At 36.3% G+C, this 57,316-nt stretch carries 63 protein-coding genes and 1 tRNA gene (2 of these 64 only partly in view); 35 read left to right on the forward strand and 29 right to left on the reverse strand.

Going from position 1 to position 57,316, the window contains the following annotated elements; genetic code table 11:
• Positions 1-328: the 5' portion of a DnaJ domain-containing protein gene (locus tag O5639_RS08460; protein ID WP_269624108.1), read on the reverse strand. Its footprint begins 326 nt before the window's first position; 328 of the gene's 654 nt are visible here — the first part of the coding sequence; the start codon lies at positions 326-328; the stop codon falls past the left edge of the window.
• 21 nt (positions 329-349) lie between these two features.
• Positions 350-1,318, reverse strand: a complete 969-nt coding sequence (gene cysK / locus O5639_RS08465) for a cysteine synthase A (protein WP_269624109.1) — start codon at positions 1,316-1,318, stop codon at positions 350-352.
• Between the two features lie 143 nt (positions 1,319-1,461).
• Here cysK and O5639_RS08470 point away from each other — a divergent pair, with 143 nt between their 5' ends.
• From O5639_RS08470 to O5639_RS08490, 5 genes are all read left to right on the forward strand, one after another.
• Positions 1,462-3,027: an ArnT family glycosyltransferase gene (locus tag O5639_RS08470; RefSeq protein WP_269624110.1), complete on the forward strand. Its 1,566-nt coding sequence runs from the start codon at positions 1,462-1,464 to the stop codon at positions 3,025-3,027.
• Positions 3,028-3,111: 84 nt separating this feature from the next.
• A complete protein-coding gene (locus tag O5639_RS08475; protein ID WP_269624111.1) occupies positions 3,112-3,372 on the forward strand; it encodes a hypothetical protein in 261 nt (86 codons plus the stop codon).
• A gap of 23 nt (positions 3,373-3,395) precedes the next feature.
• Positions 3,396-4,079: an ABC transporter ATP-binding protein gene (locus O5639_RS08480; RefSeq protein WP_269624112.1), complete on the forward strand. Its 684-nt coding sequence runs from the start codon at positions 3,396-3,398 to the stop codon at positions 4,077-4,079.
• Between the two features lie 29 nt (positions 4,080-4,108).
• A tRNA-Asn gene (locus O5639_RS08485) sits at positions 4,109-4,180 on the forward strand.
• A 356-nt stretch (positions 4,181-4,536) separates the two neighbouring features.
• Positions 4,537-5,334: a response regulator transcription factor gene (locus O5639_RS08490; protein ID WP_269624113.1), complete on the forward strand. Its 798-nt coding sequence runs from the start codon at positions 4,537-4,539 to the stop codon at positions 5,332-5,334.
• Here the strand turns inward: O5639_RS08490 and O5639_RS08495 are convergent.
• From O5639_RS08495 to O5639_RS08505, 3 genes are read right to left on the reverse strand one after another with little or no spacing between them, the layout of a single operon-like run.
• Entirely contained in the window at positions 5,331-6,290 is a 960-nt protein-coding gene (locus O5639_RS08495; RefSeq protein ID WP_269624114.1) for a DNA polymerase III subunit delta', read from the reverse strand. The genes O5639_RS08490 and O5639_RS08495 overlap by 4 nt on opposite strands.
• Position 6,291: 1 nt before the next feature.
• Complete coding sequence (gene tmk, locus O5639_RS08500; RefSeq protein WP_269624115.1) at positions 6,292-6,927, reverse strand: dTMP kinase; 636 nt, start codon at positions 6,925-6,927, stop codon at positions 6,292-6,294.
• Entirely contained in the window at positions 6,924-9,254 is a 2,331-nt protein-coding gene (locus O5639_RS08505) for a heavy metal translocating P-type ATPase (protein ID WP_269624116.1), read from the reverse strand. Before O5639_RS08505 ends, tmk begins: the two co-directional genes overlap by 4 nt.
• A 162-nt stretch (positions 9,255-9,416) precedes the next feature.
• Between O5639_RS08505 and O5639_RS08510 the strand changes: the two genes are divergently transcribed.
• Positions 9,417-9,938 (forward strand): photosystem I assembly protein Ycf3, encoded by a 522-nt coding sequence (locus tag O5639_RS08510; RefSeq protein WP_158465957.1) that lies wholly within the window; start codon positions 9,417-9,419, stop codon positions 9,936-9,938.
• 16 nt (positions 9,939-9,954) lie between these two features.
• Here the strand turns inward: O5639_RS08510 and radA are convergent, their stop codons facing one another.
• The gene (radA, locus tag O5639_RS08515; protein ID WP_269624117.1) at positions 9,955-11,334 is read right to left on the reverse strand and encodes a DNA repair protein RadA; all 1,380 of its coding nucleotides are present in this window, start codon (positions 11,332-11,334) and stop codon (positions 9,955-9,957) included.
• A 107-nt stretch (positions 11,335-11,441) separates the two neighbouring features.
• On the opposite strand from radA, the gene rpaB reads away from it, so the two are divergent.
• Genes rpaB through O5639_RS08540 form a run of 5 tightly spaced genes read left to right on the forward strand, consistent with a single transcriptional unit; the run spans position 11,442 to position 16,191 of the window.
• Positions 11,442-12,188 carry a response regulator transcription factor RpaB gene (gene rpaB / locus O5639_RS08520; protein ID WP_011294133.1) on the forward strand — a complete coding sequence of 249 codons (747 nt, stop codon included), beginning with the start codon at positions 11,442-11,444 and terminating at the stop codon, positions 12,186-12,188.
• Positions 12,189-12,192: 4 nt separating this feature from the next.
• Positions 12,193-13,515, forward strand: a complete 1,323-nt coding sequence (gene plsX / locus O5639_RS08525) for a phosphate acyltransferase PlsX (protein ID WP_269624118.1) — start codon at positions 12,193-12,195, stop codon at positions 13,513-13,515.
• Positions 13,516-13,567: 52 nt separating this feature from the next.
• Positions 13,568-14,584 carry a beta-ketoacyl-ACP synthase III gene (locus O5639_RS08530; protein WP_269624119.1) on the forward strand — a complete coding sequence of 339 codons (1,017 nt, stop codon included), beginning with the start codon at positions 13,568-13,570 and terminating at the stop codon, positions 14,582-14,584.
• A gap of 27 nt (positions 14,585-14,611) precedes the next feature.
• Positions 14,612-15,508 carry an ACP S-malonyltransferase gene (gene fabD, locus O5639_RS08535; RefSeq protein ID WP_269624120.1) on the forward strand — a complete coding sequence of 299 codons (897 nt, stop codon included), beginning with the start codon at positions 14,612-14,614 and terminating at the stop codon, positions 15,506-15,508.
• A 2-nt stretch (positions 15,509-15,510) separates the two neighbouring features.
• Complete coding sequence (locus O5639_RS08540; RefSeq protein ID WP_269624121.1) at positions 15,511-16,191, forward strand: lysophospholipid acyltransferase family protein; 681 nt, start codon at positions 15,511-15,513, stop codon at positions 16,189-16,191.
• A 9-nt stretch (positions 16,192-16,200) separates the two neighbouring features.
• On the opposite strand, the gene tsaB is transcribed toward O5639_RS08540, so the two are convergent.
• Together tsaB and O5639_RS08550 are read right to left on the reverse strand one after the other, a co-directional pair.
• Entirely contained in the window at positions 16,201-16,959 is a 759-nt protein-coding gene (gene tsaB / locus O5639_RS08545; RefSeq protein WP_269624122.1) for a tRNA (adenosine(37)-N6)-threonylcarbamoyltransferase complex dimerization subunit type 1 TsaB, read from the reverse strand.
• Entirely contained in the window at positions 16,920-17,171 is a 252-nt protein-coding gene (locus tag O5639_RS08550; protein ID WP_269624123.1) for a Ycf34 family protein, read from the reverse strand. Before O5639_RS08550 ends, tsaB begins: the two co-directional genes overlap by 40 nt.
• Positions 17,172-17,200: 29 nt before the next feature.
• Here O5639_RS08550 and O5639_RS08555 point away from each other — a divergent pair, with 29 nt between their 5' ends.
• Positions 17,201-18,394 (forward strand): CCA tRNA nucleotidyltransferase, encoded by a 1,194-nt coding sequence (locus O5639_RS08555; protein WP_269624124.1) that lies wholly within the window; start codon positions 17,201-17,203, stop codon positions 18,392-18,394.
• Positions 18,395-18,459: 65 nt separating this feature from the next.
• Entirely contained in the window at positions 18,460-18,891 is a 432-nt protein-coding gene (locus O5639_RS08560) for an RNA recognition motif domain-containing protein (protein ID WP_269624125.1), read from the forward strand.
• Positions 18,892-18,903: 12 nt separating this feature from the next.
• Here the strand turns inward: O5639_RS08560 and O5639_RS08565 are convergent, their stop codons facing one another.
• Positions 18,904-19,842, reverse strand: coding sequence for a phytoene synthase (locus O5639_RS08565; RefSeq protein WP_269624126.1), 939 nt, complete (start codon positions 19,840-19,842; stop codon positions 18,904-18,906).
• Positions 19,843-19,923: 81 nt separating this feature from the next.
• Positions 19,924-21,312 (reverse strand): 15-cis-phytoene desaturase, encoded by a 1,389-nt coding sequence (gene pds / locus O5639_RS08570; RefSeq protein ID WP_269624127.1) that lies wholly within the window; start codon positions 21,310-21,312, stop codon positions 19,924-19,926.
• Between the two features lie 104 nt (positions 21,313-21,416).
• Between pds and O5639_RS08575 the strand changes: the two genes are divergently transcribed.
• Both O5639_RS08575 and O5639_RS08580 read left to right on the forward strand, forming a co-directional pair.
• Entirely contained in the window at positions 21,417-21,764 is a 348-nt protein-coding gene (locus O5639_RS08575) for an NAD(P)H-quinone oxidoreductase subunit M (protein WP_269624128.1), read from the forward strand.
• Complete coding sequence (locus O5639_RS08580) at positions 21,761-22,417, forward strand: DUF3172 domain-containing protein (RefSeq protein ID WP_269624129.1); 657 nt, start codon at positions 21,761-21,763, stop codon at positions 22,415-22,417. The genes O5639_RS08575 and O5639_RS08580 overlap by 4 nt, the downstream gene beginning before the upstream one ends.
• On the opposite strand, the gene O5639_RS08585 is transcribed toward O5639_RS08580, so the two are convergent.
• Positions 22,414-23,364: a LysR family transcriptional regulator gene (locus O5639_RS08585; protein WP_269624130.1), complete on the reverse strand. Its 951-nt coding sequence runs from the start codon at positions 23,362-23,364 to the stop codon at positions 22,414-22,416. The genes O5639_RS08580 and O5639_RS08585 overlap by 4 nt on opposite strands.
• 110 nt (positions 23,365-23,474) lie before the next feature.
• Between O5639_RS08585 and O5639_RS08590 the strand changes: the two genes are divergently transcribed.
• The 5 genes from O5639_RS08590 to O5639_RS08610 all read left to right on the forward strand — a co-directional run bounded on the left by O5639_RS08590 (position 23,475) and on the right by O5639_RS08610 (position 30,203).
• On the forward strand, positions 23,475-24,221 hold the full coding sequence (locus tag O5639_RS08590; RefSeq protein ID WP_269624131.1) for an NnrU family protein: 747 nt from the start codon (positions 23,475-23,477) through the stop codon (positions 24,219-24,221).
• A gap of 25 nt (positions 24,222-24,246) precedes the next feature.
• The gene (locus O5639_RS08595; protein WP_269624132.1) at positions 24,247-26,253 is read left to right on the forward strand and encodes an NAD(P)H-quinone oxidoreductase subunit 5; all 2,007 of its coding nucleotides are present in this window, start codon (positions 24,247-24,249) and stop codon (positions 26,251-26,253) included.
• A 140-nt stretch (positions 26,254-26,393) separates the two neighbouring features.
• On the forward strand, positions 26,394-28,010 hold the full coding sequence (locus O5639_RS08600; RefSeq protein ID WP_269625537.1) for an NAD(P)H-quinone oxidoreductase subunit 4: 1,617 nt from the start codon (positions 26,394-26,396) through the stop codon (positions 28,008-28,010).
• A 64-nt stretch (positions 28,011-28,074) separates the two neighbouring features.
• A complete protein-coding gene (locus O5639_RS08605) occupies positions 28,075-28,968 on the forward strand; it encodes a segregation/condensation protein A (RefSeq protein ID WP_269624133.1) in 894 nt (297 codons plus the stop codon).
• Positions 28,969-29,024: 56 nt separating this feature from the next.
• The gene (locus O5639_RS08610) at positions 29,025-30,203 is read left to right on the forward strand and encodes a nucleotidyltransferase family protein (RefSeq protein WP_011294151.1); all 1,179 of its coding nucleotides are present in this window, start codon (positions 29,025-29,027) and stop codon (positions 30,201-30,203) included.
• On the opposite strand, the gene O5639_RS08615 is transcribed toward O5639_RS08610, so the two are convergent.
• A complete protein-coding gene (locus O5639_RS08615) occupies positions 30,196-31,077 on the reverse strand; it encodes a methylenetetrahydrofolate reductase (protein WP_269624134.1) in 882 nt (293 codons plus the stop codon). The genes O5639_RS08610 and O5639_RS08615 overlap by 8 nt on opposite strands.
• Before the next feature lie 84 nt (positions 31,078-31,161).
• Between O5639_RS08615 and O5639_RS08620 the strand changes: the two genes are divergently transcribed.
• Positions 31,162-31,434, forward strand: a complete 273-nt coding sequence (locus O5639_RS08620) for a helix-turn-helix domain-containing protein (protein WP_269624135.1) — start codon at positions 31,162-31,164, stop codon at positions 31,432-31,434.
• Positions 31,435-31,677: 243 nt separating this feature from the next.
• Here O5639_RS08620 and O5639_RS08625 read toward each other — a convergent pair whose 3' ends face one another.
• The 8 genes from O5639_RS08625 to O5639_RS08660 form a co-directional block, all read right to left on the reverse strand.
• Positions 31,678-32,178, reverse strand: coding sequence for a CYTH domain-containing protein (locus O5639_RS08625; protein ID WP_269624136.1), 501 nt, complete (start codon positions 32,176-32,178; stop codon positions 31,678-31,680).
• 3 nt (positions 32,179-32,181) lie between these two features.
• Positions 32,182-33,090: an NAD(+) kinase gene (locus tag O5639_RS08630; protein ID WP_269624137.1), complete on the reverse strand. Its 909-nt coding sequence runs from the start codon at positions 33,088-33,090 to the stop codon at positions 32,182-32,184.
• A gap of 9 nt (positions 33,091-33,099) precedes the next feature.
• Entirely contained in the window at positions 33,100-33,429 is a 330-nt protein-coding gene (gene nuoK / locus O5639_RS08635) for an NADH-quinone oxidoreductase subunit NuoK (RefSeq protein ID WP_269604270.1), read from the reverse strand.
• 34 nt (positions 33,430-33,463) lie between these two features.
• Positions 33,464-34,066 carry an NADH-quinone oxidoreductase subunit J gene (locus O5639_RS08640; RefSeq protein ID WP_269624138.1) on the reverse strand — a complete coding sequence of 201 codons (603 nt, stop codon included), beginning with the start codon at positions 34,064-34,066 and terminating at the stop codon, positions 33,464-33,466.
• Positions 34,066-34,719: an NAD(P)H-quinone oxidoreductase subunit I gene (ndhI, locus tag O5639_RS08645; protein WP_269624139.1), complete on the reverse strand. Its 654-nt coding sequence runs from the start codon at positions 34,717-34,719 to the stop codon at positions 34,066-34,068. Before ndhI ends, O5639_RS08640 begins: the two co-directional genes overlap by 1 nt.
• A 107-nt stretch (positions 34,720-34,826) precedes the next feature.
• Entirely contained in the window at positions 34,827-35,945 is a 1,119-nt protein-coding gene (gene nuoH, locus O5639_RS08650) for an NADH-quinone oxidoreductase subunit NuoH (RefSeq protein ID WP_269624140.1), read from the reverse strand.
• 75 nt (positions 35,946-36,020) lie between these two features.
• Positions 36,021-37,148: a citrate synthase gene (locus tag O5639_RS08655; protein ID WP_269624141.1), complete on the reverse strand. Its 1,128-nt coding sequence runs from the start codon at positions 37,146-37,148 to the stop codon at positions 36,021-36,023.
• A 140-nt stretch (positions 37,149-37,288) separates the two neighbouring features.
• Entirely contained in the window at positions 37,289-38,875 is a 1,587-nt protein-coding gene (locus O5639_RS08660; RefSeq protein WP_269624142.1) for a DUF3352 domain-containing protein, read from the reverse strand.
• Between the two features lie 86 nt (positions 38,876-38,961).
• Here O5639_RS08660 and O5639_RS08665 point away from each other — a divergent pair, with 86 nt between their 5' ends.
• Positions 38,962-39,318 carry a rhodanese-like domain-containing protein gene (locus O5639_RS08665; protein ID WP_269624143.1) on the forward strand — a complete coding sequence of 119 codons (357 nt, stop codon included), beginning with the start codon at positions 38,962-38,964 and terminating at the stop codon, positions 39,316-39,318.
• A 13-nt stretch (positions 39,319-39,331) separates the two neighbouring features.
• Here O5639_RS08665 and trpB read toward each other — a convergent pair whose 3' ends face one another.
• Entirely contained in the window at positions 39,332-40,585 is a 1,254-nt protein-coding gene (gene trpB / locus O5639_RS08670) for a tryptophan synthase subunit beta (protein ID WP_269624144.1), read from the reverse strand.
• A gap of 39 nt (positions 40,586-40,624) precedes the next feature.
• Here trpB and O5639_RS08675 point away from each other — a divergent pair, with 39 nt between their 5' ends.
• Together O5639_RS08675 and cysC are read left to right on the forward strand one after the other, a co-directional pair.
• The gene (locus O5639_RS08675; protein WP_269624145.1) at positions 40,625-40,948 is read left to right on the forward strand and encodes a translation initiation factor; all 324 of its coding nucleotides are present in this window, start codon (positions 40,625-40,627) and stop codon (positions 40,946-40,948) included.
• Between the two features lie 52 nt (positions 40,949-41,000).
• Positions 41,001-41,639, forward strand: a complete 639-nt coding sequence (gene cysC, locus O5639_RS08680) for an adenylyl-sulfate kinase (protein WP_269624146.1) — start codon at positions 41,001-41,003, stop codon at positions 41,637-41,639.
• Between the two features lie 24 nt (positions 41,640-41,663).
• Here cysC and purE read toward each other — a convergent pair whose 3' ends face one another.
• Positions 41,664-42,200, reverse strand: a complete 537-nt coding sequence (gene purE / locus O5639_RS08685) for a 5-(carboxyamino)imidazole ribonucleotide mutase (protein WP_269624147.1) — start codon at positions 42,198-42,200, stop codon at positions 41,664-41,666.
• A 78-nt stretch (positions 42,201-42,278) separates the two neighbouring features.
• On the opposite strand from purE, the gene O5639_RS08690 reads away from it, so the two are divergent.
• The gene (locus tag O5639_RS08690) at positions 42,279-43,439 is read left to right on the forward strand and encodes an N-acetylglucosamine-6-phosphate deacetylase (RefSeq protein ID WP_269624148.1); all 1,161 of its coding nucleotides are present in this window, start codon (positions 42,279-42,281) and stop codon (positions 43,437-43,439) included.
• A gap of 28 nt (positions 43,440-43,467) precedes the next feature.
• Positions 43,468-44,169 carry a magnesium protoporphyrin IX methyltransferase gene (bchM, locus tag O5639_RS08695; RefSeq protein ID WP_011294169.1) on the forward strand — a complete coding sequence of 234 codons (702 nt, stop codon included), beginning with the start codon at positions 43,468-43,470 and terminating at the stop codon, positions 44,167-44,169.
• A 31-nt stretch (positions 44,170-44,200) separates the two neighbouring features.
• Here the strand turns inward: bchM and O5639_RS08700 are convergent, their stop codons facing one another.
• Entirely contained in the window at positions 44,201-44,929 is a 729-nt protein-coding gene (locus O5639_RS08700) for a response regulator transcription factor (protein WP_269612110.1), read from the reverse strand.
• Between the two features lie 78 nt (positions 44,930-45,007).
• On the opposite strand from O5639_RS08700, the gene O5639_RS08705 reads away from it, so the two are divergent.
• Positions 45,008-46,156 carry a cysteine desulfurase family protein gene (locus O5639_RS08705; RefSeq protein ID WP_269624149.1) on the forward strand — a complete coding sequence of 383 codons (1,149 nt, stop codon included), beginning with the start codon at positions 45,008-45,010 and terminating at the stop codon, positions 46,154-46,156.
• A gap of 7 nt (positions 46,157-46,163) precedes the next feature.
• Here O5639_RS08705 and rsmH read toward each other — a convergent pair whose 3' ends face one another.
• Positions 46,164-47,078, reverse strand: a complete 915-nt coding sequence (gene rsmH, locus O5639_RS08710) for a 16S rRNA (cytosine(1402)-N(4))-methyltransferase RsmH (RefSeq protein ID WP_269624150.1) — start codon at positions 47,076-47,078, stop codon at positions 46,164-46,166.
• Positions 47,079-47,119: 41 nt separating this feature from the next.
• On the opposite strand from rsmH, the gene O5639_RS08715 reads away from it, so the two are divergent.
• Both O5639_RS08715 and O5639_RS08720 read left to right on the forward strand, forming a co-directional pair.
• Positions 47,120-48,304 carry an NAD(P)H-quinone oxidoreductase subunit H gene (locus O5639_RS08715; RefSeq protein WP_011294173.1) on the forward strand — a complete coding sequence of 395 codons (1,185 nt, stop codon included), beginning with the start codon at positions 47,120-47,122 and terminating at the stop codon, positions 48,302-48,304.
• Positions 48,305-48,308: 4 nt separating this feature from the next.
• Complete coding sequence (locus O5639_RS08720; RefSeq protein WP_269624151.1) at positions 48,309-48,761, forward strand: acyl-CoA thioesterase; 453 nt, start codon at positions 48,309-48,311, stop codon at positions 48,759-48,761.
• Here O5639_RS08720 and O5639_RS08725 read toward each other — a convergent pair.
• Genes O5639_RS08725 through menA form a run of 3 tightly spaced genes read right to left on the reverse strand, consistent with a single transcriptional unit; the run spans position 48,758 to position 51,904 of the window.
• Positions 48,758-49,993: an AMP-binding protein gene (locus tag O5639_RS08725; protein WP_269624152.1), complete on the reverse strand. Its 1,236-nt coding sequence runs from the start codon at positions 49,991-49,993 to the stop codon at positions 48,758-48,760. The genes O5639_RS08720 and O5639_RS08725 overlap by 4 nt on opposite strands.
• Positions 49,990-50,961, reverse strand: a complete 972-nt coding sequence (gene menC / locus O5639_RS08730; protein ID WP_269624153.1) for an o-succinylbenzoate synthase — start codon at positions 50,959-50,961, stop codon at positions 49,990-49,992. The genes O5639_RS08725 and menC overlap by 4 nt, the downstream gene beginning before the upstream one ends.
• A gap of 19 nt (positions 50,962-50,980) precedes the next feature.
• On the reverse strand, positions 50,981-51,904 hold the full coding sequence (gene menA, locus O5639_RS08735) for a 2-carboxy-1,4-naphthoquinone phytyltransferase (RefSeq protein WP_269625538.1): 924 nt from the start codon (positions 51,902-51,904) through the stop codon (positions 50,981-50,983).
• 99 nt (positions 51,905-52,003) lie between these two features.
• On the opposite strand from menA, the gene O5639_RS08740 reads away from it, so the two are divergent.
• Positions 52,004-53,404, forward strand: coding sequence for an isochorismate synthase (locus O5639_RS08740; RefSeq protein ID WP_269624154.1), 1,401 nt, complete (start codon positions 52,004-52,006; stop codon positions 53,402-53,404).
• Here the strand turns inward: O5639_RS08740 and gshB are convergent.
• Entirely contained in the window at positions 53,382-54,311 is a 930-nt protein-coding gene (gene gshB, locus O5639_RS08745) for a glutathione synthase (protein WP_269624155.1), read from the reverse strand. The genes O5639_RS08740 and gshB overlap by 23 nt on opposite strands.
• Positions 54,312-54,314: 3 nt before the next feature.
• The gene (grxC, locus tag O5639_RS08750) at positions 54,315-54,605 is read right to left on the reverse strand and encodes a glutaredoxin 3 (protein ID WP_413389685.1); all 291 of its coding nucleotides are present in this window, start codon (positions 54,603-54,605) and stop codon (positions 54,315-54,317) included.
• Positions 54,606-54,663: 58 nt separating this feature from the next.
• Here grxC and prfB point away from each other — a divergent pair.
• From prfB to O5639_RS08775, 5 genes are all read left to right on the forward strand, one after another.
• Positions 54,664-55,774, forward strand: a protein-coding gene (prfB, locus tag O5639_RS08755; RefSeq protein WP_269625540.1) for a peptide chain release factor 2 whose coding sequence is annotated in 2 segments (ribosomal slippage) — positions 54,664-54,738 and positions 54,740-55,774 — 1,110 coding nt in all. Because the reading frame shifts where the segments join, the coding sequence is not laid out codon by codon here.
• A gap of 11 nt (positions 55,775-55,785) precedes the next feature.
• Positions 55,786-55,977, forward strand: a complete 192-nt coding sequence (locus O5639_RS08760) for a DUF3285 domain-containing protein (RefSeq protein ID WP_269624156.1) — start codon at positions 55,786-55,788, stop codon at positions 55,975-55,977.
• 4 nt (positions 55,978-55,981) lie between these two features.
• A complete protein-coding gene (gene ybeY / locus O5639_RS08765; protein WP_269624157.1) occupies positions 55,982-56,536 on the forward strand; it encodes an rRNA maturation RNase YbeY in 555 nt (184 codons plus the stop codon).
• 25 nt (positions 56,537-56,561) lie between these two features.
• Complete coding sequence (locus O5639_RS08770; protein ID WP_269624158.1) at positions 56,562-57,020, forward strand: diacylglycerol kinase family protein; 459 nt, start codon at positions 56,562-56,564, stop codon at positions 57,018-57,020.
• A 13-nt stretch (positions 57,021-57,033) separates the two neighbouring features.
• A protein-coding gene (locus O5639_RS08775) for an anthranilate synthase component II (RefSeq protein ID WP_269624159.1) crosses the window boundary here: on the forward strand, positions 57,034-57,316 show its 5' portion. 314 nt of this gene lie beyond the right edge of the window; 283 of the gene's 597 nt are visible here — the first part of the coding sequence; it begins with the start codon at positions 57,034-57,036; the stop codon falls past the right edge of the window.

Below are 57,316 nucleotides of genomic sequence, written 5' to 3' on the forward strand. Positions count from 1 at the left end.
AAGGATTAATTATTTGTCCTAATAATTTATCAATAGGGAGGTATACATCCTGAAACCATTTCTTTATATTTTCAGATTTAGAGTAATTATTATTTTCTCTTTTGTATTCATTCTGATGATGAACTTTTAAATGATTAACTTTATTTAAATTAAGATCTCGATGTTTTTTCTTTAATATTTCCCATGCTGAGTTTACTTCGAGCATTACTGCGTAATCTCCTCCTTTGTCAGGGTGATGTATTTTGACCAGTTTTCTATATGCTTTTTTAATCTCTTCTAGTTTTGCGCTGGGATGAACTTTTAATATTTGATATGGATCTTTTCGCATTGTTGAATGATTATTTCTTTTTTAGAGGTATTCATTCCCTTTTACTGGGTTCGCGGGTATGGAAGTAAACATAGTTGTTGAGAGATATCTTTCACCAAAACTAGGCAGGATAACAACAAGGCGCTTATCTTCAAACTCCGGTTGATTTCCTACTTTTAAAGCAGCGGCTACTGCAGCGCCACTGCTGACACCACTTAGTAATCCCTCTTCTTTGGCAAGTCTTCTTCCTATCTCCATTGCTTCATTATCATTGATTCTTATGACTTCATCAATTTGATTTATATCTAATACATTAGGGATGAAACCAGCACCAATGCCTTGTATTGCATGAGATCCAGGATTCCCTCCTGACAGAACAGGGCTTGATGAAGGTTCTACAGCAAAAATCTTGATGTTTGGATTTTTTTGTTTTAAAAATCTGGCACAACCTGTGATTGTTCCTCCTGTTCCTACTCCAGCAATTAATGCATCAAGTTTGCCTTCGCAATCTTCCCAAATTTCTTCAGCGGTAGTTTTTTCATGAATTTCAGGATTGGATAAATTATCGAATTGCTGAAGCAAATATGCATTAGGTATAGAAGCTACCAATTCCTTTGCAAGCTCAATAGCTCCTTTAATTCCTTCTTTGCCAGGAGTTAGTTGAAGCTCTGCTCCAAATGCTCTTAACATTGAGCGCCGTTCTGTACTCATTGTGTCAGGCATTGTCAATATGAGCCTATAACCCTTTGCTGCAGCAACCATGGCCAATGCAATTCCTGTATTTCCGCTAGTTGGCTCAATGAGGACAGTATTTCCAGGTTTGATGGTGCCTTCCTTTTCAGCTGATTTCACCATTGCGCCAGCTATGCGGTCTTTTACGGATGCTGTAGGATTGAAACTCTCTAATTTGGCTACAATTTCCGACTTACAATTAAATTCATTAGGCAATCGATTTAGTTTGACCAAAGGTGTTTGGCCAACTAAAGAAGTTATGTCATTAGCGATTGGCATGATCTTATTTTAAAAACTGGAATCAGTTTCGAGGCAAAAGTTATTTAATAATTCAATTCTTTTTTAATAATGCTTGAAAATTTGTTATTCAAAAGCTTTATTGGCCTTTTAGAGATATAAATAGATGGAATAATTTTTTGATATTGACCGAGAGCATTTCCCATAACAATAGGCCTCCAGTTTTATGGATTTTTCTTTTTTGGACCATAGCTTGTGGAATTGCATTTGTCTCTCTGGGAAATTTGCCTTTAAGAGATTTTGATGAAGCAACTGTTGCAAGAGTTGCATTGGAATTAAATCAGAAAAGTGGCTTAGAAAGATTGCTTCCTTCTATCTGGGATCAGCCCTATTTGAATAAACCTCCTGGATTGCATTGGATAATATCTTTTGCTATTGGAGTGAGTCGAAATTTTCAAAATAATTTTGATTTTTTACCCTCTGAGTTTTGTATAAGATTTTTCCCAGCACTTTTTTCTACTTTTGTTGTTCCATTGGGTGGTCTGATTCAGTGGAATTTGCGTCCTAAAGATCGAATAGCTTGTATTACTACATCAACAATTTTATTGACTTTACTGCCAATTATTAGATATGGGAGAATGGCAATGTTGGATGGCACACAGCTGAGTGTTATAGCGCTTTTATGGTTTTGCTTATCATCCATTAAAAATAATAGGTCTACTAAATTTAATTTTTTAGGAGCTGGATTTGCCTCTAGTTTTATGCTTTTACTTAAAGCTCCGGTAATTATTCCTGCACTATTTGCATCTTTGTTACCATTGATTTGGGAAAATAAATCAAAAAAATATTTTAATAATTTTTCATGGGCCTGGTTCTTCTATGGACTAATTCCAGGTTTCGCTTGGCATCTATGGAACATCTTTTCATATGGTTCAGGAGCTTTTTGGTTGTGGTGGGGCGATGGAGCAGGAAGAGTTTTATTTGAAAAAGGCTCAGGTAGTGAGTTAGGAGTTTTGGTACCAATAATTGAAATATTTGAAGGTGGGTGGCCTTGGCTTCTTGTTTGGCCAATTGGTTTTTTGTGGGCATGCTCAACTCTTAATACTCGTTGGAGCGTTTGGGCTTTTAGTACTCAGATAATTATTGCAGGAAGTGTTTTACCTCTAAAAATGCAACTTCCTTGGTATATCCATCCATTTTGGTTACCTTTTGCTTTGATATGTGGCCCCCCAGTCTCTTGGTTAATTCAAAGAAAAGAGAATGATTACATTTTTGCTAGGAAAATATTAAGAAAAATACCTTATGTATTATCTTTCATTGGATTATGCTTATTTGCTTTTTCATTATTAGTCAAATTAAAGATTCTCAACTTTGAAGAAGATTACTTTAATTCAATTTTTCCCATTAGTTCAGCTTGGCTTATAGGGGGATTATTATTATCTAATTCAAGAAAGAATATTAGAAAGGTTGGTTTTATTGGAATGATTTTTGGAAGCATAATTGGTTTATTCTTTTTTGTGAGCTCTGAATATTGGTTATGGGAAATAAATGAGAATTGGGATGTAAGACCAGTAGCTGAATTTATAGATGGCTTTCCTGATAAACAAATTTTTATCAGAAATAGCTTTGAGCGACCAAGTTTAAATTGGTATGCACAAAAACAAATCAAAAGTTTTGATGAAATAAATCAAAATAAATGCACAACAATCAAGAAAACTAATAATTGGGATCTTTATACATGTAATAATTAAATAAAATTTGATTATTCACATATTTTTCACTTCTTCTGCTTTTATTTGTAAGAATAACTAAATGATTTAGGGTGTTCTGAAAAAGTGTATTGCATTGAGCTTACTATTAAATTAAGTCCTATCCCTTTGGTAGTACAAAGAAAAGAGCATGGAGATGCTAAGAGACTTTACTCTGAAGTAATAGATTGTGTTCAAAAAGGTAATCCAAGGCTAATAGAATTGACTTGTGAAAAAGTTGAAGATAAGAGAGTCACGGTTGTTGTTAGCGAGATTTCAGCAGTACAGATTTATGAAAAAACAAGTAGTGGCACTAGCAAACGGCCTGGATTCTCACTGCAGAAATAAGAAAAAATTGGAGTGAATTAATTTTGGAACGAAGCGGGTCTGACTATTTGGAATTCGATCAAGTTTCTTTTTCTTGGCCCAATGGAAACGACGTTCTTCATCAATGCTCTTTCTCAATTATAAAACCTGGTTTATGGATGCTTGTGGGAGAAAATGGTAGTGGCAAAAGCACTTTGTTTCGTTTAATTAACGGAGTAATTCGTCCTAAAAGTGGGAAAATTTTCTGTTCTTTTAGACCATCAATGGTTTATCAAAATCCAGACCATCAATTGCTTATGCCAACATGTAAAAGTGAGTTGATGCTTAGTATTCCTAAAACTGTTCCCCACAGAAAACTATTCGATTTGATTCAGTCCGCCCTTGAAAAAGTGGACTTAGGCGAAATGTTGGACAGACCTATTCATACTCTAAGTGGTGGGCAAAAGCAGCGTTTAGCTCTTGCTGGAGCTATTGTCAGCAATTCAAATTTACTTTTACTTGATGAGCCGACAGCACTATTGGATCCTCAAAGTCAAAATTCAGTTTTGAAAGTTGTTAAAAAATTAACAAGTTCCTCTGCTGACCCAATTACAGCAATATGGATTACTCATCGTTTGGAAGAATTATATTTTTGTGATGGGGCAGCAATTATTAAAAATGGATGTATTAGTAATTGGAATTCTGGTTCAAAAGTGTTCCAAGAATTAAAATCACTTGCTCTTAGGTAGCTACTAAGGGTAAGTTCTTAATGTTGTAATCCTCGGTAGCTCAGCGGTAGAGCGATCGGCTGTTAACCGATTGGTCGCAGGTTCGAATCCCGCCCGGGGAGTTTTAGAAACAGTCAGTAGATTCAAGAAGACCTAAAAAGGTCTCCTGATGCATTACTTAATTATATTTTCTGATTTATGAAATAAAACAAAGCTAATAATTTTTTTTTAATGTTTTTTATGAAAGTTTTGAGAATTCCTTAACAGTAGAGCCTCGGAATCGGAAGACTTTCTAAAGACAGTTCAGCTTCTTTTTGTCTATTAAGGCGTGAAAATGCAGTGATCGCAAGTAGTCTTGTCGATTAAGTCGTTGGAAATCGTATTTTCCGAATTCTGCAATAAAAACAAAATTTTGAGAGAATCATATGAATCTTTAGTAATCGCTGTTGCGGGTACTTTTTAACTTGGGCAATTATTAATGAAGCCTTGCATTTTACTCATTGAAGACGACCAAGACATGCGAGATCTTGTCGCAGGGCATCTTGAGCACACTGGTTTTGATGTCCAAAAAGCTGAGGATGGCATCAAGGGGCAAGCGCTAGCTTTGCAATACGCTCCTGATCTAATTCTTCTTGATTTAATGCTTCCCAAAGTTGATGGATTAACTCTATGTCAACGTTTAAGAAGAGATGAGAGAACGTCAGGCATACCTATTCTTATGATTACTGCATTGGGTGGTATTAAGGACAAAGTAACTGGTTTTAATTCTGGTGCAGATGATTACATAACAAAACCATTTGACCTAGAGGAATTACAGGTAAGAATTAAGGCCTTGCTAAGAAGAACAAATCGTGCTCCATTAGGCAGTAATAATCAGCAAGAAATACTCAATTATGGACCTCTTACGCTTGTCCCTGAAAGATTTGAAGCAATATGGTTCGAATCTCCAGTTCGTTTAACTCATTTAGAATTTGAATTGCTTCATTGTTTGATGCAAAGGCATGGTCAGACAGTTGCACCGTCATTAATTCTCAAAGAAGTTTGGGGTTATGAACCTGATGATGATATTGAAACTATACGTGTGCATGTAAGACATTTAAGAACCAAGCTTGAACCTGACCCAAGAAAACCAAGATTTATTAAAACTGTATACGGTGCAGGGTATTGTTTGGAATTACCAACTGGGGACAAAATAAGTGAAATTCAACCTTTAATAATTCAGGCAAGAGAAACCAACTCTTTGAAAAATAATACGGATGAAAGAGTGATTGCTTAATCAATCAAGTTTATCTCTAATAAAGTTACTTCCCAAGCAAGTCTCGGTTGCACAAATTTTAATAATTGCTTTCTAAGCTCTTCAAGTTTTCTAACAATATTTGAATTTTTTTCTTTAATCCATGCTCTATTTTGTTTGAAATCAATGACCCACAATTGTTGCTCTATATTCAGTTCATCAGTGATTTCCTTGGCTAATTGCAATAACTCAATTTGATTGGTTAATTGTATGTCTAGCTTTTGTCTTAACGGACTTGAAATCGATAACCAACATTGTATATTCTTTAGATATTGTCCAGGAGATCCATATGAAAAGGCGATTAATTCTTTAATTTTTTCAAGAGGAATATCATCTATTTTTTGAACAACTTCTAATTGATCAATAATTTTATTTATTACATTATCACTTAAGCGTATAAATGGGACAAACTGACATCTTGATCTAATGGTTGATAATAATTTCTCTGGTCTTTGAGTAATAAGAATAAATAATCCTGAATTTGTCTCTTCAAGAGTTTTTAATAATGCATTTGATGCGGATTCATTTATTCTTTCAATATCTTCAATGATCACTATGCTTCGCTCTGATTCAAATGGCTTTTTCCCAAGAAATTCTATTATTTCTTTAATTTGATTAAGCCTTATTTGCGGAGGTGATTTTATGGTTATACTTTCTGCACTAGCTTTTGTTTGAGAAATAATTTTACCTTGGACCATATAACATGGTTCTATCCATAATAAGTCGGGATGATTATTACTTTCTATTTTCCTGATTGTACTTTGTTGGTTTTGATTGTTTTGAAGAATAGCTTTTATAAAGACTTTTGCAGTTTTTTTTCTTCCAACCCCATCCGGTCCAGAGAATAAATAAGCAGGAGAAATATGTTCTTTGGAAATTGCAGACTTTAAAATTTCAATTGCTAAATCTTGCCCATATATATTTTTAAAATCATCCATTTTATTTGTTTTTTATTAACTTCTTTATCTCAGATTTAATCTCGGACATGATTTTTTCTTTAGAGTTAATAGCAGATATTTTTTTCCATTTACTGTCCTCGGACAACGCTTGAAAGCCTAGAGAAACATTTGATAAAAACTCTCTACCTTCTTTTTCAATTCGATCATCTTTTCTATGTATTCTTCTTTTGATGCTTTCTTCAATAGAAATGTCTAGTAGAAATGTAATATCTGGAGAAATCCCCTGAGTGGCTATGGCTTCGAGATCTTTAATTAACTTGATATCTAACTTTCTTCCATAACCCTGGTAAGCAAGTGTGGAGCCACAAAACCTATCGCTAATAACCCAATCTCCTTGATCTAAAGTTGGGCGAATAATTTCATTTACATGTTGTGATCTGTCTGCGGCATAAAGCAAAAGCTCAGTAATAGAATCTGGACTTTTTGTTCTAGAAGTTTCTAGTAGAAGCGATCTTATAGATTTCCCTAAATCAGTCCCTCCTGGTTCTCTAGTTATCACTAATTGATTATTTTCAGGGATGAGATCAGTGCTAGTAAGCCATTTTGATAATTGATTGATTTGAGTGGTTTTTCCAGAGCCATCAATACCCTCAAAAACAATAAATTTTCCTTTCATTTTGACTTCAAAGATAAAGCATTAAATACAACACTTATAGAGCTCAAAGCCATAAGTAAAGCCGCCAAGGGAGGAGATAGTAATAATCCAGAGGATGGTAAAAGTAATCCTGCCGCTATTGGTAATGCAATTAAGTTGTATCCAAATGCCCACGCAAGGTTTTGTTTGATTTTGAGCATTGCTTGTTTTGATAGTTGTAAAGCATTTGGAAGAGCTTCCAAGCTTTCTCCAAGGAGAACAAGATCAGCAGAATCTTGTGCGATTTGAGTTCCCGTTCCTATCGCTACGCCCAAGTCTGCAGCTGCAAGAGCTGGGGCATCATTAATACCATCACCTATCATCGCTACTAAACCATTATTTTTTAATAAGTTCAATTTATTTAGCTTGTCTGACGGTAACATTTGCCATTCAATTTGTTTGGCACTAAATCCTAATTTTTCCCCTAATGATAAAACTGCGGAATCTCTATCACCACTGAACAAACTTAATGAAAAACCTCTTGAGCGTAATTTATTAATTGAAAGGAAAGCATCTTTTCTTACTTGGTCATCAATCAGTAAAAAACCTAAAAACTTTTTTTCAAGAGCAACAGCAACTATTGATTGAGCTTTTGTTTTTGAAAAATTGAAATTATTTTCAATTAGTTCATTCCATTCAATTCCTTCACTCTTTATCCATTCGGGAGTTCCTACTCTTATAAGTCCTTCTAAATTATTAATTTTCCCAGATAAGCCTTTACCTGCATAGGTAGCTGATGTTGACACTTTTTCTAGTTTAATTTCTTTTTTGTGCGCTTCTTGAATAATTGCTTGGGCGAGTGGATGCCGACTGTCTTGTTCAATACTTGCCGCCAATTTGAGCATGAAATTTTTTTCTGACTCTTTGTATACCCAGCATCCAACAACTAAAGGTCTTCCAATTGTGAGGGTCCCTGTTTTATCAAAAATAATTTGACTTATTTTTGATGCCATTTCGATGACATCTCCACCTTTGAATAACCATCCTCGTTTAGCAGCTTCTCCTGAGGCAACTGTTATTACAGTTGGGGTGGCGAGTCCAAGAGCACATGGACAGGCAACAACTAAAACAGAAATTGATAATTGAAATGAGAGACCAATTGGTGTTTGAGGTGTATTCAGTAAATGATCATGCAAATGATGGCTTTGCATGAAACCTGTATTGGAGACTTCTAAAACTTCTGGCCAGATCCTTGTACCAACTTTCCACCAAAAAAGAAAAGTCATTACAGACAGAGTTGTCACCCCATAGCAGAAAATTCCTGCCACCTTGTCTGCTAAGCCCTGAATTGGTGCTTTTCTAGCTTGGGCTTCTTCAACTAAACTTATTATTTTAGCTATTGCAGTTTCAGATCCTATTTTCTGAACTTCTAAAGTAATTGTTGACTCTAAATTTAGGCTGCCAGAAGGTAGTTCGACACCTGGTGATGCTTCTAGAGGTAAAGACTCACCAGTTAAACTTGATACATCTATAGCTGAATTTCCTTTTATAACAAGACCATCGACTGGAATTCTATCCCCAGCTAATAGTTGAATTTTTTCTCCTGGTCTGAGTGCACCTATTCTAATTTCACGAATTTCATTGTTTTCTAAAATTAGGTTAGCTGTGTCGGGTTGTAATTTTGCTAAGTCTTTTAAGGCTGTGCCTGTTTTAACTCGAGCTCTTTCCTCTAAAAAGCGTCCTAATAAAACAAATCCAAGTAGCATGACTGGTTCATTGAAAAAGCATGGCCAGCCAACTGTTGGCCAAATCAAAGCAATTATGCTGGCTATATAAGCACTCAGTACACCAAGGCTGACTAAGGTATCCATTGTTGGTGTAAGCATGATTGCTGACTTAACACCTGCTTTTAGAATCGATTTACCCGGGCCAAGTAAAGCAAATGTTGCAAGTGCAGCATGAAAAGGTAATGAACCAATAATTGGAAAAGATATTTGTTGACCCTCTACTAAATGTCCCAATCCAGAGAGGAATAGTAACGAAGTGGCTATTATTAGTTGACGCCATTTATTCCATAAATTTTGATTGTCGTTTAGCTCTAATTCGATTTTCTTTGAAATCGTTTGATTTAGCCTTTCACTTGAGGGAAAGCCCTTGGATGTAAGAGTTTGAATAACATCGGATAAGGAATTATTAGGATCTTTAATTTCTAAAAAAGCCGTTTTTGTAACTAAATTAACGCTGGCATTATTTATGTTTGGGTCGCTTTTAAGTATTTTTTCAACTGCCTGTACACAACTTCCGCATTTCATTCCATCAATATCTAGCAGAATTGAATTTTTGCTTTGGGCAATCTTTTTGTTGCTCAAGGGAATATAAATTTTAGATACTTATTCTAAATTTAATAAATAAAAAGCATGTTGCATTCATTTAATAATTTATTAATACATAAAAATTAGTTTCATTATTTCTATAAATTTTTTCTTGTTCCAAGCAGGATATAATCGTATCTATATGGTATTGTTTCAATCGTGCCTAGAAGTCAAAACAAAGACAATTTTCTTGATAAGGCCTTCACGAAGATGGCTGAGGGAATCGTTAAAGTGATGCCAATCGCCTCCAAAGAAAAAGAAGCTTATCTTTACTACAGAAAAGGTTTAGCGGCTCAAAATGATGGAGATTACTCAGAGGCTTTAGAGTATTACGAAGAGAGCTTAAAACTTGAGGATAATCAAGTTGATAGAGGTGAGACATTGAAAAATATGGCAATAATTTATATGAGTAATGGAGATGAAGAAAGAGCACTCAACACATATAAAAAAGCATTGGGTCAAAATCCAAAACAACCATCCTGCTTAAAAAATATGGGATTAATTTATGAAAAAAGAGGCAGAATGGCTCAAAGAAATGGTAATCAAGATGAGGGTGATATCTGGTTTGATCAGGCGGCTGAAGTTTGGAGTAAAGCTGTTCGTTTATATCCAGGAGGATATTTAGATATTGAGAACTGGCTTAAGACTACAGGTAGAGGAAATGTTGATGTTTATTTATAAGTAGTTAAATCATAGACTAATCTTTCTGTAAAGCATAAATTATCGCTTCATTAATATTAGAAGCTTTTAATATTTTAAATTTTGGATTTGTTTCAAACTCGCTTGTATCTATCCCATCTGGGATAATTAATTTCTTATATCCCAGCCTGATTACTTCATTAATTCGTTGTTGCATTTGTCTGACTAATCTTAATTGACCAGCTAGACCTATTTCTCCTATGAAAACCATTCCCTCTTCAAGTTCAATATCTTTAAAGCTCGAAACTATCGCAGCTGCAATTCCTAAATCAGCCCCCGGCTCTTCTACTTCTAATCCACCAGCCACAGCTAGATAGCAGTCATATCTTGAGAGTGAGAGATTCATATTTTTTTCTAGAACTGCCAAGATTTGATGAAGCCTGTTTATCTCAACACCAGTGGTGGTTCTTCTTGGACTTGCATAACTAGTGGGATTTAAAAGTGCTTGTATATCTATGGCTAATGGTCTTGTCCCTTCACAAGTCACGATTGTTGAAATTCCAGGTGCAGAGGTTTTGCTTAAAAATAATTCGCTTGGATTAGATACCTCCGATAATCCATCTGCTTGCATTTCAAAGACTCCAAGCTCACAAGTTGCACCAAATCGATTTTTCACACCTCTTAGAAGTCTGTGAGAAGCAAAGCGATCGCCCTCAAAAGTAAGTACTGCATCAACAAGATGCTCAAGAACTTTTGGTCCGGCTAACATTCCATCCTTCGTAACGTGCCCGATAATCAAAAGGGATATATTTTCTCGTTTAGCAATTTGCTGTAAAGCTGCAGAACATTCTCTAACTTGAGCTACTGAGCCAGGCGAACTTGATAAAGTTTCATCATGCAAAGCTTGAATGCTATCTATCACTGCTACGTCAGGCTTCAAATAATTAAGCTCTTTTATAACTAGCTCTAGATCTGTTTCTGCGAGTAAATGAAGATTGGATTCAGAATCTTCAATTCGATTCCATCTGAGTTTTACTTGTTGAGCAGATTCTTCAGCAGCTACATAAAGGACTGATCTTTGATGAGCTATTGCAGTCGCACTTTGCAAAATGAGAGTGCTTTTCCCAATTCCTGGGTCTCCACCAATTAATATTAGTGATCCAGGTACTAAACCACCTCCAAGTACCCTGTCTAATTCCTCATATCCACTTGGAATACGATCAATAATTTGGTTTTTAGTCTGGCTGATTAGTTCTGAACGATAGGGGGATTTCTCACTGCTAGAATTAATCTTTGTGTAAATAGATTTATCTGATTTTTGATTAATTTTTTCTTCTATTATTGAGTTCCATTCTCCACAATTGTTGCAGCGGCCAAAGAATTGCCTGGTTTGAGCACCGCAACTTTGGCAGACATAAATAGAGACAGAACGAGACACTTAGTTGTAAAAAGGAAGTTGCTTGTAGTTGAATAAAGATAGTGATCTTTAAATGTTGGTGAACCTTCACTTAAGATCTTGTTGCAGCCGCCAAAGCTAAGGAACAAATGACGGCCACAAGTCCCTCAAAGGAAACCATCCTCGTAGCTGATGATGAGGCAAGTATTAGGAGGATCCTGGAAACTCGCCTATCGATGATTGGCTATCAGGTGGTTACTGCGTGTGATGGAAATGAGGCATTGGATCTTTTCAGAAATTGTGAGCCTGATTTGGTTGTACTTGATGTCATGATGCCTAAATTGGATGGATATGGAGTTTGTCAGGAACTAAGGAAGGAATCAGATGTACCAATAGTTATGCTGACAGCGTTGGGAGATGTAGCAGACAGAATTACTGGTCTAGAGCTTGGTGCTGATGATTATGTTGTTAAACCATTTAGCCCAAAAGAATTAGAAGCTAGGATCAGATGTGTCTTAAGAAGAGTAGAAAAAGAACAAATAGCAGGACTACCTAATTCAGGTGTGATTGCGGTTATGAATTTAAAAATTGATACAAATAAACGTCAGGTTTATAGAAATGATGAGCGAATTAGATTAACAGGCATGGAATTTAGTCTTTTAGAACTATTGGTCAGTCGTTCGGGAGAACCATTTAGCCGAGGTGAGATTCTCAAAGAAGTTTGGGGATATACACCTGAAAGACATGTTGATACAAGAGTAGTGGACGTCCATATTTCTAGACTTAGATCAAAACTTGAGGATGATCCTGCAAATCCAGAACTAATTCTTACTGCAAGAGGAACGGGCTATCTTTTTCAAAGAATTGTTGATTCTATGATTCCTGAAGGATCATAAATTTGTGGAAAAAAATCATCTAAATAATAAAACAAATCGTTCTAAGGCAATTAGAAGATTGGTTATTTGGTATCGCCGAAACTCAGCGGTTACAAGTCTTGTTGATACTGCAACAAGCTCAGCTACAGCAGCAAGTAATGTTGCTGGATCAGTTGTTTCGAATGCTGGTTCTGTTGTTACTAGTGCTGGATCAATAGCTAGAAGCACATTAGAACCATTTGTGTTTGATCCTCTTCGGAGACTACAAGGAGGAGTAAGTACAGACCCGAAAAATGGAATTCAAGATTCCGAAAGAATTTGGGTTGCTGTCGATGGAATGGGAGGAGATTTTGCACCTGGAGCGATTCTTGATGGGTGTTTGAAATCGTTGTCATTACTTCCGTTGAAAATTAAATTTGTTGGTGAAATTGAGAAAGTAGAAAAAGCAGCTATTGAATTTGGATTAGAAGAATCTCTAGACAAAGCTATAAATGATGGAAATTTTGAATTAATTCCCAGTGGTCTATCAGTTGGCATGGATGAAGAAGCCACTGCAGTCCGAAAAAAAAAGGATGCGAGCATAAATATTGCAATGAAATTGGTTAAAGAAGGAAAAGCTATGGGTATCTATTCAGCTGGAAACTCTGGTGCGATGATGGCTTCAGCGATTTTTAAGTTAGGACGTTTAAAAGGAATTGATCGTCCAGCAATTGGAGCATTATTCCCAACTAAAGATCCTGGCCAACCAGTTTTGGTGTTAGATGTTGGAGCAAATATGGATTGTAAACCTACCTATTTGCATCAATTTGCTCTTCTTGGAAATATTTATAGTCGAGATGTTTTGCAGGTGGTTAAGCCAAGAATAGGATTATTGAACATTGGCGAAGAATCCTGTAAGGGTAATGATCTTTCTCTTGCAACTTACCAGCTTTTGAACGAAGAAGAGCGATTTTGCTTTTCTGGGAATTGTGAAGGAAGAGATGTTTTATCAGGCGATTTTGATGTTGTGGTTTGTGATGGATTTACAGGAAACGTTTTGCTGAAATTTCTAGAGTCAGTAGGAACTGTTCTTTTGGGAGTTTTGAGGGCTGAGTTACCAAGAGGAAGACGAGGTAAAGTTGGTTCTGCTTTTTTGAGAAATAATTTGAAACGAATAAAAAAACGACTAGACCATGCTGAACATGGCGGTGCTTTACTTCTAGGAATCAATGGAATTTGTGTTATTGGTCACGGTGGAAGTAAAGCTTTATCTGTTTTGAGTGCTTTAAGAGTTGTTCATTCCGCTGCCAGTCATGGAGTAATGGATGATTTGGCAGATTTAAATAAACCAGATGTTTTAAAGGTCTGATTGGCATGTCCTACCATGTGGTTGACTTATGATATGAGGGCTTTTTTTAGATTTGATTAGAAATTCTCAATGGGACTCAGGAATAACTTTTGTGGGCTGCGGGAGCGCAGTTCCTCAAAAGATAATCAATAATGATCAACTTGGTCAGAGAGTAGATACTAATGATGAATGGATTCAAAGTAGAACTGGTATTGGCGAAAGAAGGGTTATTGGAGAAAATGAATCTTTGATTGATTTAGCTACTGATGCAGCACTGAATGCCGTCAAAATGGCTAATTGGGATGTGAAAAATATCGATTTAATAATTCTTGCAACATCTACACCAGAAGATTTATTTGGCTCGGCGCCTAAAATACAATCAAATTTGGGTGCTTCCAATGCAGTTGCTTTTGATTTGACTGCTGCTTGCAGTGGCTTTTTATTTGCTTTGATAACTGCATCACAATATTTAGCTTCTGGATCAATGAAAAGAGCTGTTGTGATTGGAGCAGACCAATTATCAAAATGGGTCGATTGGGATGATAGAAAAACCTGCGTTTTGTTTGGAGATGGAGCAGGAGCAGTCGCTGTTGAAACCAATAGTGATGAGAATGGTTTGGTTGGATATGATTTGAAGTCTGATGGAAGTAAAGGAGGTTGTTTAAATCTTTCTCAATCAAAAACTTTTTTGGATTTAGTTCAAGGAGCTATTCATCAAAAAGGAGGATATTTGCCAATCAATATGGAGGGCAAGGAAGTTTATAAGTTTGCGGTTAGAGAAGTTCCAATCATTCTTGGAGAAATCTTAGACAAATATCAAATTAAGTCTGAAAGTATCGATTGGCTTCTTCTACACCAAGCCAATCAAAGAATTCTTGATGCTGTAGCTTCAAGATTTTCAATACCATCAGAAAAAGTGCTCTCAAATTTGAAATATTATGGAAATACCTCAGCAGCAACGATCCCATTGATGCTGGATGAAGCCGTTAGAGATCAGAAGATTAAATCAGGCGATTTAATAGCTTGTAGTGGATTTGGTGCTGGCTTGAGTTGGGGAGCTGCTTTGTTTTATTGGCATGGTCCCTATTAAGCTGTTTAATAATTAATCTAGAAAATCATGACTATTGCCTGGGTCTTTCCTGGACAAGGCTCTCAAAAATTGGGTATGGCAAATTCGTTGTTAGATTTGCCTGGTGCGAGAGATAGATTTGACTTAGCCTCCGAAATTCTTGGAAGAGATCTTTGGAAAATTTGTTCTGGTGAAGGGGTTCCAAACGGAGAAATATATGATTTAAACGATACGAGAAACACTCAACCTGCCCTTTTTGTTGTTGAGTCGCTATTGGTGGATGATTTAAAAAGACAAGAAAGGGAGACCCAAATAATTGCAGGCCACAGTCTCGGAGAAATAGTTGGTCTTTATTCAGCTGATGTTTTAGATGCGAAAACAGCCCTATTGCTATTAAAGAAAAGATCGGAATTGATGGCATCGGCAGGAGGAGGAGTAATGATTGCTGTTATGGGTTTTGATCGAAATGAATTAGATGATTTGATTAGAGAAACTGATGGAGCTTCAATAGCAAATGACAATAGTGAATCTCAAGTAGTTTTATCTGGTTCACCAGAAGCAGTAAGGAAAGTGGCTGATAATTTAAAATGTAAAAGAGCGATTCCTTTAAAGGTTTCAGGTGCTTTTCACTCCACATTTATGACTGAAGCATCTAAAAGTTTTTCTGAAGAAATTGATCAAGTAACTTTTCAAGATGCGCAAGTTCCAGTTCTTAGCAATGTTGATCCAAGTCCAACTTTAAGTGGTGACATATTGAAGGATCGCTTAAAAAAACAAATGACTACTGGAGTTAGGTGGAGAGAGACTATGGATGTAATGAAAAAAGAAGGGATAACCACAATGGTTGAAATTGGCCCAGGAAATGTTCTTAGCGGTCTTGCTAAACGATCAATGAAAGGGCTCCTGCTTAATCAAATATCAAATGCAAGTGATTTGGGGTATTGATTTTGGAAAAATTGAAAGTTTTTAAAGGAGTTGAAAAAATCGATCGAAATATACCTCGACAAAGTTTTGTTTATCGTTGCGTCAGTTATCTCTTGGTTTTCCCGATTTTTCGTTTTTTGTTTAGAGGTCAAACAATAGGGATTTCGAATTTACCCAAGACAGGAGGAGTTGTCATTGTTTCTAATCATGGCTCCCATTTGGATCCTCCGATTTTGGGCCATGCTTTGGGAAGACCGGTAGCTTTTATGGCAAAGTCTGAGCTTTTCACGGTGCCCGTATTGTCATTCATAATTTCTGCTTGTGGTGCCTATCCAGTCAAGAGGGGAGCTGGAGATAGAGAGGCAATAAGAAATGCATCTAATCGATTAAGTGAAGGTTGGGCTACGGGTGTGTTTTTAGATGGGACCAGGCAAGCCAATGGGAGAGTTAATGATCCTAAAGCAGGTGCTGCTCTTCTTTCCGCTAGGACAGGTTCCCCTATTCTTCCAGTGGCAATAGTTAATAGTCACAGAGCTTTTCCTAAAGGATATCTTCTTCCCCGATTTGTCTCTATTCATTTAAGAGTTGGTGAATTAATTCAACCCCCTAAAACAAAAAAAAGAGAAGATTTAACATCCACAACTAAAGAAATTCAAATATCTATAAATACAATGTTGGATAAAGGTTTAATAAAAAATATATGAAATTAATTCCTATCTATTAAGATTAGAAATATTAGGCTTTAAATTTGTTTGTTTTTTATTGTCTACTGGTGAGGTTGGATAGAGGGGTAATGTTTTCCCCCAATGAGAATTCACTTTTAAATTTTGACGATATTCAGAGAAATTTATAAGTGAAATAATATCTTTTTCTACATTGTTAGAAGCCTTAATTGAAGGGTTTATTTCTTTTTCATTTGTTATTAATTGTGGAGAAATAATTTCATTAAATTCATGAAAATTTGACTCATTGTGAATTTTAATTAGCTGATATTTACCTGCAATAATACCTCTACGTGGCATGATATCTTTTATCCAAAATGGATTAAAGATTAGATTTTGATCAAGATATTGATAAAGTCTTGGAGCCATTAAATGATAGGAGCTCATCGAATCTAATGAACAACCAATTTGCTGTGCAATTGTTCTAGCTACTGATAGGGTTAATCTTGTACTGGTAAAACTTCCAGGACCTTTTGCCACTGCAATGCGATTTATCTGCTTCCAAAATTTTATAGGTAGAATTTTATCAATACAACTAAATACTTTATTGGATAATGAGTGACCAATATTAAATACTTCGCTTTTTATTATTTTGTCTGGATTCTCAATATCTTTAATGGCAATTCCAAAGGATTCCGAGCAACTATGTAATGCTAATAAATATTTTGATTTTGAGTTATAGAAATTTTGCAATGAATTTATTATAGTTGTTACTTTGGAATGTCTTCTCCAGGACGCAGCCTGCTCCATTTTCCTTGATCTAGTTGAAAACTATCACAGCCTCTTACATCCCATTCTATTCCTGTGCTGTTATTAGACATAGCGAAAATATTGATGTGTATTTTTGGATTGACCCCTTGAAAATCTGGATTTTTGGAGATGTGGTTGGCACCATGATTTTCTTCAACTTTATAGTAAGTCTTGCATCTATCTACCCAAGCACAATCAACACAGATGCACATAACTATTCGAGTAAAATTTAGGTGTCATTTTGATAAGTAAGGACACATTACTATCAAATGATCTTTTTGGAGATTTAAATCCAAAGGATTGGCCGATATCCCTAGCTGATTTACCTCCTGGAAGTGCCTTAGTGGGAGGTTCTGTTAGAGATGGATTATTGAATAAATTGGATCAAAAGCCTGATTTGGATTTTGTAATACCAACAAATGCCATTAAGTTCAGCGAAAACTTATCTAAAAATATCAATGCCACTTTTATAAAACTTGATGAAAAGAGGGATATTGCTCGATTAGTTATTAATGGATGGACGTTAGATTTTGCTCGACAGGTTGGACAGAATCTTCAAGATGATTTATTAAGACGTGATTTTAGAATTAATGCAATTGCTTTAAAACTTAAAGATCAGCCAGAAATTTTTGATCCAATTGGAGGGATTGAAGATTTAAAAACTAAGAAAATTGTTGCAATAAGTGAAAAGAACTTAATCGATGATCCATTGAGAATTCTTAGAGGTTTTCGATTGATGTGTGAATTAGACTTTGACTTGGAGAAGAAAACTAAAAGATTTCTAAAAAAGAATGTAGATAAATTAAGTAATGTTGCGCCTGAAAGGATGAAAATGGAGATTATTAAAATAGCTCATTCAAAATGGAATTCTTCAGTTTGGAAAACTTATTTAGAACTTCAATTATTGAATAGATGGAATGAAGATAAGCCTTCTTTTGTTGAGCTAAAAAGAAAGGAAATTCTCTCAAAAGAGCTTTTGCTGGGAAGCTTTTTAGCAAAATTAATATTTTTACTTGGTGATGAGGGGTTGGCAAGTTTGACGTTTAGTAAAAGTGAAATTAAAAGATGCAAGAACCTGAGGTTTTGGGTTGAAAAAATTAATAATTTGGGTTTAGACGCTCTTTCAGAGGATGAAAGATTTCAACTTCATATTGATTTGGAAAAGGATTTACCATCTTTAATTCTTTTTTTGAAAAACGAAAATATAAGCGCTTGGTTAAAACGTTGGAAAGACCCCTCTGACCCCCTATTTCATCCTTCTTGCCCTTTAGATGGCTATTTGCTTCAAAAAGCCTTAAAAATCCCTCCTGGCCCTTTATTGGGCGACCTTATGAGACATCTTTCCAGGGAAAAAGCTTTTGGAAGATTCTTTACAAACCAAGAGGCTTTGGAGGTGGCTCGTAAATGGACTCTAGAGAATGCGCCCTTTTTGTGATTAACTACACACAAATCAAATTAATCTCGTCCGAATCCCGTCGTCTTCTTATCCCCTTTTTCTAAATGAGTGTTCGCCTTTACATCGGCAATTTGCCGCAGAATGTCAATGTTAAAGAACTTGAAGCCCTCCTAACTACCGTAGGAGATGGAATCAAATTTAAAGCTGTATTCGATAGAGATACCAAGGCTTGTAGGGGGTTTGGTTTCGCGAATATTAAAGATGAGAAAGTTGCAAATGAGCTTATTGAGAAATTAAATGGCCATGAATTTAATGGCAATAAATTGAGGGTAGAACGTTCGGAGCGTAAAGATTCAAATTCCGGAAGCTCTAGACGAGGAGCGAATTCTAATAGTGGAAATAAAGGTTCTAATCGTAAAGATGTTAAGAAAGTTGTACACAGCGATGCGCCAATCAAACAGGCTCCAGACCCAAGATGGGCTGGAGAACTATCAAAATTAAAGGAGCTTTTAGCTAATCAAAAAACACCTGTATGATTTTTTAGGTATTCAATTAAGTAGTGTTCTAAATTTATATTTTTCATCGTTAAGAGTTATTAGATAAGAGATGGGTAGGTTTATAGCTTTAACCCATCCCTTAACATAAGCACGGTTGTTGAAGACGTCATAATCTAACTTTTCAATGGAATTTAGTATTCCGCTATATAGCCTTAATGACGTCCATATAGGCCATCTTGCATCTATTGAGAGCCATTTGATGCCTTCTTCAGATTTCAGGAACCAATCTCTTGCTCTGGCTAATTGAAAAGACATTAATGCTTTCCAGTTATCATTTATTTTTCCGTTCATTAGATCTTCTTCAGAGTAATTAAATTTTTCCAAATCTTCTAAAGGTAAATAAATTCGTCCCCTTCCTCTGTCTTCCCCAACATCTCTAAGAATATTTGTGAGTTGATTCGCAATTCCTAGTGCGATAGCAGCTTTTGAAGTATCGGGGGATGGTTTATTGGGATTAGATGTATAGGCAGAGTCAATTCCAATAACACCTTGAGTCATCAATCCAACTGTTCCAGCTACTCGATAGCAGTAAAGTTCAAGTTCTTCAAATGTTTTATACCTGGTTGTATCTAGATCCATTCTCTGCCCTTCAATCATATCGATATAAGGCTGAATAGACTGAGGAAATTTTTGCAGAGTATCGGCCAAGACTGCATCAAGATCATCTTCAGTCTTACCAGCAAAAATATTTTTTGTTTTTTCTTCCCATTTATTCAGTCGATCTGACAACTCATTCTTAGATTTTTTTTGGGCTTCAATGCTGTCCATCAACTCATCTGTTCTACGGCACCACACATAAATAGCCCAGATTGCTCTGCGTTTAGGAGGGGGCAATAACATGGTGCCCAGATAGAATGTCTTGGCCCATTGTGCAGTTTCTTTTCTGCAAGCCTCGTAGGCATCCTCTAGATTCAAAGAAGGCTGCGCCAAAATTAGAAGTTTGTAAGTTTTTTAGTGTTCACTTGGCTGTTGAATTGCAATTTTAAATAAATTGTTGTTGATACATTACGACTAAGAAGAACCTATGTCAGTCGAAATTTTGATTTTTTCTGCACATAGTTTTCCACTTAATACCGCACCTTCCATGGATGCGAGATATTTTTGCATTGTGTAATCACCAGTTAAGAAAAAGTTGCTTATTGGAGTCTTTTGATCTGGCCTTAAATCTTGGCATCCAGGAACAGCTTTGTAGACTGATTTTGGTGTTTTTATTACTTTATATTTCCTCAATTTAGCTTGATTTTCCCCTGAGAAATGCATGGGGAAAAGTTTCTTCAATTCTTGCATGGTTGCATCAATTATTTCCTCATCTTTACGACCGATCCAGTCTTTTGCAGGAGCAAAAACCAATTCAAGCATTGAACGATTTGGATCTTCATATTCTTTACAAGTTATGCTCATATCAGCATAAACACTTAGAAGTGGTGATCTGCTGAATAAGAGGTGATCAATATTTGTAAGTTTTCGATCGAACCAAAGGTGAATATTAATGACTGGAACTCCTTTCAGACCTTCTAGTTTTCTGAAAACATCTTGAGAGGCCCATTCACTAGGCAAAATTGTTTTAAAGATATCCACGGGCATTGCGCTTACATATGCGTCGGCTTCAATTGCTTTCCCATGAGATTCTTTAGCACTACCTATTAAGAAATTTTCAACAGAACCATCTTCTTTTAAATTGATTTTTTTCAGTGGGCTATTTAAAAATACGTCGCCTCCTAAGGCTCTTATGTGATCAACAATTGGTTGACAAAGTCTCTCAGGTGGCGCTCCATCAAGGAATGCCATTTTTGATCCGTTTTTTTCTTGTAGGAAGCGGTTTAATGCGGTTAGCAATACTGTTGATGATATTTCATCAGGACCGATGAAATTTAGTGCCTTACTCATTGCGATAAAAACTTCATCATTTACTCTTTCGGGTATATTTTGTTTTTTTAGCCATTCGGTCCAAGAGTATTTATCACAATCCTCTACATAATTTTGGCCGCGCAACATAGCTGGTATAAGTCCTATTCCAAACGAAATCTTTTCTGGCCAGCTAAGCATGTCATTGTTGCTTAAAATTGCTGCCACTCCGTTTATTGGAGCCGGAAGATCAGGGAAGTCAAAACGGCTATATGTGCCAGGTTCCTCTGGTTGGTTGAAAATCATGGAATGACTTTTCCATTGAAGACGATCTTCAATATCTAACTCTTGAAAAAGCTGAAGCATGTTTGGATATGCTCCAAAAAATATATGCAATCCGGTCTCATACCAATCTCCATCCTCATCTTTCCATGCAGCAACTTTTCCTCCAAGTACGTTTCTTGCCTCATAAACGAATGGAGTATGACCTGCATCCGCTAAGTATTTTGCACATGAGAGTCCTGCTAATCCTGCTCCAGCGATTGCTACGCGCATACTTAAATAAAAGAGTATTTAACAACTTTAGTGATTAAGATCACCCAACAAGGGGTATGGTCGTTAAATTTGCAGTATAAATTTCGGTTTGTTGTTTTAAATTCATGAGCGACACAATTCTTAAATGCACAACACGTCACATAAGAATATTTACTGCAGTAGTAGAAAATAATGATTTAATTTTGGATAATGAACATTTAACTTTAGATATTGATCCTGATAATGAATTTCTTTGGGGCGATCAATCCATAGAAAAGGTACAAAATTATTTTCGTGAATTAGTTGACTCTCAAGCCAATAATGAATTGAGTGATTACAGTTTGAGAAAAATAGGTTCCCTTCTTGAGGACTTTATTAGACAGTTGCTTAAGGACGGAGAACTCAGTTATAACCCAAATAGCAGGGTAATGAATTACTCCATGGGACTACCTCGAACTAAAGAATTATTATGAATCAAGGTCCTTATGATCGGCGTCCATCATCTCGTAGAAGATCAAATCTGGCGAGAAGACAAGAAGGAAATAAATTTAATTCTAGAAAAGATACATACTCTAGAGACCAATATGAGCCAAGAGCAACTCGATTTAACTCCTCAGGCCCATCTGATGGCGGTGGAGGGATAAAAATAAACTCTAACTCAATTGCTATTTTGGCTGGAGTATTGGTAATAGGTGTTGGTATTGGCAGCCTTATCACAAGCACAACCTCTGGTGGGCAAGGAAATATTGCAAGTCAGCAACAGTTAGATATGGCAGTTCCAGATCCAGATTTTTGTAGACAATACGGCGCAAGTGCTTTTGTTATTGATATTGAAATGTATACGACGTTAAACCCCTCTACTAGCTTTGTGACACAACCTGCTCTTCAACCTGGTTGTGTAATACGAAGAGAAAATTGGACTGTTTTGCAAAAGCAAGGAGCAATAAACAATGAAGATGTTAGAGAGTGTAAACAGAGAATGAATACATTTGCTTATATTGGCTCTATTAGGGATGAGCCGATTGTTCGTTGCGTTTATCAGGCCGATGTAAACGAAAATAAATTTATAATTAAAGGTGCGGAAGAAGATGCTATTGGTATCAATAAAGAAGCTATACAGTTTTAAATTTTATCTTTAAATAGTGGTGAAAATGAACTGGCAAATAAAGGTAATATGTCTTGTGTGAATGCTTCTGCAGCCCTTGATGAATATCTCCCAGGATTAGTGATTACTTTTAGTTCTCTTCTGACTTCTAGATCTGCAACAAATGCTCTATGGATACTTCCTCCAGATAGTTCTCTTTCAATTGAAACGACTGGGAGAAATGCAGCACCTAAATTAGATTGAACAGCATTTTTAATAGCTTCAAGAGAATTTAATTCCATTTCTATATGTAACCTCTGCACGTCTAACCCTGAAGAAGATAGTAATTGATCAACGACTTTTCTCGTGGTCGATTGATTATCTAAAGTTATAAACCTAAGACTATATAAATCTTCTTTTGTAAGTTCTTTTGACTTTGCTAATTGATGATTAGTAGGCAAAACCAGCGCTAATTCATCAGTCGCAAAAGGAATTACTTGTAATGATTCATTCAATTCTAAGGGAAGCTGGCCTCCAATGATAGCTATATCAATTTGGCCATTAGCAACACTCCACCCCGTTCGTCTAGTGCTATGAATTTGAAGTTGAACTGAAACTTCTGGATATTTTTGCCTGAAGAGTCCAATCATTCGTGGCATTAAGTAAGTACCAGTTGTTTGGCTGGCTCCAATAATGAGAGCTCCCCCTTTGAGATTATTGAGATCTTCAATTGCTTTACAGGTCTCTTGACACTCTCCTAATATTTTTTCACAGTAATTAAGAAGAAGTTTACCGGCTTCAGTTAGTTGAGCTTTTCTGCCCCCTCTATCAAATATGGCAATTTCTAGTTGTTTCTCAAGATTTTGAACTTGTAAACTTACAGCCGGTTGAGTAACAAAGAGACTGTCAGCAGCTTTTTTAAAGCTCCCCTCATCAACAATTGCTTTGAGGATTCTGAGTTGATCAAGAGTGAAAGGGATTTCGGCCATAGTGGCAGGCCTTCCTGGCAGTTATTAAAATAAAATGTAGGGAAAAACAACCTCAACTGTTGATCCCGTATGGATCTAATAATTTATTAATAGACTTTTGGATATGACTAATGGCATTTTCAGTTACTCATGGTTCCAGTTTTGTGATGATATTACTTTTATTTTGTTTTGCCGTTATTCACAGTGGTGGAGCGGCTTTAAGGGAAAAGGCAGAGGGTGTAATTGGGGCAAGAGCATGGAGATTGATTTTCGCTTTTGCAAGTATTCCTTCAGCTATTATTTTGGTTGGTTATTTTATTGCTCATCGTTACGATGGGATTAGATTTTGGAATTTTCAAGGTGTTAGCGAACTAATTCCGGTTATTTGGATTTTGAGTGCGATTAGTTTTCTTTTTTTGTATCCAGCTACTTATAACCTTTTAGAAATCCCAGCTGTCCTAAAGCCCAGAGTTCGAATTTATGCCTCAGGGATTATTAGAGTTACTCGCCATCCACAGGCAATAGGTCAAATTATCTGGTGTTTTGCACATTTACTTTGGATAGGCACAAGTTTTACTCTGGTCACTTGCTTAGGATTGATTGCACATCATCTATTTGCGATTTGGCATGGAGATAAAAGACTCAGCTACAAATTTGGAAAAGAATTTGAGGATGTGAAGAAAAAAACATCAATTGTTCCATTTTTAGCTGTGTTGGATGGACGACAAAAATTACAAATAAAAGAATTTCTTAGGCCCTCTCAAATGGGGATTATTGTTGCGGTGATTTTTTTCTGGTGGTCCCATAAATTTATTTCTGTTGGAGCTCAGAGATTTCTCTCTTTTGATTTCACTGAATTACTAGCAAGAATTGCCTAAACTTATCTCAATATGATTTAGCTGGATGCAATCGGCTGCAGATTTTGCTTGGTTAATTCCACTGCTCCCTCTTTGCGGGGCAGTTGTGATTGGTTTGGGATTAATTAGTTTTAACGATCTTTTTAATCGTTCAAGGAAACCCGTTGCAATAACCCTTTTAACTTCCGTAGGTGCATCGGCATTTATTAGCTATGTAGTGTTGGCTGAGCAACTCTCAGGCAAGCCTCCAGTAGAACACTTGTTTATTTGGGCAAGTGCAGGATCTTTTGAGCTGCCAATGGGATACGTGATTGATCCTCTAGCAGCAGTCATGCTTGCTCTTGTAACTACAATTGCTTTCTTGGTAATGATTTATTCCCATGGATATATGGCACATGATCCTGGGTATGTTCGTTTTTTTACTTATTTGGCTTTATTCAGCAGTTCAATGCTTGGGCTAATTGTTAGTCCGAATTTACTTGAAATATACGTTTTTTGGGAATTGGTTGGGATGTGTTCATACTTACTTGTTGGCTTTTGGTATGACAGAGATGGTGCCGCTCATGCAGCTCAAAAAGCTTTTATCGTAAATAGAGTGGGAGACTTTGGTTTATTGCTTGGTATTTTGGGTCTTTTTTGGGCAACAGGTAGTTTTGATTTTCATGGAATCTCTGAAGGTTTATCAGAGGCAGTTAGGTCTGGCTCAGTTCCAATATGGGCAGCTTTAACTCTTTGCATTCTTGTTTTTATGGGACCAATGGCAAAGTCTGCACAATTTCCTTTGCATGTTTGGCTACCTGATGCAATGGAAGGCCCAACTCCTATATCTGCCCTGATTCATGCAGCAACAATGGTTGCAGCCGGAGTTTTTTTAGTAGCAAGGCTTGATCCTCTGTTTAGTCAGTTCCCTTTCGTTGGCTTATTTATTGCAATTATTGGAACTGTAACTTGTTTCCTGGGTGCATCGATAGCTTTGACACAAATGGATCTAAAAAAAGGATTGGCTTACAGCACAGTTTCTCAACTGGGATACATGATGCTTGCAATGGGCTGCGGAGCCCCAGTTGCAGGAATGTTCCATCTAGTTACTCATGCTTGTTTTAAGGCGATGTTATTCCTTGGCTCAGGTTCAGTTATACATGCAATGGAGGAGGTAGTTGGTCATGAACCAATTCTTGCTCAAGACATGCGATTAATGGGCGGCTTACGTAAAAAAATGCCCATAACGGCAATTACTTTTTTCATTGGCTGTATTGCTATCAGTGGCATACCTCCCCTAGCAGGCTTTTGGAGTAAAGATGAAATTCTTGGTCAAGCCTTTAATAGTTTTCCAATACTCTGGTTTATTGGTTTTTTAACGGCAGGAATGACAGCTTTTTATATGTTTAGGCTTTATTTTCTAACTTTTGAGGGAGACTTTCGAGGGGAAAATCAAGAGATGCAGCTTTCTTTGCTTTCTTTAGCAGGTAAAGAAAAGGATGAAGATCATGAAGGACATGAAATTGGCGTAATCCATGAATCTGCGTGGCCAATGACATTTCCTTTGGCAGTTTTGGCAATTCCTTCTGTCTTAATTGGATTTATAGGTGTTCCATGGAACAGCATTTTTGCAAATTTGTTAGACCCCGTTGAGGCTATTGAAGCTGCAGAAAAATTTAGTTGGGGAGAATTTCTACCTTTGGCAACTGCCTCTGTAGCTATTTCCTCTGCTGGAATAATCTTGGCGGTCTTAACCTATTATTTAAAAAGTCTTGATCTTGGTGTTTCTCTATCCAAGAAGTACTCTCGAATCAATTTATTTCTTCAGAACAAATGGTACCTAGATGATATAAATGAGAAAATTTTTGTTAAAGGTAGTAGAAAGCTTGCAAGAGAAGTACTTGAAGTAGATGCAAAAGTAGTTGATGGAGTGGTCAATTTGACTGGATTATTGACTCTTGGTAGTGGAGAAGGACTCAAATATTTTGAGACAGGAAGAGCTCAGTTTTACGCATTGATTGTTTTTGGAGGAGTTATTGCTCTGGTTGCACTTTTTGGCATTGTAGGCGCATGATTTTTACATAATTTTTTTAGGTGTGTGTTTCATCCCCTATCTAGAGGGTGCTAATAATCTCATAATTTCTAAACTCAAAAAGTGGTGATTAATTTCAAGTCTTGGAATTCGCTCTCAATACAAGTTTGAACCTAGGAACAATGCTGATTTCTGAGCCAATTCCAGCAGATTTCCCATGGTTAAGTTTATCAATATTGTTTCCCATTTTTGGGGCATTAGTTGTTCCTTTTATTCCAGATAAAGGCGAAGGGAAAGAAGTTCGATGGTATGCCCTCATAATTGCTTTAATTACTTTTCTAATTACTGTTGCGGCTTACTTCAAAGGTTTTGACCCAAGTCAAGAAGGGTTGCAATTATATGAAAAAGTGAGTTGGCTCCCAGACCTTGGATTGACTTGGTCTGTTGGTGCAGATGGCTTGTCAATGCCATTGATATTGCTTACAAGTTTCATAACTTCTCTTGCCGTTTTGGCTGCATGGCCAGTTAGCTATAAACCAAAATTATTTTTCTTTTTAATCCTTGCTATGGATGGAGGCCAGATAGCTGTTTTTGCTGTCCAAGATATGTTGCTTTTCTTTCTGGCTTGGGAATTGGAGTTGTTCCCAGTGTATTTATTCCTTGCAATTTGGGGCGGGAAGAAGAGGCAGTATGCAGCGACCAAATTTATTATCTATACCGCAGGTAGCTCTTTATTTATTCTCCTTGCTGGTCTTGCAATGGGTTTCTTTCAAGGAGGAGGAATACCAGATTTTGGTTATACTCATTTAGCTCAGCAAGATTTTGGCAGGGGCTTCCAACTGCTTTGTTATTCAGGGTTGTTAATAGCTTTTGGTGTCAAACTTCCTATTGTTCCTCTTCATACTTGGTTGCCAGATGCGCATGGAGAGGCTACTGCTCCAGTGCATATGCTCTTAGCAGGAATATTGTTAAAGATGGGTGGATATGCTCTTCTTAGGTTTAACGCCCAACTACTGCCTGATGCTCATGCCCAATTTGCACCATTGTTAATTGTGCTGGGAGTGGTAAATATTATTTACGCAGCTTTAACTTCTTTTGCGCAAAGAAACTTAAAAAGGAAAATTGCTTATAGCTCAATTAGTCATATGGGCTTTGTTTTGATAGGTATTGGAAGCTTTAGTTCTCTAGGAACTAGTGGTGCAATGTTGCAAATGGTCAGCCACGGTCTGATAGGAGCAAGTTTGTTTTTCCTTGTTGGTGCAACTTACGACAGGACTCATACGCTTCAATTAGATGAGATGGGGGGTATTGGTCAAAATATGAGGATTATGTTTGCTTTATGGACAGCATGTGCTTTCGCTTCTCTGGCATTACCGGGAATGAGTGGCTTTATCTCAGAATTAATGGTCTTTGTTGGGTTTGTAACTGATGAAGTTTATACTCTCCCCTTTAGAATTGTTGTTGCTTCATTAGCAGCTATTGGTGTTATTTTGACACCCATATATTTATTGTCGATGCTAAGAGAAATTTTCTTCGGTAAAGAAAATGCAAAGTTAATATCCAAAGCAAAGTTGGTAGATGCGGAACCTAGAGAAATCTATATTATTGCTTGTTTATTAGTTCCAATTATTGGAATTGGTTTGTATCCAAAAATCATGACTGATACTTATATTTCATCAATTGATGGACTGGTTAAAAGAGATTTGTCGGCTGTTGAAAGAATTAGAAGTAATCAAGCAACAATTATTAGCAACACAAAATTATCAATTGGGACTCTTAAAGCCCCTCTTTTGGATTAAAGATTATTTCACCTGGCATCACATCCAATATAGAGATAACTTGCTTTTAGATTCATAGTTCTCATTGCCAGTTGATCTTATAACTCAAACTGCAGATTCTGGCGCGAGACTTGCTATTCGTTTACTGCAAGATGCTGCTCAAAGAGGAGAAATTGATCCTTGGGATGTCGATGTTATTCCTGTTGTGGATGGGTTTTTGGATCAACTTAAACAGCGTATTGAAATCCCAAAACAGATTTCACAACATTTGAATCATAATGGTGGAAGTTATGAGCTTGATCTCGCTCAGAGTAGTGAGGCCTTTTTAGCGGCTTCTGTCTTGGTTGGTTTAAAAGCTGAGGTTCTTGAGGCTGAAATGTTTTCTGTTGATATTGATGTAGAAGATGATTCAGACTTTGATTATGGCGAGCAGGGTTGGCTAGATGATACTTTTCAATTACCTCTTAGACCTGAAAGACACCTATTCAGAAGGCCTGTTGCTCCACCTCCATTTAGAAGGCCAGTTACTCTTGGCGAATTAATAAATCAGCTAGAGACAATTGCAGAATCTTTAAAAAATGATGAGTTGCAAAATCGTAGGAAGTTACGCCAAAAAAAATTAAGTGATAGAGAAGTTATTTCTCAAGTTGCATCTCTTGCACATCGAGAGAAATTACCTGAAACAACTGCTGCTTTGGCAATTTTTATCAATGATTGGGAGCAAGCATTATATTGGGTTGATTTCGAATTATTAGTTCAGCGCTGGAGAGACAATTCTGCCTCAGAGGATTTGGATACAGATAGAGTTGGAGTCTTTTGGGCTTTATTGTTTTTGTGTTCACAGGGCAAGGTGGAGATTGATCAAAAAGGTTCTTTGTTCTCTCCAATAAGCTTAAAGAGACTTCTGGAACCAGGAATGGTTGCTCAACTTCCTCTATCGTCTTTAGACGTGACAGATGGCTCGCCGGCCGCTGCTTAGCTCTTTTTGGAGGCAGCATTCTATGTTGGCCATGTATAACTTCGGTTAAACCGCCTATGAAGGCGATGATTCTGGCGGCTGGGAAGGGAACCCGAGTTCAGCCAATCACGCATGTGATTCCAAAGCCAATGATTCCTATCCTTCAGAAACCCGTGATGGAGTTTCTGTTGGAACTTCTTAAGGAGCATGGTTTTACTGAGGTTATGGTCAATGTTTCGCATTTGGCAGAAGAAATAGAAAATTATTTTCGAGATGGACAAAGATTTGGAGTTGAAATCGCATATAGCTTTGAAGGCCGCATTGAAGACGGAGAATTAATTGGTGACGCTCTTGGCTCAGCGGGTGGGTTAAAAAAAATTCAAGATTTTCAAAAGTTTTTTGATGATACTTTTGTTGTCTTGTGTGGAGACGCTCTAATTGATTTAGATTTATCTGAAGCTGTAAAACGACATAAAGAAAAAGGTGCTTTAGCTAGTTTGATCACTAAACGTGTTTCAAAAGATCAAGTGAGTAGTTATGGCGTTGTTGTAACTGATGAAGAAGATCGTGTTAAAGCTTTTCAAGAAAAACCTTCCATAGATAATGCGTTGGGCGATACTATAAATACTGGAATTTATTTATTTGAGCCTGAAATTTTTAATTATATTCCGTCTGGAAAACCCTTTGATATTGGCTCAGATTTGTTCCCAAAATTAGTAGAAGAAGGGGCGCCTTTCTATGCTTTACCAATGGATTTTGAGTGGGTTGATATTGGTAAAGTCCCAGATTATTGGAGGGCAATAAGAAATGTTCTTAAAGGTGACGTTAGACAGGTTGAAATACCTGGAAAGCAGGTGAGGCCTGGGATCTATACTGGTTTAAATGTTGCAGCTAATTGGGATAAAATAAATGTGAAAGGACCTATATATGTTGGTGGAATGACAAGGATTGAAGATGGTGTAACTATTGTTGGTCCTTCTATGATTGGTCCGAGTTGTTGTATTTGTGAAGGTGCAACAATTGATAATTCAATAATCTTTGATTATTCACTAATTGGGCCAGGAGTACAACTGGTAGAGAAGTTAGTTTTTGGTAGATATTGTGTTGGCAAAGAAGGTGATCATTTTGATTTACAGGAAGCAGCTTTAGATTGGTTAATAACTGATGCTAGAAGACAGGACTTAGGCGAACCCTCACCTCAGCAAAAAGCAATGGCTGAATTATTAGGTACTGATCTGATTGGTTCTTCTAATTAATATTTGCTCTATCTAGAATTAGAGGTATTTCTTGTTCTGCTTTAACTGCCATAATGTGAACACCTTGAGCTATGGATAGAAATCTTTTTACTTGCTCAGCAGCAATTGAGATACCTTCATCAATAGGGTTTGATGAACTTTCAAGTCTTGAAATAATTGATTTGGGTATGCATGCTCCTGGTACTACACGATTTATGAATTGAGCATTTTTGGCAGATTTAAGCAGAAAAACCCCAGCTAAAACAGGCATTTTCATAGGATCTGTTATTTCATTGCAAAATCGTTCAAGTACTTTAGGGTCCATGACCATTTGTGTTTGAAGGAAATTTGCACCCGCTTTTTTTTTGAGTTCAATTCTTCTTCTTAAACCATCAAATCCCTTGCAATTTGGATCAGCTGCAGCTCCAGCAAACAATTGAGTTGGACCATCTGGTAAGAAATCAGATACTGGATCAATTCCTTTGTTAAGTGATGTGACTTGACTAATAAGTTCTATTGAGTTGAAGTCTTGAACTGATTTGGCTTGAGATTGGTCTCCGACTCGTACAGGATCACCAGTTAAACAGAGGATATTTTTGATTCCCAAAGCATGCGCTCCAAGTAGTTCAGCTTGTAATGCGATTCGATTCCTATCCCTACATGATAATTGCAAAACTGGTTCAAGATTTGCCTCTAAAAGCAGCTTGCATAAGGCTAGGCTGCTCATTCGCATGATTGCTCTGCTGCCATCTGTAACATTAAAACCATGCACAAGGCCTTTTAATTTCTCGGCTTTTGAGAGCGCTAAAGCTGTATCACCACCCCTAGGAGGCATGATTTCAGCAGTAATAGCTGATAAGCCAGATTCGAGACGATTTTGAAGTTTCGATTTCACATGTATTTTTTACTAGATAATTACTATCGGTGATGAAAGGCCCTAATCTAAGTAGTATTAATTAATGAGTTGTGAGTGAGGTGAATGTTTACAGGAGAGATCGCTAATTCGTCCCACATGGGACTCTCAGCTAGGGAAATGGAGATTATTGGATTAGTTGCTGATGGCCTCACTAATCAAGAGATTGCTGAAAAACTGACAATCAGCAAAAGGACTGTAGACAATCATGTTAGCAATATGTTTACAAAAACAGGTTCAAAAAACAGGGTGGCTTTATTGAACTGGGCAATGGATCATGGGAAAATTTGCAGGGATGGGTTCAATTGTTGTTCATTGCCAGATGAAACACCTTCGTAGAAGATCTAATTATTTTTGTCCTCATTTATGACTGATAAGTTCATTAGAGAAAATTCAATTGAAGATAGCTCAAATAACTTTGCATATGCAATACAAGCCTCCTTATCACTACAAGTGAAGCGAAGGACACCTTCCGTATCATAAAGACCATACAAGTTATACCTCTTGCAAAGGATGCATTGCTCGCTGGAAGTCAGTAGTTATGATTGTAAAGACAATCTAAAGGACGATTGGCCTTTTTGCTTAGGACCCTTTGATTTTGATCCGATCTTTTACAGATAATTGAGAAATAGGTGTCTTTGCAAGAGAAGCATTGCTTAATAATTTGATCCCTGTTATCTCTTGCCCACACCATGAGGGAACTTGAATTTCTTCGGATTCAGAATTCAATTCAATTTCAGCAATTTTCAAGGAAAAATTGGACTCATCAAAAAGATCAACTACCCAATTTTTCTTATTTATTTTTAACTGATAACGAGTTTTAGTAATTTTATATTTTGATAATTTTATTAATTCGATGGCATCTTTTAATGGAATTGAATATTCAAACTCGTGGTTTATTAACCCATTTAATGAAGATTTTAATGTGATGTATGCTTTTTTATTGTCTATTATTCTTACTCGAGTAGCCCATTCATCTACATTTGAATTTAAGTAGGCTTGACTAAAAGCTTCACTGAGTATGACCTGAGATTTCCAATCTTCATTTTCAACCAAGAATCTTCTTTCGATTTCTATCCCCATAATTTAGTTTTTATTCCTCTCATTAAGGCTGCTAGCCCAATGAAGTTTTTGAGTGATTGTCTTATAATAAGAAAGATTTTCATCTAAAATTATTATTGAGGTTGAATGATTAGATTTCTTTATTAAGCATGTATCATTAGCTTCGATTAGACATCCACTCGAACCATCTAACCATAACTTTATTTTTTGCTTCTTTTCTTTTATAGGTTTTATTAGTAATTGAGATTCAGGAGGAACTACAATCGGTCTACTTGCTAGGCTCATTGGACATATAGCACTTACGATTATCGCATCCAAAGAAGGGTGGATTATTGGCCCTCCTGCAGCCATGGAGTAAGCGGTAGAACCTGTTGGTGTCGAGAAGATAAGGCCATCTCCTTTGAATTGGTCAATTGCCTCACCATCAATTTCAAGTGCAAGGCTGCAAGTTGGTGCAATTTCGTCTGAGCAAGATCGTAAATATAAATCATTTAGAGCAAAAAATGATTTTTTAATTGTGCTTTCATTATTGATTTTTTCTTTAAATACAGTTGCTTCAAGCATCATTCTTTTTTGTATATTAAAACTATTATTTGAAACTCTTTCCCAAAAATTAGCTTGCTTTAAGATATGACGATCGTGTGTCAAAAAGCCTAGATTTCCTCCCACATTGAAACTTAAAATAGGTATGTTTTTGGGGGATAAAAATCTGGCAGCTCTTAAAACTGTTCCATCACCTCCTAAAACAAGAGCGATTTCCGGCAAGATATCAGATAATGAAAATAGTTGATTAACATTATTGGTTTCATTGCTTATTTCTGAAAATAAGACTTTTTTCCCATAACCTTCAATTATTTTCTTACAATTTAGGGTTTCTTGATATGCAGTATCGCTATCTGATCTATATAAGATCCAGATCAGATTTGTTGTCATTGATAATACCTACCATTTGAGTAGATTGAAACTTTCCATATCAATAGTAACTCTATTTCTATACAAAGAAAGTAGTATTGCTAGCCCAACAGCAGCCTCGGCGGCGGCTACTGTGATAACAAAAATTGAAAATACTTGTCCTCTAATTATTGATCCGTCTATATATGATGAAAAACTCATAAGATTTATATTTACTGCGTTTAACATTAATTCAATACTCATTAAAACTCGCACAGCATTTCGACTATTAATTAATCCCCAGACACCTGTACAGAAAAGAAATGCAGCGACTATAAGATAAGCTTGAAGAGGTACTGGACCAATAGAATTTTCTAACATCTTTATAAAGTAAATTTTATATAGATAATTGAATTCATTTTATACTATTTTCGGAAAGCAGAGGAAGTTTCTTATCAATTAAGGACTTTTGATTCTTTGAATCATTTATATCATCTTTTGGAATTGTGACATCTCTTCTTGCTAATACAATTGCTCCAATCATAGCCATTAATAAGAGAATCGAAGCAAGTTCAAAAGGTAACAAATAATCTGTGAATAGATGTTCACCAATTCTCTCAGTTGCCTCTTCACCAATTGAGGTTGGTCCAGGTAAGTTCCATTTAGTGGTAATGCTAACTCGCAATAATAAAATTAATAATCCACCGCAAACTCCACCAGATAACAATTTTCTAGTTTTAAGACCTTCCATTGGTTTTAACTTTTCTTTCTTATTAACCAACATAATTGCAAATAATATCAAAACATTTACAGCTCCTACATATACAAGAATTTGAGCTGCAGCGACAAAACTAGCATTTAGTAAAAGATATAAACCTGCTACAGCCATAAAGACTCCGCCTAATAAAAATGCTGAGTAAACAATATTCTTTAATAAAACAACTGCTAAGCTTCCAGAAACTATGACAGCACTAAGAATTAAAAAGCAAATTAATTCTGTTGAATAAGCGATATTCATTAATTAGTAGAATTTAATTTATTTGGAACCATATCGGATGAATTATTATTAACTTCTTCTTTTGATCTCTCTGCTTGTAGCTCTTTTATAATTTGAGTTGGAAGTTTACCTGCTCTTTTTTGGTTCGCAGGCAATTCATGAGGGTCCATTATGCCCTCGGGTAAATAAGCTAATTCTCTTAAAGGTATAACTGATGGATCTGAAGTTACACTCGTTGGTAGTCTTCCAAGAGCAACATTATCGTAGTTAAGACTATGTCTATCGAATGCAGCCAGTTCATATTCTTCTGTCATTGATAAGCAATTTGTAGGGCAATATTCAACGCAATTTCCACAAAAAATACATGCACCAAAGTCAATAGAATAATTTCTCAACTCTTTTTTCTTGGTTTCTTTATTCATTACCCAATCAACAACTGGTAGATTAATTGGGCAGACCCTTACGCAAACTTCGCAAGCGATACACTTATCAAATTCATAATGAATCCTTCCTCTGTAACGCTCAGAGGGAATTAGTTTTTCGTAAGGATATTGAACAGTTATAGGCCTTCGGCGCATGTGGTCGAAAGTGACGCCTAGCCCATCAATTAAATATTTCGCTGCACTAACAGCTTCTTTAGTGTAGTCGGCAACTTTTTCAAGGAAACCAAGCATATTAAATTTACTGCCGGCGGCCTCTATTTACATTAGTCATTATACAGTTTTTTTCAAGTAATTGTAGGTACTTTTACTTAAAAACTAGCAATTGTGTTGCTTTTCTTTTATCCGCCAAATGTCATTGGAAATGCCAATTTAAGAGAAGCAGTGACAAGTAAATTTACCAACGAAATAGGTAAAAGAAACTTCCATCCTAAATCAAGTAGTTGATCAATGCGAACTCTTGGAGTGGTCCATCTCAATAAGATTGCTAAAAAAACCAGTAAATAAGCCTTGAGGATTGTCATGACAATTCCAAGAGACGCAGCAATAATTTGAACTAATGGATTATCAATTGAAAGTCCTATCAAAGATGAAAACCAATCAATTGAGATTGGAAAACCCCATCCCCCTAAATACAGAACGGAAACAAGTAAAGCAGATAAAACAAGATTTATGTATCCAGCTAAGTAAAATAGAGCAAATTTCATACCTGCATACTCAGTTTGATAACCAGCGACAAGTTCTTCTTCTGCCTCCGGTAAATCAAAAGGTAGTCTCTCGCATTCAGCTAATGCACAGATCCAAAAAATAATAAAACCTACAGGTTGTCGCCATATATTCCAGCTAAGAAAACCAGCAGTATTTTGTTGATCAACTATATCAATAGTACTTAATGAATTGCTCATCATAACTATTGCCAAAACCGCTAGCGCTAGTGGAATTTCATAACTAATTGATTGAGCGGCAGCTCTAAGTCCTCCTAGCAAAGAATATTTATTGTTAGAAGAGTAGCCACTCATCAGAAGACCAATAGGTTGAATACTACTTAGGGCAATCCACAAAAAGATTCCTATGCCTACATTGCTAATTAAAAGATTTTGACCAAAAGGAACAATTAACCAAGATAAAATTACCGGAACTAAAACTAGTATTGGACCAACTGTAAAAAGAACACTGTCTGCCCTTGCCGGGATAATGTCTTCTTTTACTAAAAGTTTCAAACCGTCTGCCATTGGCTGAAGAATACCAAGTGCACCTGCGTATTCAGGACCAATTCTCTGTTGAGCTGCTGCAGAAATTTTTCTTTCAAGCCAAACTGTTACTAATACACCAACGACAGCTGACACCAATACCAAAAGCATTGGAAGTGGTATCCATAAAAGATGTGCTAATTCATGAGATAAACCAAGTTTCTGAATACCTTGGGTAAAACTCATTTCAAGGTCTATACCTGAATTCACTTCTGAGATTTAATCTATTAACAAGATTAGTGTAATTTTGAATTAATTTTATAGTCGAAAAAAATAAATTCCAAATTATCTGCTCTCAAGAGGCTGCCAATTTCTGATTTTTGCTCCTTCATAAATTTGTGATGGTCTGAAAATTCTATTTGCTCCAAGTTGTTCTCTCCAGTGAGCCAACCAACCAGCAACTCTGGAAATCGCAAAAACGGGTGTAAACAAGTCTCGAGGAATACCAAGCTTTCGATAAACAAGTCCAGAATAAAAGTCAACATTTGGGAATATACCTTTTGGCCCTAATTTAGAAATAGCCTCTTCTTCAAGTGCTTTAGCTACTTCATACATTTCATCTTTACCAAATTCTGAGAAAAGTTCTTCTGCGAAGGCTTGTAATATTGTTGCTCTAGGGTCTTTGACGCGATACTCCCTGTGCCCAAAGCCCATGATTTTTCTTTTTTTTGCAATTGCATCATTGAGGAATGAAGAGGCTTTATCAGGTCTTCCAATTTCTTCTAGCATTGCTATAACATCTTCATTGGCCCCTCCATGAAGAGGACCTGCCAATGTCCCAACGGCAGAAGCTACGACAGCATAAGGATCAGTTAGTGTGCTAGCAGTTACTCTTGCGCTAAACGTACTTGCATTGAGACTGTGTTCGGCGTGGAGAATTAAGCATCTGTCAAACACTCTTGCTGCAAGAGGATTTGGCTCCCTCTCAGTTAGCATATAAAGGAAATTGGAAGAATAAGGTAAATCATCCTGAGGTTGAATTGGATCATCTCCTTTTCTTATTTGCTCGAAAGCGGCAACCATAGTTGGAATTTTTGCAATTAACCTAACTACTGCGTCGTAGATATATTTTGGATTATCAATTGCTCTACGTGAATAGAAGAGGCCTAGAGATGCAGCACTTGCTTGCAGAGCATCCATAGGATGTCCTGATTCTGGAAAACACTTGAGCATATCTCTAATTCGAAAGCTCACTCTTCTATGCATTTGAACATCTTTTTCAAATTTCTGAAGCTCATTTTCAGTGGGAAGTTCTCCCCATATCAAGAGAAATGCAGTTTCTAAAAAACTACTTTTTTGGGCTAGCTCAGATATTGGATAACCTCTGTAGTTCAGCCTTCCCTCTGTCCCATTGATCTCGCATATCCCTGAATTGGTTACTGGAACCCCTTCCAGGCCTGGCTTTAGAACCACATTAGTTGTCTTTTGTTCGTTATCTATGGCTTTAGCTCCTGCAAAATAATTTTCTGTTCAATTCGAAAAAATAATTTTCAACTTGAACTTTATTGTATAGAATTAAACTATATGTAGAATATAGCACTTAAAACTTATTATTAACTTGTTTTCAAGTTGATTTCAACTTTAATGAAGTCTGAATAATTAATTGTAGGGACTGCAATTGAGATATCAATATTTTTAGGGGACGTTAGCTGATTTCCTAGCATAGTTTTGAATAAGATATATGGATAAAAATTGTTTAAAACTGTATTAGTTTTTTCTTCTCCTAAATGTATTCTCAGGACATCATTAAAATCATTAGCTTCATCTATCTTCTGTTCATTAGCTGAATAATATTGTAAGTAATTAATATTTTCAAAATTTGAAATAGAAGATAAGTTTTGACTCCAAATGTAAGTCTCTTCATCTTCTTCAACAATTGCCTCAATGTTTTCTTTTAGCGCATATCTTTCATTTTCATCTGTACTGATTTTTGACCAGATCTCTAGCTTCCTGTTTTTGAAATCTAGATTTGAACTGGAAAATTTATCTTTTTTAAGAACATCACTTATCTCTGTTTTGCTCGTATCAGATTTCCTAGTTAAAACCAACCAGTCTTTATCATTTATCCAAATTAAATTTCCTTTAGAGTTTTCAAGAATTATTTTAAAAAGGTTAGAATAATCAAATGTTGTTGATTCCTTGATAAGAGATGCTATAAGATTTTGATATGGATGGCCAGCATCTTTGCTGAAATACTGCTTGGGATTATCAATTAATATTAAATCTTCAGACAATTCAGATTCATTTTTTATGTCAACTAAATTATAGTTAATATCTTTAACAGGCATTTTAGTTTTAACATCATAAGATAGTATTCCTTCAATATTTAGTATATTTTTCTCTAGATTGATAGAAGATATTAAATGATCTATCTGATTGATCTCAAATAAATTTTCTTCTTGACCTATTAGATTTAATATCTTCTTTGGAGACATTTCTAATAATAATATCCCATCTTTCAGATTCTCTTTTAATTGAATATTCTTATACCTTTCTTTTGTATTTAATATATTACTATCTGATTTCTCTATTGAAGATTGTATAATTTCTGGGTTGGATGCTATTAAAAGATTATCTTTGTCATTTAGAATGAAGACTGAGTTATTGGAATTAACTTTTTTTGAAATTATTTCTGTTTTTGATTCGCTTGATTTATTACTTGGCTCATTACTCTCATCAATAATGTTTGATCCTAAAATAGATTCTAATTCTTTTTCAATATTTATATCTTCTTTTATTGCTAAAATCATAATCCAATTATTTAGAGTTTGGTTATTTGAATTAAATACAGCAAAGCTCCCATAATCTCCTACCCATTTTGAAATATCTTCTGCAAAATCAAGACTAATTAATTTAAAAGAAGAATCTCTAATAAAACTTATTTTTTTATTTATAATATTTTTACTAAATTGAGATTGATAATTTTCGATGTATTTTGGAAGTAAAGATGGATTCAGTTTCCAGTGAAAAACGAGATCAGGATTGTTTGGTATATATTTCGAGGAAACCGGAGCATTGAATGATTTTTCATTGAACTTTGGGATTTGCTTGAGTGGCTTATTCCGCCAGATGAATATCCCGGTGAAAATTGATAAAATTATTATTCCTGATATTAAAAAATAAGATATTCGTGATTTCATTTTTTATTATTTGTGCATTTGTATACTTTTTGAGCTTTGATAATAGAAAGGTTAATCTTTACTTACATTTACTTACAATCTTGAATATGAACCAGAATATTCCTTTAAATATATCTCCAAAAGAGTTAAATAAAATCTTAGAAGATGATTCTTCTGAAAAACCATTCATTGTAGATGTGAGGGAGGATAATGAAATTGCTATTGCTTCATTTTCATTTTCAGTATTACATCTTCCTTTGAGTCAGGCTGCAAATTGGTCAGCAAAAATAGGTGAACTGTTACCGAAGGATCAGCCTATTGTTGTCGTCTGCCATGCGGGTGTGAGAAGTCTGAATTTTGGTGTTTGGCTTTTAGAACAAGGAATAACTAAAAGTGTTTGGAATCTTGTAGGGGGAATAGATGCTTGGAGCACTGATGTTGATCAATCTGTTCCAAGGTACTAATAGGCTTTTTACTTTATATTTTTGAACCTAGTTTTTCAGCAACTGTATTCACATCTTTATCTCCTCTACCAGAGCAGTTGAGGACAATTTCTGAATTTTGATTGAGAGTTGGACAAAGTTTTTCGAGATAAGCAAATGCATGAGCAGTCTCTAGCGCAGGAATAATACCTTCTAATTTACTAACTAATTGCAGCGCTTCAATGGCTTCCGTGTCAGTAACAGCTGCATATTCAGCACGACCAATTTCTTTGAAGTAACTATGTTCCGGACCAACTCCTGGATAATCAAGACCTGCGCTAATGGAATGAGCCTCCTTGACTTGTCCATCTTTGTCTTGTAGCAAGAGACTCATGGCTCCATGAAGAACTCCTATCCTTCCTTCAGTAATTGTCGCGGCATGGCGACCTGTTTCGACTCCATCTCCCGCAGCTTCAACTCCAATCATTCTCACACTTTTGTCTTCAACAAAAGAATGGAAAAGACCCATCGCATTCGATCCCCCACCAACACAAGCCAGAAGAACATCGGGAGACCGCCCAAAAGCTTGTTTACATTGTTGCTTTGTTTCTTCTCCAATAACTGCGTGAAAATCTCTGACCAACATTGGATATGGATGAGGGCCTGCAACTGAACCGAGAATATAATGAGTCGTTTCAACATTAGTAACCCAATCCCGAATAGCTTCGCTTGTTGCATCTTTGAGTGTTGCTGTTCCACTTGTTACTGGCCTCACTGAGGCTCCAAGCAATTGCATTCGGAATACGTTTAAGGCTTGTCTTCTCATATCTTCTTTGCCCATATAGATAATGCACTCCAATCCAAAACGAGCGCAGACTGTCGCAGTTGCAACTCCATGCTGACCAGCTCCAGTTTCAGCAATAATTCTTTTTTTGCCCATCCGAATCGCAAGAAGAGCTTGCCCAAGTGCATTATTTATTTTGTGTGCACCTGTGTGATTTAAATCTTCTCTTTTAAGCCAAATCCTTGGACCTTTTAATGTATTTTTTCTGTAATGTTCAGTTAGTCTTGTGGCTTCATAAAGAGGAGTGGATCTTCCTACGTATGTTTTTAGTAAATGATTTAGTTCTGAATTGAATGAAGAATCTTTCCATGCTTCTTTAGCAGCTTGCTCTAATTCAATAAGAGCAGGTATTAAAGTTTCAGGAACATATTGCCCCCCATACTTACCAAATCGACCAAGAGCATTCGGCCTTGTTAAAGGAGATAAATCCGAATCTTTAAATTGTGTTGGGAGTGTACCTGTCACCTTAGATTAAGAAAATAATTACCAGCCAAAAAGCAAAAAATGTCCAAAGGTGGCTGGAGTGAGTTTAATGACCCTCTTAAGACAATAGGGAGTAACACTCAAAATAGTGTTACTCCTAAAGGAAAGCGACAAGTTCGTTTAGAAAGAACTCGATCTGGAAAAAAAGGAAAACTTGTTACTGTTATCAAAGGACTTGAATTAGAGCAAGTAGAGGCAAAAAAAATTCTTAAGAATTTAAAAATAGCTTGCGGAACAGGTGGGGCTGTTAAAGGTGATTTTTTAGAGTTACAAGGAGATCAAATATCAAAAGCTCACAATTTTCTTTTAAAGGAGGGTTTTAGGCCAAAACAAAGTGGAGGTTAACAATAAACTGTGTCGATCAACATGGAGAATAGTAAACAATTAGTCTGCATTCATGGAACAAAACTCTAAAAGTCCTCTATCAAAAGCCACTAATATAGTTTGGCACCAATCTTCAGTTGATAGAGAAGCTAGATTTCAGCAAAGAGGACATCGCAGCGCAATACTTTGGTTTACAGGTCTATCTGGTTCTGGAAAAAGTACACTAGCCAATGCAGTAAATGTAGCTCTACACAAAGATGGTTATTCAACTTATGTTTTAGATGGTGATAACATCAGACATGGTTTATGCAAAGACTTAGGATTTTCTGATCTTGATAGGGAAGAAAATATCAGAAGAATTGGCGAAGTCTCTAAACTATTTCTTGACGCTGGAATCATTGTTTTAACTGCATTCGTATCTCCATTTAGAGTCGATCGCGATAATGCAAGATCTTTAGTTGGAGAGAATGATTTTATAGAAATATATTGTTCAGCTGATCTAGGGGTTTGTGAAACAAGAGATACAAAAGGGCTTTATGCCAAGGCAAGAAATGGAGACATCAAAGATTTTACTGGAATCTCAAGTCCTTATGAAGAACCTCAGTCTCCAGAATTGAAAATTGATACTGGAAATCTAGAGATTGATCAATGTGTAGATATAGTTATTAATTTGCTTGTTGAAAGAAAGATTATTTCAAAAATTTCTAAGTAAATTAGTAAGTTAATGGAAAATTAATTACATTTGTTCTAGATAAGTTATAGCTCCAATCTCTTTAAGTGTGTGATCTTTTTTAACGACAAGGTCGTGCAGCTCACATCTGTAGGCGTTTAATTTATTTTTTAATTCAGTATTGTTGATGGCTAAAATTTGAGTAGCCAAAAGGCCAGCATTTAGGCCCCCTTCTATGGCAACTGTTGCTACGGGGATGCCTGAGGGCATTTGCAAGATTGAATACATAGAATCTATCCCTGAAAGTGCCTTGCTTTTGACGGGAACGCCTATGACAGGAAGGGTTGTAAGAGATGCGATCATTCCTGGTAGATGAGCAGCCCCGCCAGCCCCAGCAATTATCACTCCAAAACCATTTGATTCTGCCATTTGAGCAAAATCCATCATTTCTTTTGGAGTCCTATGAGCAGACAGAATCCTTACTTCATTAGATATGCCAAATTGATCTAGAATTGCCACCGCAGGCTTAAGAGTTTTAAGATCTGAATCACTACCCATTACTACAGCTACTTGCTTAAATGTATTAGCTTCAGTTAAAGACAATTGTCAATTCTATAAATCTCATTTTTATAATGCCAATTATTTAAGAATTCTGCATTAATTATTTTTAGTTTTTAAGAAATGAGAAAGATTACAAACATTAAAGTACCTCAACCAGATAAAAGCGAAGATGAAAATAATTTATTTTCACTAGTTTTAGATGAACATGGAATTATTCTTTCTATTGATAAAACTTGCAAGAGGGAATCAAGTTATGACGAAGATTGGCATGGAGATTGGCTAAGTCCTAGAGCGATTGATCTTCAAATGAATGGAGGTTTAGGGATCTCATTTACAGATTTAAATTTTAATAAAATACCTAAATTATTAACATTGCTTGATCAACTTTGGCTAGATGGAGTTGAAGGAATTTGTCCAACTTTTGTTAGTTGTTCTCTAGATCAATTTCAATTAGGAATGGAGGTCTTAAAGGAAACGAAAAAATATACTTCAACAAATCGATGTCGACTACTTGGCGCCCATATGGAAGGACCTTTTTTATGTGAGACATATTCTGGAGCACATGACACAGGAAGTATTTGTAGACCTAGTATTTCTGCTTTAAATGAGAGAATAAAGGGATTTGAAGAAGACATAGCACTAATGACATTGGCTCCAGAATTAAAAGGTTCTTTGGATGTAATTTCTCGTCTAAGAGAATTAAATATCGTTGTTTCACTGGGACATTCTTCAGCTGATTTTGATTCAGCGATAAAAGCTTTTAATAATGGTGTGAGCATGATTACGCATACTTTTAATGCAATGAAAGGTTTACATCATCGAGCTATTGGACCTATAGGAGCGGCTGCAAGAAGAGACGATATTTTCCTAGGATTGATAGGTGATGGTGTTCATGTTCATTCAGATATGATTAGGCTTTTAAAGATACTTGCACCAAAGCAAATTGTATTAGTTAGCGATGCAATATCAGCTTATGGTTTAGGAGATGGATCGTTTAATTGGGATAAACGCTTGATAACAGTAGAAAATGGTTTATGCAGACTTCCAAATGAAACAATTGCAGGATCCACTTTGCCTTTACTAGACGCATGCAAAAAAATAGCAAATTGGATTAATGATCCCTCTGCTGCTATTTGGATGGCAACACTTGCTCCACGTATGGTATTAAGTCAGAACAAAATGACTGCAAAATCTTTTTTTATTGGAAAAAATATTAAGTCTTTACTTAGATGGAAAATGAATTCTTGTAATCATCAGTTGTCTTGGCAGTTGGCTGCGTAAGATTGGTAAGAGGTAATTATCTGATTAAATGACAACGCAAATTGAGAAAAATGAAAAGGCGGAAGTCACTGAATATTTTAATGGGACTGGGTTTGATAGATGGAATCGAATATATAGCGAAAGTGATGATGTAAATAAAGTGCAAAAAAATATAAGGATAGGTCACCAAAAGACAGTTGATGATGTCATTAGTTGGTTGAAAGAGTATGACAATATCAAGGATAAAAGTTTTTGTGATGCTGGCTGTGGTGTTGGTAGTTTAAGTATTCCATTGGCAAAATTGGGTGCTAAATCAATTCATTTAAGTGATATTTCTGAAGCTATGATAAATGAGACAAAAAGTAGGGCAAAGGAAGAAGGTTTGGACTTCAATAAGCTGAATTTTCGCACATCTGATTTAGAAAATTTAAAAGGTTCATTTAATACAGTTATTTGCTTAGATGTTTTCATTCACTACCCTCAACAGGAGGCTGAGGCAATGGTGAAACATCTATGTGAATTATCTGATGAGAGATTAATTGTTAGCTTTGCACCATATACTCCTTTACTAGCCCTTTTGAAAGGTATTGGTCAGCTATTCCCTGGACCAAGTAAAACTACTAGGGCCTATACATTAAGGGAGTCCGGAATTATCGAAGCTGCAAAGCAATCTGGCTTTAAAGTTGTCAAAAGCAAGTTGAATCAAGCTCCTTTTTATTTTTCGAAATTAATAGAATTTGTGAAATCCTAGAGATCTAAAATTTTAATTTTTCAAAACATATTTAGGTAACTAAATGATTTTCAAGTGCATATCTAACTAGTTCTGTTCTACTGGAAGTACCGGTTTTAATAAATAATCGACTCACATATTTCTCTACATTGCGGATAGAAGTCTCAAGTTGTCTTGCAATTTCTTTGTTCATTAAACCTTCCGCTACTAGTTGCAAAACGCTTGCCTCTCTTGGGGTGAAATTAGGAATCGAATCATCTTTGCGTGAGTTGTTTTTATCCCCATGGCTAAGCATTGATTTTATTTCTGTAATCTGTTTTGCCATTTGGCCAACATCAGCATTAGCAAATCTGGCTGCTTCAGTTAATAGTCGCTCTTGCCGCTGAACTACATTCTTAACTCTTGCAACTAGCTCATCTGGATCAAATGGTTTTGGCATGTAATCGTCTACACCTGCTTGATACCCCTGAGTCCTATCAGCAGTCATACCTTTAGCAGTAAGGAAAATGACAGGTGTACCTCCAAGTCTTTCATCTTCTCTAATTTTTTTTAAAAGCCCATAACCATCACATCTAGGCATCATGACGTCACTGATAATTACATCAGGGATCATTTTTTGAGCTTTTTCCCATCCCTCTTCTCCATCGACAGCGGTTGTAACTTGAAATCCTTCATCTTCAAGATAGGCCTGAACAGCAGTTCTTAAACCGGGCTCGTCATCGACAAGTAATATCCTTGGAGTTTGAGAAACTTCTTGTGTTGATGGATTGGGGTCACTCATAAAATTGGACTTCTAGAGCTTTTTAGGAGGATATTAACCTTTATTCCTCTCTTATTATTTAGATTAACGAATGAATCAATGGATAATAATCACCTAATTTTTGATTTTCAGTCTTCAACACCATGTTGTACGAAGGTTGTTGAGGAGATGGCTCCTTATTGGAATGAGTTGTGGGGTAATCCCTCTAATACTAATAATCGATCCGGTGTTTTTGCTTCAGCTGCAGTTGAAGTATCTCGTGAAAAAATAGCTTCATATTTGAACATCAATCCGAAAAGATTAATTTTCACGAGTGGGGCAACAGAAGCGAATAACTTGGGTTTAGTTGGACATGCAAGAGCTAAAGCACAACTGATTGGAAAACCTGGACACATAATTACCGTTTCAACTGAACATCATGCAGTCCTTGATCCGCTTAGGCAGCTTCAAAAAGAAGGGTTTCGCTTGACAGAATTACAACCGAATAAAGAGGGTTTAATCAATATTGAACAACTTTCTGAAGCTTTTGAAAAAGATACTTTTCTGGTTAGCGTCATGGCTGCAAATAATGAGATAGGGGTTTTGCAACCTATTGGTGAAATTGGGTCTTTTTGTAAGAGAAAGGGAATCGCTTTTCATACTGATGCCGCTCAAGCCTTTGGATACTTAGATTTAGACCCCGATAAATTTCGCATTGATTTGATGAGTTTGAGTGCTCACAAAATCTATGGACCTAAAGGTATTGGGGCTTTGGTGATTAGGGAAGGATTCCCTCTTGAACCATGTCAATATGGAGGAGGCCAGGAGCTTGGATTAAGATCCGGCACGCTCCCTGTCCCGTTAATTGTTGGCTTTGCAAAGGCAGTCGAAATAACAAAAAATGATCAGGATGAGAGGAACAAGAGACTTTTGTTTTTTAGAAACTTATTGTTGAGTGGATTAAAAAAGAATATTTCTGGATTGATAGTTAATGGATCTATTGATCAAAGATTGCCTCATAATCTCAATATCACTTTCCCTGGCGTGAAGGGAAGTCAATTGCATGGTCAATTAAGAAGGTTTATTTTTTGTACTAGTGGTTCAGCTTGTAGTAATGGTGACGCTTCTCATGTTCTGCAGGAGATAGGGCTCAGCAAAAAACATGCTGAAGCGTCAATAAGGATGAGTATTGGGAGAAATACTACGGAGAAAGATATCAATAAGGCTATTAATATTATTACGAATATAGTGATTAATCTTAGACAATAATTTAAGCCTAAGTTAAGAATTGCTTTGCAGAAATTCTTAACTTTGCACTTTTACTTCTTGGATTTAATTCTATTTCTTCTGGGCTTGCTCTGATAGGCTTTTTAGATAGTACTTTCAATCTATTGTCTGTCTTAAAGCTCGATTTTACTCTTCTATCTTCTAGTGAATGAAAACTCATTACCATAAATAATCCATTCTCTAACAACCAGTTTGGAGCTTTTAAAAGTAAACTTTCGAGAGAGCCTAATTCATTATTGACAGCTATTCTTAAAGCCTGAAAAGTTCTTGTTGAGGGATGAATTCGACCATGTCTTTGCTTGGGGGGGAAGCATCCTGCAATTGCATAAGAAAGGTCTTGAGTTCCAGAGTATGGTCCATTTTCAGCTAGATCATTTTTTATTTTTCTTGCAATACGCCTAGATCGTTTTTCTTCGCCTAATTCATATATTAAATCAGCTAGATTTTGCTCAGAGAGAGTTTCAATAAGTTCGGCTGCACTTGAACCCTCTTTGGGATTCATACGCATATCTATTGGACCATTTAAACGAAAGCTAAAACCTCGTGAAGGCTCATCAAGTTGATGACTACTAACTCCAAGATCCGCTAGGACACAAATGGCTTGTTCGTGATGTGAAAAGTCTGCGAAGTTTGTAGAGATTATTTCTATTCTTGTTCCGAATTTAATTAATTTTTTTGATGCTGCTTTTATAGCCATTGGGTCTTGATCCAGCCCAATAATTTTGATTCCAGGGAAATTTTCGAGTATTTGAGCGGAATGTCCCCCGCCTCCAATGGTTGCATCAATAATTAATCCTTTTTTTGTTAATTCACTTGGTAATTCCTTTAATGAGCGAATTATTTCTTTCCCCATTACAGGGATATGATTAAAGTTAGAACTTGAACTAATTGGCCCTTCTTTCATAAGTTTTTACTAGTATCTAGACATTGCTTTGGTTGGGCCCAATGACGCAGCTTGAAACGCGTACTGAGCCAATGGTGGTCAACTTTGGGCCACATCATCCATCAATGCATGGGGTATTGCGATTAGTAGTAACCCTTGATGGAGAGGATGTTGTTGATTGTGAACCAGTTATTGGTTACTTGCATCGAGGGATGGAGAAAATTGCTGAGAATAGAACAAACGTTATGTTTGTTCCTTACGTGAGTCGCATGGATTATGCGGCTGGTATGTTTTATGAAGCCATTGTTGTTAATGCCCCTGAGCGTTTAGCAAATATAAAGGTACCCAAGAGAGCAAGTTATATCAGAGCGATAATGCTTGAGTTAAATAGGATCGCTAACCATTTGCTATGGTTAGGTCCATTTTTGGCTGATGTCGGAGCTCAAACTCCTTTCTTTTATATTTTTAGAGAAAGAGAGATGATTTACGATTTATGGGAGGCTGCAACTGGTCAGAGATTGATTAATAATAATTATTTCCGTATTGGCGGCGTTGCATGTGATTTGCCTTGGGGTTGGTTAGAAAAATGCAAAGATTTTTGTGACTGGTTTGGTCCAAAAATTGATGAGTATGAAAAATTGATTACTAATAATCCTATTTTTCGTAGACGTATAGAAGGTTTAGGAGTTATAGGAAAAGAGCAAGCGATTAACTGGAGTCTTTCTGGCCCAATGCTTAGGGCGGCAGGTGTCCCGTGGGATTTGAGAAAGGTAGATCATTATGAATGCTATGACGATTTTGAATGGGATATTGCATGGGAGAAAGAGGGTGATTGTTATGCAAGATATAGAGTTCGTATTGAAGAAATGAGACAGTCATTAAAAATATTACGACAAGCTTGTGAGATGATTCCTGGGGGGCCAACAGAGAATCTTGAGGCACAAAGAACAGTTGAGGGGAAAAAAGGTGATTTATCGGGCTTTGATTATCAATATGTAGCCAAGAAAGTTGCACCGACTTTTAAGATTCCTAATGGTGAATTATATACACGCCTTGAGTCTGGAAAAGGAGAGATAGGAGTATTTATTCAAGGTAATAATGATGTAACCCCTTGGCGGTTTAAAATTAGAGCAGCTGACTCAAATAATTTGCAGATACTTCCTCACATACTTAAGGGAGCCAAGGTCGCTGATATAATGGCAATCTTAGGTTCGATTGATGTGATTATGGGTTCTGTTGATAGATAGGTTTTTGGACAAGCGTAATCCTAGAGAATGGTTATGTTTGAAACGAACAGTTCGTTTTGGTGAAACAGATGCTGCAGGTGTGGTTCACTTTCTTGAATTATTTAGATGGTGTCATGAAACTTGGGAAGAAAGTTTAGAAAAATATGGAATAGCTTTGAAAGATATTTTTCCTACAAACGAAATCAATACAAGCCAACTAGATGTAGCTTTACCAGTTGTTCATTGTGAAGCAAATTATTTTCAACCACTTTATGTTGGAGATACTATAAATATTGAACTTGAAACAGAGAAGATAAATGATTCTTCATTTGTACTTCGATTTGAATTTAAAAAGAATGAAGAGCAAATCGGTACGATAAATATAAAACATGTATCGATAAATCCAATTACTAGAAAAAAATGTGCATTATCTAAACAAATAAATTTGTGGCTTCATGAATCTAGTTCGAATTTTTAGTTAATAGGTCTATTAAAGGCTATCCAATCTTGCCATTTTTTTATTTCCCATTTTTTATTGATATTTCTTGAAAGTTTTGGACAATCGTACCAGTTCAGTGGTTTTTTGGATGGTTGCCAGTCTTCAATGAGATCATTCAGAAGTGAAATGATTGGATATCTATTGAGTTCTTTCTCTTTGAATTTTGTTAAGGCAACTAAACGTTGTCCCCATTTCTTGTCACTAACTCCTAGTACAAAAATATCTTGAATTGGGATTTGATTTTTTGAGATTATTTTCATTAATTCCATTTCGATATCTTCTGGAAAAATCGTTTCACCGCCCGAATTTATAGCTGAATCTCTTCTACCTAGGATTTGTATTGCTTTTCTATTGTCGAGAGTGATGTATTGTGCTAGATCGCCTGCTTCCCACCATCCATTTGAGTCTTTAATTGATTCGAATTTATTATTCTTCCATTTTGAAGTTGCAATCCTACTGGTTTTAATCTTAAGTGAATTTCTTTTGTTGATCTCTATCTCAACATCTTCGAGAGGGAACCCAACACTATTACTTCCATTTAAAAAGTCTTTAGGACTAAGACAAGTCACCATTGCTACTGTTTCGGTGGCCCCATAACAAGGAGCTAAATTAATAGACTTTCTGCGTGCTTTTTCAGCAAGGTCTATAGGGATGGAAGCTCCTCCAACCCATATCACAGCAAGGGATTGAAGCCATTTTAAACCATCAGTATTATCTATCAAAGATAATAATTGAGTTGGAACTAGGGATGTAATTAATGGACGTCTATGTTTATTAGTTAATGCTTCACTAAATTGCTTAAGTTGAAAAGGTTTATGCATTATAGAATTTGAAATCCAGTAATACCCAGATTCCCAAGTCTGATGTCTCCACCATGGCATGAAACCACTTATATGATGTAAAGGTAGTGAATTGAGAATGATGCATTCATTTGGCTTAAGGCCATGATTCTTTAACCACTTTCCGGTTGATAAAGCCGAATTCGTGAGATTTTTAAGTGATTGTAAACAAAGATTTGGCCCTCCAAGGCTGCCCCCGCTTGAAATGATTATTCCTTCTCCTTCAGGTAAGGTTGACGATGTGGGGATTTTCGTTTGATCTTTTGGAGGCGCTAGATATACCCAGTTATGCTTTTCAAAATTCTTTAAAATTTCTTTTGAACAGTCCAGGTTTTTTTCAGGAATACATTCTACAACTGCAATTTTGGTCATACGGCTTCCCAGACTAATTTCGGATTGTTGTTGAAGAGTGGGCCTTTTGGGCACCATCCAGGTGCAAGTCCAGGTGCACAAGGATTTCCCCCTTTGACTTGTCTGGCAGCGAGGTGATTAACCCACCTTCTCCCAATACCAGTTTCAAAAGCTGTGCTTATGACTGTTTGACTATCTTCTTGTTCTATTTCTTTTAACAGTAATCTCGGATCACCATCTAATGCAGGGCGACGTATTTTCCAACTTTTCCATGTTTTTCGTAAATATGGAAATTCAACCAAAGATTCATCTAGTGCGATTGGAATTTGAGTGGCCAATGAAAATAAACCTTCAATATCTTTTGATGGGAGTGGCTGTTCAATCCATTCCAAACGAGGTTCGTTTTTGAGTTCGTTAATCCATTCTTGTGCTTTTTGGCGACTCCAACCTCCATTTGGATCAATTCTAAGTTTAAAATTATTTGGTAAAATGTCTAAGATTTTTTGTAATGTTTTTTCTTCCTTAAAGTTATTTTCTAGGTGAGATACTTTCCATTTTATTGTACAAGAACTTTTCTTCTCATTTGATTCATCTATATATTTACGTATTGACTCTAATGGATCAATATCTGTAGGTAAAAGATAAGCTGATTTTGCGACGTCAAAACCTTCAAGATTTAACTTCCTTTGAGTGAGATTTTCTAAATCGGCTAAGCAGGATCCTAATCCGAAAGCAAGTGCTCCTGGCAATTCAAATAAATAATTTTCTATTGAATCTTTTGTAGTTTGTTTCCCAATAAAATTAAGACTTTCGATACTCTTTTGTAATTCCTTTTTCTCAATAGGTGAAACTTCCCCCCATCCGTAATTTCCATTTGAGTCTTTTATTTGCAACAATAAACCTACCTTGTTATGAATAATTCCTTGCGAGGTTATTAACTTTCTTGTTAGTTGAAATGAAAATGGCTTGATATTAATTATTAATTTCATGATTCAATAAAATCAAAAATTAATTATAAAAAAATGAGGATATAGCAAAACCTATACTCAAGCATAAACCATTAATTGTCTGAAAGCGTAAAGCTAAAAACTTACTGTTTTTAATACGCTCAGGTTGGTTGTGATGTCTTTTAATTAATTTAATAAGATCTATGCCTGAAGGAAGGCTAATTAAACATAAAAGAGTCGTTATTGGCCATATTCCAAGTAGTACAGGTAGTAATTCTAATAAAAATATTAGACCAACGAACCACGGTAAAAATTCTGCCGCTCGATGAGTGCCTAAAATAACTAAGGGTGATTTTTTACCGACAGCAGCATCTTGATTGATTTGATGAAAATGCGAACAGAATAGAACTAAAGTGGTCGCCATTGCTGGACCTGCTCCAACCATCAGTGCTGTTCCCCAGGGGATGGTATGAAAATTGGATTTTGGAGAAACAACAATTAGTGCCGCAGCTGTAGCAAGCGGGCCAAAGGCAATCCAGCAGAGGGGTTCTCCCAACCCCTTATATCCCAGCCTAAATGGTGGCCCTTGATATAAATATCCAAGGAAACAACAAAGTAAGACCAAAAAAAGTACTGTTATTTTACTTTTTAGAGCAAGGATAAATATGATAAATAAACCCAATAAAAGAGAAAAATATGCAACTCGACTTACAGTGGTTTTATTACCTGTTAAAGCTACTACAGAGTGGAATTTGTATTTGTCAACTCCAGTTTCATCGTCAAAAAGATCATTGGTAAGATTCTCCCAAAGCAAAATCAAGATAGAGGCAATTAGAAAACAGATGAATTGCCCCAGACGAATATTGCCGCTATTCCCTAGTATCCATGCTGCAGATAAAATTACAGGCATTATTGCGACTGAATATAATGGCCACTTTATTGCGGCTTGCCAAAGCTGTTTCTTTTCAGTTCTAGAAGACTTCACTGGTAAAATAACCTGTTCTGTTTTTTTCTTGTTTCCTTCCTTAAGCCTAGGCAGCAGTTCTTGTATTGGTTTATTTGTGTCTAAAGGCACTAATTGGTTATGAATTTAGAACCCGTCTTTAGTGAGCTTTTAGTTAGTTCTCTTCGGAACTGGAGTCAACGAAAAGTTGATGAATGTATTTTGAGCATTTCTGTTCCTGTAAGTCAAGCAGACCCTTTAACGACATTACCTTTAATTGCTGAAAAACATCAGTTTAGATTTCTTTGGGATCTATCTCCCGGATTGTGCATTTCTGCTGGAGGACATTGTCAATCTTTGGATTTATCTGGACCAAAGAGGTTTGAAAATGCACAAAGGTTTAGTGATGAGATTTTTACTCGATTGATAGATACTTCTCCAAGTCCAGAATTTTCAGCATCAAAGATTCTATTTTCATTCTCTTTTTTTGATCAAATTAAGAGTAATGAAAAATCAATTGATGATAAATTTTCCCTGCAGGCTGTTTTGCCTAAGTGGCAATTAACTGCAAAAGATGGATTGACATGGTTACGTTTGAATTCAGTTGCCCTAAATCCTTCAGATGTTCGTGAATCAGTAGAAAGATTATGGTCAATTCGAGAAAAGATAAATAGATCACCAGTCCGAATTTTCCATGATTTAAAAGAAAATTTCTTAGTCGATAATTGTTCTAATGATTGGAAATCTCAATATCGAGACGCCTTGGCTAAAGGGATCGAATTAATCAATGCAGGTGATTTGGATAAGCTTGTATTGGCTACAAGACAACGCCTTTCCCTCAGAAAACCATTAGATCCGCTGAACTTACTTGCTCGCCTAAGAGTTCAGCAAACTAATAGTTGTCGATTCCTATGGCAAAAAAATCATGATGAGTCATTTTTTGGGGCATCACCTGAGAGATTGATAAGTCTTAATCATAATCAATTACTAATCGATGCTTTGGCAGGTACTGCAAAAAAGGGTGATGATGGAAAAGAATTACTTGCATCTTCTAAAGATTTAAGAGAACACCATTTTGTAGTTAACTCTATTGTCGAACAACTTTTAAGAAAAGGTATTAACGCAAGTCATTCCCCTCAACCAAAATTAATTACTCAAGGCCATTTAATTCATTTGCATACTCTTATTCAAGCGTGTGTCAAAGAAAAGTCTCCTCTTGACTTAGTTGAAGCTCTTCATCCAACTCCTGCAGTTGCCGGATTACCTTTGAGTAAATCTTTGAGTTGGTTGCGAGCTTTGGAACCATTTGACCGTCAAACATATGCTTCTCCAATAGGATGGATAGATAAAAATCAAAATTCAGAATTTAGGGTGGCCATTCGTTACGGACATGTGAAAGGCTATGAACTTAAATTATTTGCTGGTGCTGGCCTAGTAAAAGGCTCAACTGTTGAGGGGGAACTGCAAGAGGTGGCTTTGAAATTTGAAGTTTTAAGAAATCAATTAAACTTAGATAGGGTTAATTGTTCAAATGATCTATAAGATAATTAATCACTTGATCTGCTAAGGGAATATTCATTAGATTTTCTACTTCTCTAATGCCAGTTGGACTCGTAACATTAATCTCACTTAGCATCCCCCCAATAACATCTATACCAACAAAAAAGAGCCCTTCATCTTTTAAAGCAGGCTTTATATGATCGCATATCTCTATTTCTTTAGGAGTTAATTTAGTTATCTCAGCTGTTCCACCTAAAGCGAGGTTGCTTCTAAAGTCTCCTTTTTTGGGACGTCTATTAATTGCACCTAATGGCTCTCCATTAACCAAAAGTATTCTTTTATCACCATTTATTACTTCTGGTAAAAATTGTTGCATCATCACTGGCAAATGTTCTTGTGAAGTAACCAGTTCGAGTAATGCCTCTAAGCCTGGAGCATCTTTTGCAATTCGTATAACTCCTTGTCCACCTTTCCCTCCGAGTGGTTTCAAAACAACCTCTCCGTACTCTTTTGCAAATGTAATTAGTTGTTCCACCCTACTCGCCACAAGAGTGGGAGCCATTAAATCACTAAACCTTAAAGCTCCTAACTTTTCATTCCAAGCTCTCAGTGATGCAGGTTTATTAATTACATTGACACCATCTCTTTCTGCAACTTCTAATAAATGAGTTGCATATAAAAAAGCCTCATCAACAGGAGGATCTTTGCGCATCCAAATGCATGAGAAATCTCTTAAAGGAAGGCTTTGAGATGAATGGACATTGATCCATGGTTCACAATTGACTTTATTAGAAACTACCCATGCATCGTCCCCTCGTGCTTGCAGGTCCGAGGGAGTACAAATCCAAACATCTATGTTGGCTCTAGATGCGGCTTGCATAAGTGCTGCTGATGAATCCTTGTTGGGATTAATATTTTCAATTGGATCTAGAACAAATAGTTGCTTCATGAATCAATTTCCAATTCCAATCAGTTCATTTAATTTGTTATTGCTCTCAAGTTCATAGAGCTCGTCGCAACCTCCAATACTTTCTCCATTAATAAATATTTGTGGAACAGTTCTGCGACCTCCTGCTCTTTCAGACATTTTTGTTCTTGCATCATTGTCTCCATCAATAGAATATTCTTTGAACTGGACTCCTTTTTCATTTAGCAGTGCTTTTGCACGTAGGCAAAATGGGCAAAATCTCCAAGTGTATATTTCCACTGTAGGAATGCCTGAATCGTGAATTGATCTGTTCATTTATAGTTTTTGGGTTGATATGCTGATAGCTTTTAATGTATTGATTCTATTACCTCGTTTGCAAGACCTGACAGATTTCAAAAGAGACCTTTCTGTATTGACTGCTCGCCTGGGTACAGCCCAGGATTGTCTTTGACGAACCTGCATTGCTAGCCAGAAAAAAGGACTTAGAGCAAGTTGCATCGCAACCTGAATTTTGGAACGATCCCCAAAATGCACAAAAACAGATGCGTCAACTTGATGATGTTAAAGCAGAGTTAGAAAAACTCATTACATGGAGAGGTGCTATTGAGGACGCAAATCTTTCGTTAGAGCTGTATGAGTTAGACCCTGATGATGAAATGCTTGCGGAGGCTCACCATGGACTTGAGAAATTAAAGCAAGAACTTGAACGTTGGGAGATGGAGCGTCTCTTGAGTGGCACCTATGATAAGGAGGGTGCAGTTCTCTCAATTAATGCTGGTGCTGGCGGAACTGATGCCCAAGATTGGGCCCAAATGCTTCTACGGATGTATACCCGTTGGGCTGAAAACAATGGTATGAAAGTAATTATTAATGAACTTTCTGAGGGAGAGGAAGCGGGAATCAAAAGTGTCACCATCGAGATAGAGGGTGTATACGCATATGGTTTTTTACAAAATGAAAAAGGGACCCATCGTTTAGTCAGAATTTCCCCTTTTAATGCAAATGGAAAGCGACAAACCAGTTTTGCTGGAGTTGAAGTCATGCCTAAACTTGATGAAGAGGTTGAGCTTGAAATCCCTGAAAAAGATTTAGAAATCACGACAAGTCGCTCAGGTGGTGCAGGAGGACAAAATGTAAATAAAGTTGAGACTGCAGTTCGGATTCTTCATGTGCCTACAGGTATTGCTGTTCGATGTACACAAGAAAGATCTCAGCTTCAAAATAAAGACAAAGCAATGGCTCTACTAAAATCAAAATTGATGGTAATAGCAGTAGAGCAAAGGGCTGCAGAGATTGCAGATATTCGAGGGGATATTGTTGAGGCTGCGTGGGGCAATCAAATTAGAAATTATGTTTTTCACCCGTACCAAATGGTCAAAGACTTACGTACTGAACAAGAGACAACAGATGTAGATTCAGTAATGAATGGGGAAATAGATATTTTTATTCAGTCTCTTTTAAGGCAAAATATTGAAGAATCATAAATCAACTGGATATGAATAATAAAATTATTTCTGATGACGGCACCAAGAAAGCAACCCGACCTCCAAGTTTTGTCAAACTTGCGATGAAAAATATGGTTCGAAAAGGTAGTCAAAGCCTTTCTCACTTTGGTTTAACAGCTTTGGGTTTCCTTGGATTTATTCTTTTAGTTGCTGTTCTTGGAAAACCTCATATCCCTCAATAACTTTATGGAGAATTTTTCGACTAGCTCTTCTAAATTAGATGTTGACCTTTCTTTTACACCCTTCCCGGTTCAAGATTTAGATGTCTGTGTGAACAGTGAGTCTTTGGAGTTGATGAAAAATCCAAGTCAATGGATTGAGGAAATAGGAAGCTGGATTAGATTCATACAAGTAAATTCAGTATATAAGTGTCCGGAAATAGTCCTAAATGCGTCTCAATTTAGCTTGGGGTTGGAATTAACTAATGATAAGAAAATTTTTGATTTGAATCATGTCTGGCTTGGGCAATCAAAAAGTACTGATGTGCTGTCATTCCCCATAATTGATGAGACATTTTTTGGTGTCAGTAATGAATGTATCGAATTGGGTGACATAGTTATCTCAGTCCCGACAGCAATCAGGCAAGCCAAAGATAATAATGCTGATTTATTTAGAGAACTAAGATGGCTTGCTACTCATGGTCTCTTACACCTTTTGGGTTGGGACCATAGCGATGAAGAGAGCCTTAATAAAATGCTTTTGATTCAAGAGCAACTTCTTGATATTAGAGGTATTCTTTAAAATAAAGAGTTGAAGATTCAAAAATATGGTTCCTGAGATATCCAATGACTCTGAGAGAGAAATTAGGGACATGTCTAAAACTCTTCAAAGACCCAATAAAAGATCATCGTGGAAGATAGCTAAAGATTTACCAACTAGCTTTTTATATGCAGCTAAAGGCTTGAAATATGCTTTCTCCACCCAGAGAAATTTTCGGATTCATGTTGGTTTTGCATTGGGTGCGTTTGGGTTAAGCTTGTTTTTAGGCCTTAATAAAAGTGATTTAGCAATAATGGCCCTTACAGCCACTAGTGTGTTAGTTGTTGAATTGCTTAATACAGCGATTGAATCTGTTGTTGATTTGGCCATTGGGAAACGATTTCATCCTCTCGCTCAAATTGCTAAAGATTGTTCGGCTGGGGCAGTTTTATTAGCTTCAATCAGTTCGGTGCTGATTGCTGTTTTATTATTATTTCCTCCATTACTTAAACAGTTAGTAATTTAATGGCTTAAAAATTATGTTTTTGGTGATCGACAATTATGACAGTTTCACTTATAACCTCGTTCAATATTTGGGCGAATTAGCTTCTCAGCATCCTATTGCATCAGAAGTAAGAGTCGAACGTAATGATGCTCTGACGATCAGTGAGATTAAAGATTTAAATCCTGATGCGATTTTGTTATCTCCTGGTCCAGGAGACCCGAATCAATCTGGAGTTTGTCTGGATATTTTATCTGAGCTATCAATTGAAATACCAACTCTTGGTGTTTGTCTTGGTCATCAAGCTATTACTCAAGCGT

It is taken from the genome of Prochlorococcus marinus str. MIT 1214 (assembly GCF_027359355.1).
GTDB classification, from domain to species: domain Bacteria; phylum Cyanobacteriota; class Cyanobacteriia; order PCC-6307; family Cyanobiaceae; genus Prochlorococcus_B; species Prochlorococcus_B marinus_F.

What these genes read in the sequence shown, in the direction of transcription:
- cysK (WP_269624109.1), bottom strand. Translation starts at nt 1,318, where the DNA reads ATGCCAATCGCTAATGACATAACTTCTTTAGTTGGCCAAACACCTTTG.
- O5639_RS08490 (WP_269624113.1), top strand. Translation starts at nt 4,537, where the DNA reads ATGAAGCCTTGCATTTTACTCATTGAAGACGACCAAGACATGCGAGAT.
- O5639_RS08495 (WP_269624114.1), bottom strand. Translation starts at nt 6,290, where the DNA reads ATGGATGATTTTAAAAATATATATGGGCAAGATTTAGCAATTGAAATT.
- tmk (WP_269624115.1), bottom strand. Translation starts at nt 6,927, where the DNA reads ATGAAAGGAAAATTTATTGTTTTTGAGGGTATTGATGGCTCTGGAAAA.
- rpaB (WP_011294133.1), top strand. Translation starts at nt 11,442, where the DNA reads ATGACGGCCACAAGTCCCTCAAAGGAAACCATCCTCGTAGCTGATGAT.
- fabD (WP_269624120.1), top strand. Translation starts at nt 14,612, where the DNA reads ATGACTATTGCCTGGGTCTTTCCTGGACAAGGCTCTCAAAAATTGGGT.
- tsaB (WP_269624122.1), bottom strand. Translation starts at nt 16,959, where the DNA reads ATGGAGCAGGCTGCGTCCTGGAGAAGACATTCCAAAGTAACAACTATA.
- O5639_RS08550 (WP_269624123.1), bottom strand. Translation starts at nt 17,171, where the DNA reads ATGTGCATCTGTGTTGATTGTGCTTGGGTAGATAGATGCAAGACTTAC.
- O5639_RS08560 (WP_269624125.1), top strand. Translation starts at nt 18,460, where the DNA reads ATGAGTGTTCGCCTTTACATCGGCAATTTGCCGCAGAATGTCAATGTT.
- pds (WP_269624127.1), bottom strand. Translation starts at nt 21,312, where the DNA reads ATGCGCGTAGCAATCGCTGGAGCAGGATTAGCAGGACTCTCATGTGCA.
- O5639_RS08575 (WP_269624128.1), top strand. Translation starts at nt 21,417, where the DNA reads ATGAGCGACACAATTCTTAAATGCACAACACGTCACATAAGAATATTT.
- O5639_RS08580 (WP_269624129.1), top strand. Translation starts at nt 21,761, where the DNA reads ATGAATCAAGGTCCTTATGATCGGCGTCCATCATCTCGTAGAAGATCA.
- O5639_RS08585 (WP_269624130.1), bottom strand. Translation starts at nt 23,364, where the DNA reads ATGGCCGAAATCCCTTTCACTCTTGATCAACTCAGAATCCTCAAAGCA.
- O5639_RS08590 (WP_269624131.1), top strand. Translation starts at nt 23,475, where the DNA reads ATGGCATTTTCAGTTACTCATGGTTCCAGTTTTGTGATGATATTACTT.
- O5639_RS08595 (WP_269624132.1), top strand. Translation starts at nt 24,247, where the DNA reads ATGCAATCGGCTGCAGATTTTGCTTGGTTAATTCCACTGCTCCCTCTT.
- O5639_RS08600 (WP_269625537.1), top strand. Translation starts at nt 26,394, where the DNA reads ATGCTGATTTCTGAGCCAATTCCAGCAGATTTCCCATGGTTAAGTTTA.
- O5639_RS08610 (WP_011294151.1), top strand. Translation starts at nt 29,025, where the DNA reads ATGAAGGCGATGATTCTGGCGGCTGGGAAGGGAACCCGAGTTCAGCCA.
- O5639_RS08620 (WP_269624135.1), top strand. Translation starts at nt 31,162, where the DNA reads ATGTTTACAGGAGAGATCGCTAATTCGTCCCACATGGGACTCTCAGCT.
- O5639_RS08625 (WP_269624136.1), bottom strand. Translation starts at nt 32,178, where the DNA reads ATGGGGATAGAAATCGAAAGAAGATTCTTGGTTGAAAATGAAGATTGG.
- O5639_RS08630 (WP_269624137.1), bottom strand. Translation starts at nt 33,090, where the DNA reads ATGACAACAAATCTGATCTGGATCTTATATAGATCAGATAGCGATACT.
- nuoK (WP_269604270.1), bottom strand. Translation starts at nt 33,429, where the DNA reads ATGTTAGAAAATTCTATTGGTCCAGTACCTCTTCAAGCTTATCTTATA.
- O5639_RS08640 (WP_269624138.1), bottom strand. Translation starts at nt 34,066, where the DNA reads ATGAATATCGCTTATTCAACAGAATTAATTTGCTTTTTAATTCTTAGT.
- ndhI (WP_269624139.1), bottom strand. Translation starts at nt 34,719, where the DNA reads ATGCTTGGTTTCCTTGAAAAAGTTGCCGACTACACTAAAGAAGCTGTT.
- O5639_RS08660 (WP_269624142.1), bottom strand. Translation starts at nt 38,875, where the DNA reads ATGAAATCACGAATATCTTATTTTTTAATATCAGGAATAATAATTTTA.
- O5639_RS08665 (WP_269624143.1), top strand. Translation starts at nt 38,962, where the DNA reads ATGAACCAGAATATTCCTTTAAATATATCTCCAAAAGAGTTAAATAAA.
- O5639_RS08675 (WP_269624145.1), top strand. Translation starts at nt 40,625, where the DNA reads ATGTCCAAAGGTGGCTGGAGTGAGTTTAATGACCCTCTTAAGACAATA.
- cysC (WP_269624146.1), top strand. Translation starts at nt 41,001, where the DNA reads ATGGAACAAAACTCTAAAAGTCCTCTATCAAAAGCCACTAATATAGTT.
- O5639_RS08690 (WP_269624148.1), top strand. Translation starts at nt 42,279, where the DNA reads ATGAGAAAGATTACAAACATTAAAGTACCTCAACCAGATAAAAGCGAA.
- bchM (WP_011294169.1), top strand. Translation starts at nt 43,468, where the DNA reads ATGACAACGCAAATTGAGAAAAATGAAAAGGCGGAAGTCACTGAATAT.
- O5639_RS08700 (WP_269612110.1), bottom strand. Translation starts at nt 44,929, where the DNA reads ATGAGTGACCCCAATCCATCAACACAAGAAGTTTCTCAAACTCCAAGG.
- O5639_RS08705 (WP_269624149.1), top strand. Translation starts at nt 45,008, where the DNA reads ATGGATAATAATCACCTAATTTTTGATTTTCAGTCTTCAACACCATGT.
- rsmH (WP_269624150.1), bottom strand. Translation starts at nt 47,078, where the DNA reads ATGAAAGAAGGGCCAATTAGTTCAAGTTCTAACTTTAATCATATCCCT.
- O5639_RS08715 (WP_011294173.1), top strand. Translation starts at nt 47,120, where the DNA reads ATGACGCAGCTTGAAACGCGTACTGAGCCAATGGTGGTCAACTTTGGG.
- O5639_RS08725 (WP_269624152.1), bottom strand. Translation starts at nt 49,993, where the DNA reads ATGACCAAAATTGCAGTTGTAGAATGTATTCCTGAAAAAAACCTGGAC.
- menC (WP_269624153.1), bottom strand. Translation starts at nt 50,961, where the DNA reads ATGAAATTAATAATTAATATCAAGCCATTTTCATTTCAACTAACAAGA.
- O5639_RS08740 (WP_269624154.1), top strand. Translation starts at nt 52,004, where the DNA reads ATGAATTTAGAACCCGTCTTTAGTGAGCTTTTAGTTAGTTCTCTTCGG.
- gshB (WP_269624155.1), bottom strand. Translation starts at nt 54,311, where the DNA reads ATGAAGCAACTATTTGTTCTAGATCCAATTGAAAATATTAATCCCAAC.
- grxC (WP_413389685.1), bottom strand. Translation starts at nt 54,605, where the DNA reads ATGAACAGATCAATTCACGATTCAGGCATTCCTACAGTGGAAATATAC.
- O5639_RS08760 (WP_269624156.1), top strand. Translation starts at nt 55,786, where the DNA reads ATGAATAATAAAATTATTTCTGATGACGGCACCAAGAAAGCAACCCGA.
- ybeY (WP_269624157.1), top strand. Translation starts at nt 55,982, where the DNA reads ATGGAGAATTTTTCGACTAGCTCTTCTAAATTAGATGTTGACCTTTCT.
- O5639_RS08770 (WP_269624158.1), top strand. Translation starts at nt 56,562, where the DNA reads ATGGTTCCTGAGATATCCAATGACTCTGAGAGAGAAATTAGGGACATG.